This window comes from Pseudomonas sp. PA27(2017) (assembly GCF_001945445.1).
In the GTDB taxonomy this organism is placed as follows: domain Bacteria; phylum Pseudomonadota; class Gammaproteobacteria; order Pseudomonadales; family Pseudomonadaceae; genus Aquipseudomonas.
In genome coordinates this window covers 1-57,516 of the sequence record NZ_MSXW01000046.1, presented here as the reverse complement: position 1 = coordinate 57,516, position 57,516 = coordinate 1, and the positions used below count along the sequence as shown (strand labels likewise).

Genomic DNA, 57,516 nt, shown 5'->3' with positions numbered 1-57,516 from the left:
CAACTCGTGCTGCGCCTGCGCCAGCAGGTGACCGTACTGGAGTCCACGCATGTGCCGAGCCGTGAGCGTAGTGCCCTGCAAAGCGGCATTCGCGCCTGAAAAAGGTGCGCTGGCTTAGCCTGAGCCGGTCGTTTGCAGCAGCTGCGCCAGCCGATCAGCCAGATCCCGGCGACGGAAGGGCTTGGCCAGCACGTCGAAACTGCTGATCTGGGTCGGCGTCAGGTTGGCGTAGCCAGTGATGATCAGCACCGGCAGCTCCGGAATGCGTTGGCGCAGTTCCTGGGCGAGTTGGGCGCCGGTCTTGTTTTCCATGATGTGATCGGTGACCAGCGCATCCGGGCGCAAGCCCTCTTCGATCAGCTTGAGGGCCGCCGCAGCCGACTCCACTTCGGTCACTTCATAACCCAGGTCATTCAGTTGCAGGCTGGTGGTATCGCGCACCAGCGTTTCGTCATCGACCAGCAGGATATGGGTGGGCCGTGACGCACGCGGCACCTCCTCATCGCGTTCGGGCTTCTCGCAGACGACCGGCGCATCGGTGGTCGGCAGCCACAAGTTGACCCGAGTGCCGTGCTCGGGCGCCGAGTCGATGGCGAAACCACCACCCGATTGCACCAGCAACCCTTGCACCATGGATAGGCCCAGCCCGGTGCCCTTGCCGACGCCCTTGGTCGAGTAGAAGGGCTCGGCGCAGCGCCGCAGGGTTTCTTCATCCATGCCGCAGCCCGAATCGCTGAGCACCAGACGGGCGTATTGGCCGCCGCTCAATCCCGCGGCGTTCTCACCAGGCATTTCATCGAGTTCGGCAGCGATGCTCAGTCGGCCACTTTCGCCCATGGCATCACGGGCGTTGACGGCCAGGTTGAGCACCGCAAGCTCCAGCTGATGAGGGTCGATGAACACGGTGGGCATGCGCTCGGGAATATCGATGCGCAATTCGATCATCGGCCCGAGGGAGCGCTGGATCAGGTCACGCATGTTGCGAATCAGCGTACACAGGGCCACGGGCTGTGGCTTGAGGGTTTGCCGGCGGGCGAAGGTCAGCAGCCTGCCCACCAGAATCCGCGCGCGGTCGGCAGCCTGCAGCGCGCCGTCGGCCAGCTTGGTGCAGCGTTCGTCCGGCAGGCGTCGGCGAATCAGTTCCAGCGAGGCCATGATCGGCGTCAGCAGGTTGTTGAAATCGTGGGCGATGCCGCCGGTGAGTTGGCCGACCATCTCCATCTTGTGCGCTTCGTGCAGTTGCGCCACGGCCGCCTCGCGCTGCGCCACCATGGTGGCGACGCGATCTTCGAGGGACTCGTTCAGCTCGCGCAGTTGCGCTTCGGCGCGTACCCGTTCGCTGATATCGACGCACACACAGATGGTGCCGGCGACGCGCTGTTGTTCATCGAGCAGCGGCGAGACATGATTCTGCACCCACACCACGCTGCCATCGGCGCGGCTGTAGCAGCGGGTGTTCTCGAATGAGCGGCCGTGGCGCAGGCTGTATTCGCAGGCCGAGGTGACTGACGCGCATTCGCCCGATTCAGCCAGCTCGTGCAGGCTCTGACCAAGCAGTTGCGCGCGGCTGCGCCCGACGATCTCGCAATAGTGGTCGTTGACACGCACCAGGGTCATGCTGGCGTCGCACACGGCGATACCGGCACCGGCCTGGTCGAACATCGCCGACAACTGCGTGGAACTCAGGCGCAGCGCGACTTCGCCGCGCGCATGGGTGATCCACGCCCAGGCAAGCTTGGCGGTCTCTTCAGCGAGATGGGCCTCATAGTCGGAAAAGATGTGGCTGTCGTCATGCTCGATCACCAGCACCGCATCGAGCGCGCCATGGCGCACCACCGGCACGTGCAGTGCGGCGGGTGAGCTGGCGGTTCGCTCCAGTACGAGCGGGTGTCCGGCGAGCAGCACCTGATTCTGCACGTGGTCATAGCGCGGCAGGAGCTGCTCGGGTGTGGCACGTGGTGTTTCGGTTCCCGGGTTTTCGGCGAAGAACACTTGCGAGGCGTTCAGCTCTTCGGTCAGCTTGCGCAATACCAGCGCTTCGACCTGAGCCGGTTCGCTGATCGATGGCAGTGCCTGGCCCAATTCCAGCAGGAACGCCTGGCGGCGCTCGAATTGCACGCGCTGGGTGGTTTCATTGACCACGCACAGCACGCCTTCGACCGAGCCGTCTGCCTCATGCACGGGTGAATAGGAAACATCGAAATACACCGCTTCGCCACGGCCATGGCGTTCGATGTAGAAGGGTCGGTCCTTGGCCGAAAAAGTTTCGCCGGTTTCACGCACGCCGCGCAGCAACGGCTCGAGGTCGTCCCACAGCTCGGTCCAGTTCTCCACCGCCGGCCGGCCCAGGGCACGGGGGTGCTTGTTGCCAATGCTCGGGGCATAGGCGTCGTTGTACAGGGCGATGTATTGCGGGCCCCAGAACAGGACGATCTGCGCCTTCACCGGCAGCACGGTGCTCATCAGGGTTTTCAGGGCCGTCGACCAATCTGCGAGGGCGCCCAGCGGCGAGGTGCTTTCGTCGAACCGACGCAGCAGGTCGCCGATCTTTCCACCGCTGGCGGTGAACGCCAGGGGGTCGGCAACGGTTTGCTTGGGGGCTGGCTTGGTCAACTGATCCATATCATAAGGCGAGCGCAGTAATCGAGGCACTAGCTAAGAGCGGCCAAAACGCTGCGGCGTTCCGCCATATTTGGGCGTTTTCGACGACCTGTGCACACGCCGCTTCGCCTGTCGCGCCGCTTTCAACGTTCAGCGGTAGCTCTGCCAGGCTGGATGGGCGCCGTACGCAGATAGCTGCGGCGGATGCGTTCGACCTCGCCGCTACGCACCAGCGCCTGCAGCGCTGCATCGAGGCGCGGCAACTGCTCGGCGTGCTGGCGCTGCAGCTTGATCACCAGCGGCGCGTCGCTGAGTTGGGCGCCACGGACGAAGCCTTTGCTGCTGAGCCCGCGTGCAGCGAGTTGATCATCGAACACGTCGTCGATCTGGGCGATGGCATCGACCCGGCGGCGCAGCAGCAGGTCGAGCAGGGCGCGGTCGCGCGAGGTTTCCAGCTTGCTCAGCTGGCCACTTCTCAGGGCAGCGTCCAGTTTGCGATAGGTGTAGCCACGAACCATGCCGATACGCAGCCCGCGCAATTGCTCGATGGGCAGGTGACGGGCCGGATGATCGTCGAGAAAATACAGGTACTCGCGCACCTGCAGATAAGGCTGCGAATAGACGAAGCGCTGGGCGGCATCCGGGGCGTTCCAGACCGGCGAGTCGGCGTAGTTGAGATCCAGCCGGCCTTGCTCGAGCAGGGCGTTGAGGCGCTTGACCGGAAGGAAGACGATCGCCATCTGGTTGTCGCTTTGCGCCATGACCCGGCGCATCACATCCACGGCGATGCCCGTGGCGCGGCCATTTTCATCCTGGTAGCTGTAGGGCGGCCACTGCGCGGTGCCGCCCGACAGGCTCTGCGCCTGGCCGATACTGCACCACAGAGCGGCCATCACTACGCAGCCGTAAAGCAAGCGGCGACGTCCCATGTGAACCTCGTGAACATCCATGTCGAGTGGCCAGTTTACGCGTTCACCGCACTCCATACCTTGACTGATGTCTGATATCCGCAAGCCGGCCAATGTGTCGGCTTCTCATCGGCCGAACGGTTGCAAAGATTTGCGCAACTCTCTACTGGCTGTGATGTCATTTAGTTATCATCTGCGGGAAGGTCTGCGAAAGGGATTCCGGCACCCGCTTCCGTACGCAAGAACCGAGAGAACGACCATGCAGGCTCCTTACCCACCCTTGCCGTTGAACGAACTCAACCGCCAGCGCCTCATCGACGCACACCCGTGCCTCACCGAAGGCAATAGCGATTCGTTCCTCGACGAGGTGGTGAAGATCGCTGCGTTGTACTTCAACACCCCCATCTGCCTGATCACCATTCTCGACCGCAAGCGCCAGTGGTTCCGTGCGCGGGTAGGCACCGACCTGCAGGAAACCCCGCGTGCCGACTCCTTCTGCGCCTACAGCGTGGCCATCGGTGAAAGCGTCGAGGTCTGCGATGCTCAGCAGGACGATCGCTTTCGCTGCAACCCGCTGGTTACCGGTGAGCCGGGCATTCGTTACTACGCCGGCGTGCCGCTGGTGCTCGAGGGCGGGCTGGTGCTCGGCAACCTGTGCGTGATCGATACCCAGCCGCGCCCGCCGATGTCCGCCGCCGATATGGCGATGCTGCAGCAGATCGCTCGCCTGGCTGTCACACGACTGGACGAGATGCGCACCGCGGCCTTCATCGACGGCACTACCGGGCTGTACAACCACGCCAAGCTGGACGAAGACATCAGTGAGTCGATCGACAAGGGCGACAACCCATTGGCGGTGGCGATCGAACTGGTGTCGCCGGCGCAACTCAATGACATGCTCAAGTCGTTGGGCTTCCAGTTCCTGACCGATTTCACCCTGTCGGTGAGAAACACCCTGCGTAGCCTGCTGCCAGCCAGCTGGGAGCTATACAAGATCAGTGCGCTGCGCTTCGCCTGCGCCGTGCCCGGTGACCAGCTGGAGCAGGCCAAAGCGGTATTCGCCACCCTGATCGAAGCGTTCGGCAAGCCCATTCATTGCCAGGAGTTGCCGGTGTTGCCGCAGATCGGCATCGGCGTGCTGCGCCTGGAGGCCGGTGCGGTGCCCGGGGACTGGATGCGCCTGATCGTCTGCGCCGCCGATGAGGCGCGCATCTCGGGCCTGGGGTGGGCCTACTACGACGAACAGATGGACGCCGCGCAGCAACGCAGTAACCGTCTGCTCAACGACCTGGCCGACGCGGTGCGCGCCGACGACCAACTGCGCCTGGTGTATCAGCCGCGCGTCGACCTGCACACCGGCGTCTGCTTGTCCGTCGAGGCGCTGCTACGCTGGACGCATCCGACCCTGGGCGAGATCAGCCCCGCCGAATTCATTCCCCTGGCCGAGAAAACGCCGCTGATCCACGCGGTGAGCTTCTGGGTGGTCAACAGTGCGATCAGCCAGATCGACGCCTGGCGCCGCGAGGGTGTGGATCTCAAGGTGGCGATCAACGTCTCTGCCGAAGACCTGAACAACGACCACCTGACCGACGAGATCGTCCGCCTGCTGGCGCGCAACGAGCTGAACGGCTCGTGCCTGGAAGTGGAGTTCACCGAAAGCGCGCTGGTCGGCGATTTTTCCGTGGTGATCACCCAGATCGAGCGGCTCAAGGCCATGGGCGTGGAAATCGCCATCGACGACTTCGGCAGCGGCTACAGCAACTGGTCGTACCTGCGTGACATCCCCGCCGATACGGTCAAGCTCGACCGCTCGTTCATGGACGACCTGCAGCCTGGCAAGAAGGACTGGAACATCGTGCGTGCGTTGATCAGCCTGGCCAAGGAACTGGGCCAGCGGGTGGTCGCCGAAGGCATCGAAACCGAACACACCCTCAGGGTGATTCGCGACTGGGGCTGTCAGGAAGCCCAGGGCTTCTATATTTCGCGGCCGCTGGAGGCGGTTGACCTGCTGGCCTGGCTGAGCCGCTGCTCGTTCGCCATCAGCAGCTCGGAACGGGCATGAAGCGCCTCGGTTGAATTCAGCGCTGCCTGAACTATTTGGTTACTGCTAGCATCAGGCTCGTCAGCCCCCACGAGCCGCCGCCATGGCCCTGCATCTCTGGTTCACCTTCTTCCTGGCCTACCTGGCTACCACCCTCACTCCGGGGCCGAACGTGCTGTTGGTGGTGCGCAACGCGTTGCGCCACGGGCCGGCCGCCATGGGCGCTACCTTGCTGGGTAACCTGAGTGCTCAACTTCTGGTCGTTACCGGGGTTGCACTGGGCGTCGGCGCGCTGCTGGTTGCCATGCCCACGGCGTTCCTGGCCCTGAAAATCATCGGCGCCGGCTACCTGATCTATTTGGGGATTCGCCAGTTGCTCGGCCGCCAGCCAGGCGCCAGCACGGGCGTGGTGGCGCCTGCGGCCAGCCCGGTCGCGAGCTGGCGGATCGCCGGCGAGGCGTTTCTCGTGTCGATCAGCAATCCCAAGTCGATGATCTTCCTGTGCGCCTTCCTGCCGCAGTTCCTGCAGGCGGATCGTTCGGTGACGGGGCAGTTCATCATCATGTACCTGACCATCGCCGCCGTGGTCATCAGCGTGCACGCGCTGTATTGCTACACCGCCTTTCGCTTCAGCAAGCGCCTTGGTGGAGCCTCCTGGATTTCGCTGATCAAGCGGTTGACTGGCGCGCTGTTCATCGGCCTGGGCGTGCGGCTGCTGGCAGTGCGGGCCGCCTAGGCTGGCGCCGGATGGCAGAACGCCGACCTGGGTTGGGTCGGCGTTCGTTCGAGCAGCGCTGCTTCGCCTCTAGTTCTTCAGCGCCTTGCTGGCCGATTCGCTATAGGTTTCTGCGCAGGTGATATGGTCGCTGCCGTCCCAGCACTCGACGTTTTTCAGGTCCGGCATGTCGTCGCGGTGGAACACCGGCTCCACGCCCTTGCGCCGTTGGGCGTTGTAGTGGCTGAGCAGGCGCGCGGCGATTGCCGCCAGCGGCAGGATGGCGACCAGGTTGGTCAATGCCAGCAGCGGCATGAATACGTCGGCCATGGCCCAGACCACCGACACCTTGACCACCGAGCCGATCAGCACGAAGGCCATCACCAGCACGCGGAACAGGTTCAGGTACAGCTTGCTGCCGAAGATGTACTGGATATTCGACTCGCCGTAGTAGTAATTGCCGATCACCGAGGTGAAGGCGAACAGCAGGATGGCGAAGGTCAGGTAATGGATCGCCCAGCCGCCGAGCTGCTCGGCCAGCGCCCACTGGGTCAGGCTGGCGCCCAGGGCGGCGTCGCCGTAAGCATGGCCCGGGTCGGCGAGGAGGATGATCAGCGCCGTCATGGTGCAGATGATCAGGGTATCGAAATACACGCCCAGGGTCTGAACCAGGCCCTGCTTGACCGGGTGCGACACCGACGCGGTGGCGCTGGCGTTGGGCACCGAGCCCATTCCGGCTTCGTTGGAGAACAGGCCGCGGCGCACGCCCATCATGATCGCCGCACCGATGCCGCCGCCAGCGATCTCGCGCAGGCCGAAGGCGTGGGCGAAGATGTCGGCGAACACCGCCGGCACGTCGCCGATATTGAGGATGATCACCACCAGGCCGATGCCCAGATACATGACCGCCATCACCGGGACCACGGTGACTGACACCTTGGAGATGGTCTGTACGCCGCCGAAGATGATCAGGCCGGTCAGCACGGTCAGCGCGATGCCCACGCCCCAGGCCAGCTCGCGGCTGCCGCCTTCACCGCCGAAGGAGGTCTGCATGGCGTCGACGATGGAGTTGGCTTGCACCGAGTTGAACACCAGCCCGTAGGTGATGCTGATCATCACCGCGAACACCACCGCCAGCCAGCGCCAGCCCAGGGCGCGCTGGATGTAATAGGCGGGGCCGCCATGGTAGCGGTACTGCTTGTCCGATTTGTACAGCTGGCCCAGGGTCGACTCCACGAACGAGGTGGCGCCACCGACCAGCGCCACCATCCACATCCAGAACACCGCACCCGGCCCGCCCAGGGCAATGGCCGTGGCGACGCCTGCGATATTGCCGGTACCGACCCGCGACGCCGCGGAAATGGTGAAGGCCTTGAAGGAGGAAATCGCCTCCTTGTCACCATGGTTGCGCTCGAGGATCACCCGGAACATTTCCGGAATCATCCGTAACTGCACACCGCGGCATACGTAGGTCAGGTAGATGCCGCTGAGCAGCAGCATGGGGATGGCAAGGTAGGTCCAGAGCAGGCCGGAGAAGGCATCGAGCAACGCAGACACGGGCGTCTTCCTTTGGTCGTCTTATTCGAAGGGGCGCGAGGATAGGGCAATACGCCCAAATTCCCAAACCCGATTACGCTGCCAGCCGGCCACGCCAGCCCGGTTCCCTTTCCCTGCAGCGGTACTGGTTAGGGCGGGAAGGGCCGGGTTGGTTCAGGTTAACGAAGCGGCGCGAGGGGGCTTGCTGGGAATGTTTGGGCTGGGCGCCGCCTCGGTGCGGGAAGCCCGTTGCGGGCCTCCAGATCGTGCCGACCTGCTGCTCAGGGAATCAGCCTGGCCGCGCGCAACTGCTCGAATACCGCGAAGAAGGCATCGTCGGTGGCCTGGTAATCGACAAAGCCCAACTTGCGGCTTTTCGACATGTCGGTGACCACTTCGATGGGGCGACCCAGATCGGCGTCGGTGTGCCAGGGTGAGATCAGGCGGGTTATGTCGGCTTCGGCCAGGTCGTGTTTGGCGACCAGTTCCAGCCAGGCTGCGGCGTCACCGGCCATCTGTTCTTCCAGCGGAGCGGGCTCGCCGTCGAAAGGGGCGGCTTCGATGCCGAACCATTCGGCGATGCGCTGCCACATCCATTTCCAGCGGAACACGTCACCGTTGACGATGTTGAATGCCTGGTTGGCTGCTGCCGGGGTGGTCGCGGCCCAGTGCAGTTGCTTGGCCAGTTGGCGGGCGTCGGTCATGTCGGTGAGGCTGTTCCACTGTACGGCCGAGCCGGGGAAGCGGAACGGGCGGCCGGTTTCCCGGCAGATCGAGGCGTAGACGGCGAGGGTGGTCGCCATGTTCATGGCATTGCCAACCGCCACGCCGGTAACGGTGTGCGGGCGATGTACGCTCCAGGTGAAGCCATCGCGTTTGGCAGCAGCGAATACTTCGTCTTCCTGGGCGTAATAGAAATTCTCCACATCCAGGCGGCCCTGTTCCTCACGGAACGGCGTTTGTGGCAGCACGCCCTTGCCATAGGCCTCGAACGGGCCGAGGTAGTGCTTGAGGCCGGTGACCAGGCCGACGTGCTTGACGCTACCGGCTGGGCGCAGGGCATCGAGCAGGTTGCGGACCATCGCCGAATTGACGCGGATATTCTCTGCCTCCGTGGCCTGGCGCGCCCAGGTGGTCAGGAATACATGAGTCGGCTCGATGCCTTCGAGCGCGCTTGCCAGCGATGCCGGGTCGAGCAGGTCGGCGGCCAGCGGGGTGACGTTTTCGGCGGTGTTCGGGTTGCGAGCCAGGCCGGTGACCTGCCAGCCCTGTTCGGCCAACAGGCGCGATGTGGCGCTGCCGACGATACCGCTGGCGCCGACGACCAGTGCGTGATGTGCCATGAATCTATTCCTCCACAAGAACGAGTATTGGCACCATAGCGACGCTGCAGACTCAAACCAAGACGGCACCAAAAGGTAACCACCCCGATGCAACCCGGCACTCCCGATGAACAATGGCGCGAAGACTGCGCGCCGCGACGCGTACTCGAACTGTTCGCCACCAAGTGGACGAGCATGATCCTGCACACCCTGCATGCCCGCCACGGCGGCATCGCCCGCACCGGCGTGCTGCACCGCAGCCTGCCCGGTATCTCCAAGAAAATGCTGGTGCAAACCCTGCGCGAACTGGAAACCAGCGGCCTGATCGACCGCCAGGTACATGACAGCGTACCGCCCACGGTCGACTACTCGCTGACCGAGCTTGGCCAGCGGTTGGTCGAGCCTATCGAGATGATCTACGGCTGGGCCCGCGACAATGCACCGGCGCTCGATGCATTGCAGCCGCGGCGGACGTCGCGTAGGCGTTAAGACTGCCTAGCAGACAGCGCTCGCTGCCTGATGAAAGAGGCTCGCAATAGCGATTAACGGGTATTAATTGGTAAGGCTGCGCTGGCATGATCCGCGTGCTGGATACATTCGCGGGACTGCCGCTTCGATAGCTCTGCGAACCCATCATCTGCCGCCAGCGGCGCCCAACTCAGGAGTGCAATGCTTGAAGGCGCTAATCGTTATTGACGTACAAGAGGGGCTCTTTGGCCCTGAGCCCAAGCCCGCCTTTTCCAGCGACATCATCGCGCGGATCAATAAGCTGACCCAGCGCGCCCGGCTGCACGACGTTCCGGTGATTTTGGTTCAGCACGAGGCCACGACCGGGGAGTACTTCACCTACGGGAGTGCGGCGTGGCAGCTCGCTTCTGGTCTCGTGACGGATGAGCGCGACAGTTTTGTGCGTAAAACCACGCCAGATTCATTTCTGCGAACGGATCTGGATGCGCTGCTGAAACAGGCCGGTGTTTCGCAGATCGTAGTCTGCGGCTATGCCACCGAGTTCTGCGTCGATACCACGGTACGTAGCGCAGCTGGCCTGGGCTACGACGTGGTTCTGGTGAGTGACGCCCACACGACCCACGACAAGCCACACGCGCGTGCAGCCGAGATCATCACCCACCACACCGCCACGTTGGCTAACATCAGAAGCTTTGGTGTGCAGATCTCGGCGCAGGAAAGCGCTGCAGTGGTTTTCTAACTGTCGTCTAGCGCATCAAACCGGCTGCATACCCGCGCGCTTGAGCAACTGCTTGCAGCGTTCGGACAGGTGTACCACGCGCAGGTGCTTGCCCGCCTTGGTGTAGCGCTCGCGCAGGGTCATCAGGGCAGCGATGGCCGAGTAGTCGACGAAGCTCAGGAGGCGGCAGTCCACGGTGACTTGCTCGGGGTCGTTGGCGGTGTCGAACTGGTTGAGAAACTGCGTGGTGGAGGCGAAGAACAGCGTGCCGCGGGGCACGTAGAGCTTGCTGCCGTCGGCTTCCAGGCGGCTTTCGGCGTGCAGCTCACGGGCGTGCTGCCAGGCGAAATTCAGCGCGGCGATGACGATGCCGCAGGACACCGCCACCGCGAGGTCGGTGAGCACGGTGATGATGGTCACCGCGATGATCACCAGTACGTCGTTGAGCGGCACCTTGCCGAGCACCCGCAGCGAGGCCCAGGCAAAGGTCTGCTGGGCGACCACGAACATCACGCCGACCAGAGCGGCGAGCGGGATCAGCTCGATCAGCGGCGACAGGAACAGGATATAGAGCAGGATCATCACCCCGGCGACGATGCCGGACAGCCGACCGCGGCCGCCGGAGCTGAGGTTGATCATGGTCTGGCCGATCATCGCGCAACCGCCCATGCCGCCGCACATGCCCGAGGCGATGTTGGCCGCGCCCAAGGCTACGCATTCGCGGTCCGGGTGGCCGCGGCTCTCGGTGATCTCGTCGGTGAGGTTGAGGGTCAGCAGGGTTTCCAGCAGGCCGACCATGGCCATCAGCACCGCGTAGGGCAGGATGATCTTCAGGGTTTCCAGGTTCCAGGGAATCTGCGGCAGTGCCGGCACCGGCAGGTTGCCGGCGATCTTCGCCATGTCGCCCAGGGTGTGGGTGGGCAGGTGCAAGAAGTAGGTGAGCAGGCCGACGGTAAGGATCGCGGCGAGGGCCGGCGGGATCACCTTGGTCAGGCGCGGCAGGATGTAGACGATGGCCATGGTCAGTGCCACCAGGCCGAGCATCAGGTACAGCTCGTTGCCTTCGATCCAGCGGCCATCGCGCTGGAAGTGCTCCAACTGCGCCGTGGCGATGACGATGGCCAGGCCATTGACGAAACCGAGCATCACCGGATACGGCACCATACGCACCAGCTTGCCGAGCCTCAGCAAGCCGAAGGCCATCATGATCAGGCCGCCGAGCAGCACGGTAGCCAGCAGGTACTCGACGCCGTGCTGCACCACCAGCGCGACGATCACCACCGCCATGGAGCCTGCCGCGCCGGAGATCATGCCGGGGCGACCGCCGAACAAAGCGGTGATCAGGCAGATGAAGAACGCGCCGTACAGGCCCATCAGCGGGTTGACCTGGGCCACCAGGGCGAAGGCGATGCACTCGGGCACCAGCGCGAACGAGGACGTGAGACCGGCCAGGACATCGGCGCGCAGACGAGCGATTTTCATGGGTTACCTGATCGAGCAAGACGGACGCCCGGCAGGAGGCGGGGCGCGATACGGCCTGTGCGGCCTTGGCGATGGAAGGCTTGCGATGGTAAGGAATCGCCGTCGCGAAGGCCAGTGCCGTGGATATGACCGGCGTTGGCCTACAGGGTTTCGCTGCGCTCTGCCCGGGCTACTGGCCGAGGCGATGTACCGCTGGCCAGTAGCCTGCTCAGCGCGTCGTCAGAGCCCTGCGACAAAACAACTGCCCGGCAAAATGTGGCCTGGCTGGCTTTTGGAGCGACCAATAGGTCTAATTAGCCTTTTTCTCAGGCGCAAAATCGGCAGTAAACTGTCGCCTGCCCAAAAAACGATGACGAGGTAAACGCGTTGATTATTCACCCTAAAGTTCGTGGCTTCATCTGTACCACCACCCACCCGCTGGGTTGCGAGCGCAACGTGGCCGAGCAGATCGAGGCGACACGCAAACTGGGCGTGCGTAATGACGGTCCGAAAAAGGTGCTGGTGATCGGTGCTTCCAGTGGCTACGGCCTGGCGGCGCGCATCACTGCCGCCTTCGGCTTTGGCGCCGATACCCTGGGCGTGTTCTTCGAGAAGCCGGGCACCGAAACCAAGGCCGGCACCGCTGGCTGGTACAACTCGGCAGCGTTCGACAAGTTCGCCAAGGCCGAGGGCCTTTACAGCAAGTCGATCAACGGCGACGCGTTTTCCGATGAAGCCCGAGCCAAGGTCATCGAACTGATCAAGAACGAGATGGGCGGCAAGGTCGACCTGATCGTCTACTCCCTGGCCTCGCCGGTGCGCAAGCTGCCGCAGACCGGTGAAGTGATCCGTTCGGCGCTCAAGCCCATCGGCCAGCCCTACAAGTCGACTGCCATCGATACCAACAAGGACGTGATCATCGAAGCGTCCATCGAACCTGCCAGCGAGCAGGAAATTGCCGACACCGTGACCGTCATGGGCGGCCAGGACTGGCAGCTGTGGATCGATGCCCTGGCTGGCGCCGACGTGCTGGCCGAAGGCGCACGTACCGTGGCGTTCAGCTACATCGGCACGGAAATCACCTGGCCGATCTACTGGCACGGCGCGCTGGGTAAGGCCAAGCAGGACTTGGACGAAACTGCCCTGCGCCTGGACAAGAAACTGGCCGGTGAAGTCAAAGGCGGTGCCAACGTGGCAGTGCTCAAGTCGGTGGTAACCCAGGCAAGTTCGGCCATTCCGGTGATGCCGCTGTACCTGTCGATGGTCTTCAAGATCATGCAGGAGAAGGGGGTTCACGAAGGCACCCAGGACCAGCTCGACCGCATGTTCCGTGACCGCTTGTACCGCGCCGACGGCGCTCCTGCCGAAGTCGACGAAAAATCCCGCCTGCGCCTGGACGACTGGGAACTGCGCGACGACGTACAGGACGCCTGCAAGGCCATGTGGCCACAGGTGACCACCGAGAATCTGTTCGAAATGACTGACTATGCCGGTTACAAGAAGCAATTCCTCAACCTGTTCGGCTTCGAACGCAGCGACGTGGACTACGACGCTGACGTGGCTACCGACGTCCAGTTCGACGTGGTGCAGCTGTAATTCGCGCCCAGTAACGGCATGCAAAAAGGGACGCTTCGGCGTCCCTTCTTGTTTTCAGCCTGATGAACCTCAGCTTACCGGCTCGCTTGTGTTGACGTACTCGGGCACCTCGGCCAGTGGCAGGCGGCGTGCCTGCTCGACGCTGACGCCAGGGCGCTTGGGAAGTGCATCGAGGCGCTGCGGCTGGCCGCTTTCCAAGGCGCGCTCGATGGCCTCCAGTACCCGCACGTCGCGCCAGCCCTCGTCGCCATCGGGCTCCGGCTCGCGGTTCTGCAGGATGCAGTCGGAGAAGTACTGGGTTTCCCCGGCGAACTGGTCGACCACCGGATGCGCGTGCTCGGTTGTATCGTCGCCGATGGTGGCGCGGTAGCTGATCGCCGTGCCCTCGCCGAAGCCAAAGCAGGGTGACGCCTCGAACTCACCCTTGCTGCCGATCACTTGCAGGCGCTCGGTGCTCGGCAGGCTGTAGCTCACGGTGAACACCGCCATGCGCTCTTCGGCGAAGCGCATGGTCACGGTCACGGTATCGGGGGTGTTGATCTCTCGGCCCGGGGTCTGCACGGCCACCGCGCGCACTTCCAGCGGCTCGTCATCGAACAGGTTGCGCACCGCGTTGATCGGGTAGGGGCCCATGTCGGTCACCGGGCCGGCCCAGTAGCCGCTCTGCATGCGATGGTTGGCCGGGTCGACGGTCTGTGTGAAAGTGGCGGTAAACAAGCGCGGATCGCCGATATCGCCGGCGCGGATGCGGTGGATCATCTCCACGGTGCCCGGCTCGAAATGCAGGCGATAGGCGATCATCAACTTGGCGCCCGAGCGTTCCGCCGCCGCAGTGATGGCCTTGCAGTCTTCCACGCTGGTGGCCATGGGCTTTTCCAGCAGCACGTGGATGCCGGCGTCCAGGGCCGGCTCGGCGAATTCACGGTGGCGAAAGTTGGGCGTGGCCAGGTAGATGGCGTCGATCTCGCCCGAGGCGAGTAGGGCGGGGAATTCCTCGTAGCGGTAGCTCTTGATGTTATAGAGCTCAGCCAGCTTGTCGGCCTTGATCGGGTCGCCGGTGACCAGTGCGGTGATCACCGAATTGTCGGTCTGGCCTACGCCGGGCATGAATGCACCCTGGGAGATCCAGCCGCCGCCGACGACCGCGTAACGAATTTTGCCTTGAGCATCGGGCATTTCATCAACTCCTCTGCAACGCCGAACCGCATTGTCCGGCCTGTATTCAATCGGCAGGCGAGGTGGCGTGAAGTTCATGCTAAGCGCCTGTCGGTCTGCCTGGCCGCGACGTTTGCCTAGCCCATGAAATCATCGGGATAATCCGTGGTCTGTATGCCGGCGCGCCGTCCGGCGTTGCTGTTCCGCGGTTAATGGAGTGTTGTGATGAAAGCCCTGATTTCCACCCTGTTGCTCGCTGCCGCCCTGCCGGCATTGGCCGACTCGGCTGCCAACCCACGGTGCGAAGCGAAGGCGGCGAACATCGAGAAGCAGCTCCAGGCGGCCTGGGCCGAGGGCCATACCGAAAAAGCCAAGGGGCTCAGTGCGGCCCTGGAAGGCGTGCGCGACAATTGCTCGGACCAGAAGCTGGCGCGCGAATTCGAAGCCAAGGTCAACGAGGCCCGCGAGGAGATCCGCGAGCGTGAGGCCGACTTGCGTGAAGCCGAGCTGGCGGGCGACCCGCAAAAGATCGCCAAGCGCCAGGCCAAGCTCGATGAGGCGATGGAGGAGCTGAAGGCCGCCGAGTCCGAGTTCAATCGCTGAGGCGATTGCTTGAATGAAAAGCCCTTCAAAATAGAAGGGCTTTTTTGCTTGCGCGCGGTTGTTATCAGAGGCGTTCGAAGCGATAGGGTGTCGGATCGACCAGGGGTGTAGTGCCGCACAACAGGTCGGCAGCCAGTTGCCCGGCGGCCGGGGATGTGCCGAAGCCATGACCGGAGAAACCGGTGGCCAGGGTCAGACCGGGCAGCTTGGCGACCGGGCCTATCACCGGGTTGGAGTCCGGGGTGATATCGATGACACCGGCCCAGCTCTGCTCGATCTGCGCGTTCGCGAACATCGGCCAGGCCGCGATCAGGTTACGCATCGCCTCGTCATTGAGTGACGGGTTGGCGGCCGGATCGAGGGTACGCACCTTTTCGAACGGGGTGACCGAGCTGCCGCTCCAGCTGCGCGCCAGGGCCAGATCCTTGAAGAACTCCTTGCCAAAGGACACCCGCAGGAAATCACGCTGGGCCTTGAGCTGCGGCAGATAGCGCATACCGATCAACAGGTGGTCGAGGGTCAGGTGCGCATCCAGGGCGCCACGCTGGGTGACGATGAAGCCGCCATCCTTGTGGCGACGGAACGAGAAGTCCGGCGCGCCCAGGGCGATCTCGGTCGGCCCGTCCATCGGCTTGGTGCGCATCACCGAGCAGGTGAGCGGCAGGGTCGGCAGGTTGATGCCATGGTTGCCGAGAAAACGCCGCGACCACATGCCACCGGCCAGCAGCACCTGCTCGCAGCGAATTTCGCCGCGTTCGGTCAGCACGCCAGTGATGCGCCCACCGCTGGTGACCAAGGTGCGTACTGCGCAGTTTTCGATGATCAGCGCGCCTTTGGCCATCGCCGCCTTGGCGATCGCACTGGAGGCCAGGGTGGGTTCGGCGCGGGCGTCGGAGGGTGTATAGATACCACCGGCCCACTGGCCCTGGCCACCGGGCGCCATCCTGGCGATTTGCGCGGCGCTTACCAGGCGTGAGTCCAGGGTCAGTGAAGCCACCGATTTCAACCAGCCTTCGTGCATGCCCATCTGCGCGTCATTGCGGGCAACGAACAGGATTCCAGCCTGACGAAAGCCGACATCCTGGCCGACCCGTTCCGGCATCTGCTGCCACAACCGTTCGGCGGCCAGGGCCAGGGGAATGTCATGCATATGGCGGTTGGTCTTGCGCACCCAGCCGAGGTTGCGCGAAGACTGCTCGGCCGCGATGCGACCTTTTTCCAATACCACCACCGGAATGTTCCGCTCGGCCAGGGTCAGGGCCGCGGTGAGGCCTATGATGCCTCCACCGATGATGACCACCGCGCTGTTCGAGGGAAACTCGGTCGAAGTTTGTACGGGCTCTATTCGAGGCGACATTAAAGAGCACTCAACAATAATGGGGATGACGTGGCCGCGAGCCTGGCTCACTGAGCCAGGTTGATCTTCTTCACGTCGGCGCGAGAGGCACCACGGAAGGCGGTCAGCTCCAGCTCGACCTTGTAGACGGTCGATCCCAGGGGGGGGCAGGTGACCGTCGAGGCCGGATCGATGCCGCGGAATTTCTCGCCGACGATGGTCATCACCGCTGGCACGTCCTGCGGGTTCTGGATGAACACGCGCGAACACACGACGTCGGCCAGGCTGGCGTCCACGGCGGCGAGTGCCGATTCGATGTTGGCGAACACCTGATGGGTCTGCTCGGCCAGGTCCTCGGAGATTTCCTTGGTCTGTGGATTGCGACCAGCGGTGTTGGAGACGAAGATCCAGTCGCCCACCGCGACCACGCGGGAGTAGCTGCCCATTTCTTCGTACTTGGAACCGGTTTTGACTTTGCTGATGGTGGTCATGGCATAGCGTCCTTGAAGGAGTGAGAGGGTTAGCGGAGGGCTGGGGTTTCCCAGAGATTCAGCTTCACGCCGATGCCCAGTTCGAGCGCCTTGCGGTACACCACGGTGCCCCAGGCCACGTCCTCGACCGGCATGCCACCAACCGACATGATGATGATTTCGTCATCGCTGCGTCGGCCCGGGGCATCGCCGGCGATGATCTTGCCGATGTCCTCGAGATGGTCGAGGGTCAGCTTTCCTTCCTCGAGCATGTCCATGAAACGTACGCCGATCACCGGCACATGGTTGTGGGCAGGTTTGGGCAGCTCTTCGTACCAGGCCTGGTACAGGCCGATGTTATCGAGCACCTTGCGTACGTCATGCTGCTCCATGCCTTCATCGATGTTGCAGCCGGCTGGCATCGCCAGGAAGGCGCCGGGCTTGACCCACTCGCGCTTGACCAGCGGGTACTCGCTGGGGTTGCCGGTCCTGCCGGAGGTGCAGTAAGTGACCAGGTCCGAGCCGCGCATCACCTCTTCGATGCTGTCGACGACTTCGATGGTGGTGATTTGCGGATAGGTTTGCGTCACCCAGTCGATGAAGTCCTCGAGGCTCTTCTGGCTGCGACCCTTGAGTTTGAGGGTGTCGATCAGCGGGCAAACGGCGATGAAGGCAGCCAGCGTAGTCTTGCCCATCACGCCAGGACCGAGCAGGCCGACGACCTTGGAATCCTTGCGGGCCAGGTGACGTGCGCCCACGCCTGGAATCGCGCCGGTGCGATAGGCCGACAGCAGGTTGGCCGACATGTGCGCCAGCGGAGCGCCAGTGTCGACGTCAGTGAGGGTGAACATCAGGATCGAGCGGGGCAGGCCCTTCTCGCGGTTCTCGACGTTGGAGCCGTACCATTTCACGCCAGCGGTGCGGAAGCTGCCGCCCAGGTAGGCGGGCATCGCCATCATGCGACGGTCGGCAGCATGGCGAGGCATGTCGGGAAACGGTGAGTCTTCTGGAAAACAGACCAGCGCGCCGTGCGAATCGTTGTTGGCGCCGGCCATTCGATAGTCGCCCTTGTAGAGCAGGTCGAACACCTCCTCCATGGTATTGACGCAAGCGAGCATGTCGGTCACGCCGGCGCGGATCATGTCCTGCTCGGAGAGGTAGAGGAAATCGATTCTTGTATTGATTGTCATGGCATTTCTCGAGTCGGAAGTGCAGGTCTGGCGCAGTTGGGCATACGCTGCGGCGCTTGGCTTTTATGAGTGCCTTTGGCGTGCCGTGCGCGGCAGCAGCAGTCGGTTGCCGGTCACGGCATTCGCATCCGAATGTCGCGCTCAGAACCAGTTGGGCCGAGTCGATGGTAGGTAAGTGGCAAGGGGCGCAGTTAGCCCAAATCGGCCACTGTTGCGAAGGTGCTCAGTTTCGCGATGCACACTTTTGGGGCGCGGGGGCTAGGGCCATTATGAAGGCGCGAGCCCCAGTGCCTGGGAGGCCAGCGCCGCAAGCGGGGCTTGGGTGAGGTGCGCAACGGCGCGGCTTGCCTACGGAGCGCCGTAGCGGGGTGGATGCGCTGGCCGCGAGGCGCAAGCAGGGTGCTTGCGCCTCGGCAGGTTCAGGTTCTGAATCGCCCCACCAGGCCGTTGAGTTCGCCGGAAAGCGACTCCAGGCGCTGCGAGTCGCTGCGCGCCGAGTGGGCCAGCTCTTCGACCAGTTGAGCGTCGGTGTGGATCTGTGCGATGTGCCGGTTGATGTCCTCGGCCACGTGATGCTGCTCCTCGGCGGCGGTGGCGATCTGGTTGTTCTGGTCGCGGATCTCGTCCACCGAGGCGCGGATCTGCTCGAAGCTGTCGCGAGCCTGCTGGATGCGCTCCACGCTTTGCAGCGACATGCTCAGGCTGCTCTGCATCTGCTTGGTCACATCCTGGGTACGGCGCGCCAGCCCACCGAGTAGGCCGTCGATTTCCCCCGTTGAATCCGCTGTGCGTTTGGCCAATGCGCGAACTTCGTCGGCGACCACCGCGAAGCCGCGACCCTGCTCACCGGCCCGGGCGGCCTCGATGGCCGCATTGAGGGCCAGCAGGTTGGTCTGCTCGGCGATCGAGCGGATGGTGTCGAGGATGGCGTTGATGTTCTTGCTGTCCTGCTCCAGCACTTGCATGGCCTGGGCGGATTTCTGCAGGTTCTCGCTGAGCTGGGTGACGCTGCCGGTGGCTTCGTCGATCTGCAGTTGGCCGTCGTGCACCTGGCGCTGGCCCGAGTCGGCGGACGAGGCGGCGTTACTGCACGAGCGGGCCACTTCGTTGGCGGTGGCGACCATCTCGTTGAAGGCGGTCGACACCAGCTCCACGGCCTCGCGCTGACGGCCGGCGGCGTCGTTCATGTCACGGGCCACGCGAGTGCTGGCATCCGAGGCGGTCTGCAGGTCAGCCGAGGCACTGCCGATACGCTGCACCAGAGTGCGGATGGCGCCGAGGAACTGGTTGAACCAGCGCGCCAGTAGAGCAGTTTCATCGTTGCCGCGCACGTCGAGGCTGCGGGTCAGGTCGCCTTCGCCCTGGGCGATGCCTTCCAGGCCGCCGGCCACGCTGCGGATCGGCTTGACGATCAGCCCGGCGAAGCTGGCGCCGACGATGGCGAACAGCACGGCCAGCACCGCGGCGATCACGCCGATCTGCCAGGTCAGGCTGGTGGCCTTGGCCATCACTTCGCTGCGTTCGATCAGGCCGATGAAGCGCCAGCCGAGGCTTTTCGACGACCAGACGTTGGCCATGTAGGACACGCCGCCCAGTTCGACCTCGACCAGCCCACTCTCGACACCGGCCAATTGTGCATAGCCATCACCCAGCTCGCTGATCAGCTTGAAGTTGTGTTCCGGGGTGCGCGGGTCGACCAGCACGTTGCCGTTGCTTTCCAGCAGCATCAGGTAGCCGCTTTCGCCAAGCTTGATCTGCTTGACCAGTTCGGTGAGCTGCTTGAGCGACACGTCCAGGCCGACCACGCCGACCTGCTGCCCCTGGGCATTGTCGACGGTGTGCACGGTGCCCATCAGCACCACGTCATCGGGCGCCCAGTAATAGGCAGCGGTGCGCACGGTCTTGCCTGGCGAGGCCATGGCGGCCTTGTACCAGGGGCGTACGCGCGGGTCATAACCGCTCAGCTTGGCGTCGTCCGGCCAGGAAGCGTAGCCGCCGTCGCTCTTGCCGAGCGACAGGTAGGCGGTGCTCGGGTGGCTGGCGGCGAACTGGCCGAACATCTCCAGAAAGGCCTTGCCTTGCTCGGTCTGCGGGACCGTCGCGGCATGGGCGCCCGAGTAGTCCTTCAGCTCGCCTGCACTGCGCACCACCGGCAGCTTGGCCAGGTACTCGACGTTCTGCGCAATGGCGTCGAAGAACTGGTTCATGGCGTTTTCGATCTGCCTGATCTCGCGGCTGCTGCTGTCCAGGAAGTCGTCCCGCGCCTGTTCGCGCAGGTTGACCACCACCACGACGGCGACCAGAACGACGGGCACACAGGCAATGGCCGCGAAGGCCCAGGTGAGTTTCTGTTTGATGTTCACGGTGGTTCCTGCTGGGTGGTAAAGCGTTTTTGTTGGGTTTTTACGGCTTTGAAGCAGGCAGAAAGGCTGGTTGGCGAGTTTGTAGGTATTGTGAACACTGAGTCGGCGTGGTGAGCGCAAACTTGAGCGCCTGCCCATCAGGTTTTTTCACGTGATGGGCAGGCGTTGATGGCGGGATGCGGGGGAGGGGCGTATCAGGTTCTGAAGCGGCGAACCAGGCCGTTGAGCTCGCCGGAGAGGGTCTCCAGGCGCTGCGAGTCACTGCGTGCCGAGTGGGCCAGTTCCTCGACCAGCTGGGCATCGGTGTGGATCTGTGCGATGTGCCGGTTGATGTCCTCGGCGACCTGATGCTGCTCTTCGGCGGCGGTGGCGATCTGGCTGTTCTGATCGCGGATTTCGTCCACCGAGGCGCGTATCTGCTCGAAGCTGTCGCGCGCCTGCTGGATGCGCTCCACGCTCTGCTGCGACATGCTCAGGCTGCTCTGCATCTGCTTGGTCACGTCCTGGGTACGCTTGGCCAGGCCGCCGAGCAGGCTGTCGATTTCGCCGGTGGAGTCGGCGGTGCGTTTGGCCAGGGCGCGGACTTCGTCGGCGACAACGGCGAAGCCACGGCCCTGTTCACCGGCCCGGGCGGCCTCGATGGCCGCGTTGAGGGCCAGCAGGTTGGTCTGCTCGGCGATCGAGCGGATGGTGTAGAGGATGGCGTTGATGTTCTTGCTGTCCTGCTCCAGCACTTGCATGGCCTGGGCGGATTTCTGCAGGTTCTCGCTGAGCTGGGTGACGCTGCCGGTGGCTTCGTCGATCTGCAGTTGGCCGCCATGCACCTGGCGCTGGCCGGAGTCCGCCGAGCTGGCTGCCTGGCTGCACGAGCGGGCCACTTCGTTGGCGGTGGCGACCATCTCGTTGAAGGCGGTGGACACCAGCTCCACGGCTTCGCGCTGGCGCACGGCGGCATCGTTCATGTCCAGGGCGACGCGGGTTGTGGCGTCGGAAGCGGTCTGCAGGTCCGCCGAGGCGCTGCCGATACGCTGCACCAGGGTGCGGATGGCGCCGAGGAACTGGTTGAACCAGCGCGCCAGCAGGGCGGTTTCGTCGTTGCCGCGCACGTCGAGGTTGCGGGTCAGGTCGCCTTCGCCCTGGGCGATGCCTTCCAGGCCACCGGCCACGCTGCGGATCGGCTTGACGATCAGTCCGGCGAAACTGGCGCCAACGATGGCGAACAGCACGGCCAGCACTGCGGCGATCACGCCGATCTGCCAGGTGAGGCTGGTGGCCTTGGCCATCACTTCGCTGCGTTCGATCAGGCCGATGAAGCGCCAGCCCAGCTTATCCGACGACCAAACGTTGGCCATGTAGCGCACGCCGCCCAGCTCGACCTCGGCGAAGCCGCTCTTGACCGCCGCCAATTCGCGGTAGCCGTCACCCAGTTCGTCCAGGCGCTTGAAGTTGTGGGCTGCATCGCGCGGGTCGACCAGCACGTTGCCGCTGTTCTCCAGCAGCATCAGGTAGCCGCTCTGGCCCAGCTTGATCTGCTTGACCAGATCGGTGAGCTGCTTGAGCGACACGTCCAGGCCGATGGCGCCCAGCGGCTGGCCCTGAGCGTTGTCGACGGTGTGCACGGTGCCCATCAGCACCACGTCATCGGGCGCCCAGTAGTAGGCCGGAGTGCGCACGATCTTGCCGGGCGTGGCCATGGCGGCCTTGTACCAGGGACGCTGGCGCGGGTCGTAGCTGTTGAGCTTGGGGTCGTCCGGCCAGACCAGGTAGCCGCCATCCTGGTGGCCCACCTGCAGGTAGGCGGTGGTCGGATGGCTGGTGGCGAACTGGTTCAGCCCGTACAGCAGCGCCTGATTGCTGGCCGGTAGCGGCGCCCGGGCAGCGTCGGCTGCGGTGTAGTCCTTCAGGTTCTGCGTGTCGCGCAGCAGATCGCTCTTGGCCAGGTATTCGACGTTCTGGGCGATGGCATCGAAGAACTGGTTCATCGCGTTGTCGATCTGCCTGATCTCGCGGCTGCTGCTATCGAGAAAATCTTCCCGGGCCTGCTCGCGCAAGTTGATGACGACCACGATGGCGACCAGCACCACGGGCACACAGGCAATGGCCGCAAAGCCCCAGGTAAGCTTCTGTTTGATGTTCACGGTGGTTCCTGCTCGGGCGAGGGATGTTGTTATTGAGTCAAGAGCGGTCGAGAAGCGCAGGGTTCGATGCTGGCTTTTAGCTATTTCACAGGTACGGTGAGCCTACCTTATTGGTATGTGGTATGCCAGATATGCGAGTGCGTCGAGTCACTCGACGGTGCCGAGGTCAGCGTTTGGCCGACGCACCGGCCCTGTGTCGCCATGGCGAGTAGTCGATGAACACGAGCTGGCCTTCATTGAAGGGCTGATCGGCAATCAACGGCATCTGGCTGTGCTGTAGGCGGGCCTGGCCATCGGCGATCGGGTTCCGGCGCTCGATGGGCAAGCGCAGGGCGAGCCTCGCCAGGCCATATGCCGGATTGGTGGTCGGGCCACGAACGCGTTCGCGAGTGTAGAGACGTGGTAATTCCTACAGCTGCGCGGCCCTCCTGTGCTCGCGCCTGCTGGAGTAGATGAACACGCCGACGAACAGGGCGCTGAGCAGCACCACGATGGTCGGTCCCGGTGCGCTGTCGATGAAGAAGCTCAGGTACACGCCGCTCAATGCCGCGCCGACGGCGATGGCCACCGCGGTGAGGAGCATGGCGCCCATGGTGCGGGTGAGCAGAAAGGCGATGGCGCCCGGGGCGATCAGCAGGGCCACGGTAAGCACGATGCCGATGGCCTTCAGCGCGCCGACGATGGTCAGCGACATCACCGCAAGCAAGCCGTAGTGCAACAGGCCCACCGGCAGGCCGACGGTGCGCGCCTGCACAGGGTCGAAGGCGTGCAGTAGCAGGTCGCGCCATTTCAGGCCGATGAAGGCGGTGACGACGAGGGCGATCAGGCCGCTCTCCAGCAAATCTGCCCAGCCGATGCCGAGCATGTCGCCGAACAGAATATGGTCCAGGTGCACGTCGCTATGGATCTGCGTGTAGAGCAAAAGGCCCAGGCCGAACATGCCGGAGAACACCACGCCCATCAGGGTGTCCTGCTTGATGCGGCTGTTTTCCTTGAGATACCCCGAGGCGATGGCGCAGAGCATGCCGGCCACGAAGGCGCCGAGCGAATAGGGCAAACCGACGATATAGGCGATCACCACGCCGGGGAACACCGCATGGGCGGTGGCGTCGCCCATCAGCGCCCAGCCCTTGAGCACCAGGAAACACGACAGCAGCGCTGCCGGAATCGCCACCAGCACGGCGATCAGCAGGGCGTACTGCATGAAGTCGATTTGCAGCGGTAGCAGCAAGGCTTCCATGGTCACATCTCCAGCCGCGCCTGGGCGGCCCGGCGGCGTGCGGCGAGCAGGCCATGTTTGGGCGCGAAGACGAACGCCACCAGGAATACGCAGGTCTGCAGCACGATGATGATCGCTCCGGTGGCGCCGTCGAGAAAGTAGCTGGCGTAGGCACCGATGAAGCTGGAAAGCCCGCCGATGCAGGCGGCGATCAGCAGCAGCCTTTCGAAACGGTCACTGAGCAGGTAGGCGGTGGCGCCCGGGGTGACCACCATGGCGATGACCAGAAAGGCGCCGACCGTCTGCATCGCCGCCACGGTGCAGGCCGACAGCAGGATGAAGAAGATCGCCTTGAGCCGCGCCGGGCTCAGGCCGATGGTGCGCGCGTGGTGCTCGTCGAAGAACACCACCATCAGGTCCTTCCAGCGCAGCGCCAGCACCGCCAGGGTGATGCCGGCGATCAGCAGCAGCTGCAGGGTATCGCCTGGGGTGATGGCCAGGATGTTGCCGAGCACGATGGTCTGGATGTTTACCGAGGTGGGCGACAGCGACACCATGAACAAGCCGAGGCCGAAGAAGGAAGAGAAGATCAGGCCGATGATCACATCCTCCTTGAGCTTGCTGCGCTGGTTGAGAAACAGCATGGCGCCGGCGGCCAGGGTGCCCGCGCCGAAAGCGCCGAGGGCGAAGGGCAGACCGAGCATGTATGCACCGGCGACGCCAGGCACGATGGAATGGGCCAGGGCATCGCCGATCAGCGACCAGCCTTTGAGCATCAGGTATACCGACAGCAGCGCGCAGACCACGCCGACCAGGGTCGAGACCCACATGGCGTTGACCATGTAGCCATAGGAAAAGGGTTCGAGCAGGTTGGGCACTATTGATCCTTGTCGTCGACGCGGCCGCGGATGGTCGATTTGCCGTCGTACAGCACCAGCGGGCGTTCGTCGTCGGTGATGATGCCGATCAGCGGCGAGCTGCGCTGGCCTTCGCCTGGCAGCTCGAAGTGACGCAGCACGCCGCCGAAGGTGCGCTCCAGGTTCTCGCGGGTGAACACCAGCTGGGTTGGCCCGTAAGCGAGCACGGTGCGCGCGAGCAGCACCGTGCGGTCGCAGAATTCCGGCACGCTGCCCAGGTTGTGGGTGGACACCAGCATTACCCGGCCTTCGTCGCGCAGTTCGCCGAGCAGCCGCACGATGGCGTCTTCGGTCTTCACGTCGACGCCGGTGAATGGCTCGTCGAGCAGAATCACCCGCGAATCCTGGGCCAGGGCGCGGGCCAGGAACACGCGCTTCTTCTGGCCGCCGGACAACTCGCCGATCTGCCGCTTGCGCAGCTCGCCCATGCCGACCCGCGCCAGGGCCGCGTCCACGGCCTCGCGGTCGGCGGCCTTGGGCCGGCGTAGCAGGCCCATGTGGCCGTAACGGCCCATCAGCACCACGTCCTCGACCAGCACCGGGAAATTCCAGTCGACGTCCTCGCTCTGCGGCACGTAGGCAATCAGGTTGCGTTTCAGCGCGTCGCGCACCGGCATGCCCAGTACGCTGATGCTGCCCTGGGCCAGTTTCACGAAACCCATGATGGCCTTGAACAGCGTTGACTTGCCGCTGCCGTTGACGCCCACCAGGGCGGTGATGCTACCGCCGGGGCTGCCGAAACTGGCGTCGCGCAGCGCCGTGTGGCCGTTGCGGTAGGTCACGCTGATGCCGTCGACGCGAATGCCGTTCAGGCTATCTTCTTCGTGCAGGGCGCTGGGCATCAGTCGGCCAGCCCGTCGGCGATGGTCTGCGAGGTGACGCGCAGCAGGTCGAGGTAGGTCGGCACCGGGCCGCTCGGCTCGCTGAGCGAGTCGACGTAGAGCACGCCGCCGTACTTGGCGCCGGTTTCGCGGGCCACCTGCTGGGCCGGCGAGGCGGAGATGGTGCTCTCGCTGAACACCGCGGGAATCTTGTTGGCGCGTACCGCGTCGATCACCTTGCGCACCTGTTGGGGCGTGCCCTGCTGGTCGGCGTTGATCGGCCACAGGTACAGCTCCTTGAGGTCGAAGTCGCGGGCCAGGTAGCTGAACGCGCCTTCGCTGGACACCAGCCAGCGGCGCTGTTCGGGAATCTTCTGCAGGCGTTCGCGGATAGGCCCCACGGTAGATTTGATCAGCGCCTTGTAGGTTTCGGCGTTGCGCTCGTAGGTGGCGGCATTGGCTGGGTCGTGCTTGGCCAGCGCATCGCGGATGTTGTCGATGTAGATCATCGCGGCATCCGGCGACATCCAGGCATGGGGGTTGGGCTTGCCGCTGTAGGGGCCTTCGGCGATGCCGATCGGCTCGACGCCTTCGCTGAGGGTCACCGCGGGCACGCCTTGCAGGCGCTGCAGGAAACGCTCGAACCACAGCTCCAGGTTCATGCCGTTACGCAGGATCAGCTGCGCATCGCGGGCCTTGAGGATGTCGCCCGGGGTGGGCTGGTAGTTGTGGATCTCGGCGCCGGGCTTGGTGATCGACTCGACCTCGGCCGCATCGCCGGCCACCTGGCGGGCCATGTCGGCGAGCACGGTGAAGGTGGTCACCACCTTGAATTTGCCTTCGGCGGCGGCCAGTTGCGGCAGCAGGGATACCAGAAGAGCGGCGAGCAGGGTGCGCAAGCGGATCCGATTGAACATCTCTATCCTCGTATGGCTTGACCGGTCATGGGGGGGCGCGGGTGGCCCGGACAGGGTTACCACTCTAGCGACAAAACGACGCTAATGAAAACTATTGTCATTAGAGATTTATTTGTGTTGCCCGCCGGCGTTGGTTGAGTCAGCGGTCGCTCTCAAGCGTAGCCGGGCGATTCACTGCATGTGAGCAGCCGCGCCGCTGGCAGGTTCAGACAACCGCGGCGCAGCGGCGGCCATAAATGCAGACCCCGCGTCAGGCGCGGGGTCGTCGGGGAGGGAGGTGGCTCAACTGCCGCTCTTGATCTTGGTCCAGGCGCGGGTACGGATGCGTTCGATCTTCTGTGGCAGCGGTTCGACGCTGTACAGCGTTTTCTGCGCTTCTGGTGTCGGAGTCAGGTCTGTGTTCTCGCTGATCGCCTTGTCCACCAGCGGCATGGAATCCTTGTTCGGGTTGGGGTAACCGAGGAAGTCGCTGATCGGCGCGATCACCGTCGGGTCTAGTAGATTGTTGAGGAATTCGTGGGCCTCCTCGACATTCTTGGCGCTTTTGGGAATGGCGAAGGTGTCGAACCAGATGGGCGCGCCTTCCTTGGGCAGGCGCCACTCGACCTTGACGCCGTTGCCGGCCTCCTTGGCGCGGTTGGCGAACTGGTAGAAGCTGCCCGAGTAGCCGATGGCCACGCAGATGTCGCCATTGGCGATGTCGGTCATGTACTTGGCCGAGTGGAAGTAGGTCACGTAGGGACGCACCTTCATCAACAGCTCGGTGGCTTTTTCGTAATCATCCGGGTTGGTGCTGTTGGGCGGCAGGCCCAGGTAATGCAGGGCGATGGGCAGGATTTCGTTGGGCGCATCGAGCATGGTCACGCCGCACTGCTTGAGCTTTTCCATGTTCTCGGGCTTGAACACCAGGTCCCAGCTGTTCACCGGCGCGTCGTCGCCGAGCGCGGCCTTGACCTTGTCCGGGTTGTAACCGATCAGCACGGTGCCGTACATGTAGGGCACGCCGTACTGGTTACCGGGGTCGTTGGTTTCCAGCAGCTTGAGCAGCGCCGGGTCGAGGTGCTTCCAGTTGGGCAGCTTGCTCTTGTCGAGCGGCTGGAACACGCCGGCCTTGATCTGGGTGTCGAGGAACATGTTGGACGGCACCACCAGGTCGTAACCCGAGTTGCCGGTGAGCAACTTGGCTTCCAGCGCTTCGTTGGTCTCGAAGGTGTCCCAGGTCAGCTTGATACCACTCTGCTGCTGAAAGTCCTTGAGGGTTTGCGGCAGGATGTAGTCGGCCCAATTATAGACGCGCAGCTCCCGCGCATCGGCCATGGCGCTGCCGGCCAGCAGGGCAGCGCCGCAGAACGTGGCGCCGAACAGACGGTGGAGGTTTTTCATCGTTATGTGCTCCGTTGTATGCGTGGTTATCGGCAGTTTGCAGGGTCAGGAACCCTCGAAGCCTTCCAGTACGTTCACCGCATTGACGCCGATCTCTTCCACCGCATAGCCGCCCTCCATCACGAACAGGGTGGGTTTGCCGAGGCGCGCGATGCGTTCGCCCATGCGCAGGTAGTCGGGGCTGTCGAGCTTGAACTGGGAAATTGGATCTTCCTTGAACGTGTCCACGCCAAGCGACACCACGATCACATCGGGCGCGTACTCGGTGATGCGTGCGCAGGCCTGTTCCAGGGCGGCGGCCCAGCGATCCCAGCCACTGCCGGCGGCCAGTGGCAGGTTGAGGTTGAAACCCATGCCGGCGCCTTCGCCGATCTCGTCGTGATAGCCGAGAAAGAACGGGAATTCGAAGGACGGGTCGCCATGGATCGAGGTCACCAGCACGTCGTTGCGTGCGTAGAAGATCGACTGGGTGCCATTGCCGTGGTGATAGTCCACATCGAGAATCGCCACCCGCTGGCAGCCGCCGTCTAGAAATGCCTGGGTGGCGATGGCAGCGTTGTTGAGATAGCAGTAGCCACCCATCAGATCGCCAGCGGCGTGATGGCCTGGCGGGCGGCACAGGGCAAAGGCGCTGCCGGCGCCGTCGCTGATCAGCGCCTGGCCGGTGAGAGCGACCTGGGCTGAGCTCCAGGCCGCCTGCCAGGTGCCGGCGGTGATCGGCGCACCGCCGTCGAAACTGTAGTAACCGAGCTGCCCGAGCAGGTTGTCCGGCAGCACGCTGCGCAGCGTACGCGCCGGCCAGGTGAAGGGCAGGATGTCGCCGTCGCGGCCCATCTCCGCCCAACGCGCCCAGGCGCCTTCGAAGAAGCGCAGGTAATCGGCATCGTGGATGCGTTCGATCGGTGCGCGGCCGAACTCGCGCGGTGCGATAACCTCGCCGAGGCCTTGCTGGCGCACGCGTGCCAACACATGGTCGGCCCGTGACGGCATCTCGAAGCAGGGCTTGAGCTCCCCGTCGATGATTTCACAGCGACCATGGTGCAGGTGATGGTCATCGCTATAGATCGTGCGCATGCTCGGCCCTCCGCTTTTGGGTAGCTGCATTCTTGGTCGCATTTCGGCGTCAGGGAAATGAGCGGAGCGGCCAAAAAGGGATAGATGTGGCCACCAGATCGCGCATCGCCGAACCGAATCGGTGCGCCTGACTGCCATGCTGGCGGCGGCTCCGAGTGCCGCCGTCAAGCCAGGGCAGGGCGCCGATAGCGGCTTGGCGAGGTGCCGCTCCAGCGCTGGAAGGCGTGGCGAAAGCTGGCCGTTTCGCTGTAGCCCAGGGCTTCGGCGATACGGGCGATGGGCAGGCGCTCCTCGCCCAGCAGGCGACGCGCCTGTTCGAAACGCAGCTCATCGAGCAGGCTCTGGTAACTGGTGCCCACTTCCTGCAACTGCCGGCGCAGGGTGCGCGACGAACAGCGCAGCTGGCGCGCCAGGCCATCCAGGCCCGGCGAGTCGGGCAATTGGCTGGCGAGTAGCTGGCGTACGCGGCTGATCAGCGCCTGATGGGATAGGAACTCACGATTCAGCTGGCGACAACGTTCCAGGGTGTCGCGGTGGGTCACCGGGTCCGCCAGCGGCAGGCGGCGGTCCAGCCACTGGCTGTCGAAGACGATGACGTTAGCGGCGGCGTTGAACTGCACCGGGCAGCCGAAATCGCGACTGTACTGGCGCTGATAACGCGGCGCGCGGTGGTTGAAACGAGCGGCTTCGAGGGGCAGCTGGCGACCGAGCAGGTCATCGCAGATGAGCTTCAGGGAGGCCAGGCAGAACTCGGTATTGAAGGTGGAGAGCTCCGCAGCGTCGCGGTAATCGCTGGCTTCGATCCACGCCTGCGCGCCATCGCGACGCAGACGCAGTTCGAACAGGGTGCCCAGCAAGGCTGGAAAGCTGAATGCTACCTGTAGCGCTTCACCCAGCGTCGCCGCGGAAAGCAGGCTGAACCCCAGCAAGCCGTAGGACGACACGTGCATGCGCCGGCCCAGCAGCAGGCCAAGATCCTGGCAGCGGGCGGTGGCGTTGCGAAACACCTGACGCTCCTGGGCGATGCTGATGCGCATCTCGGGGCGCTGCAGGTCGGCCGGAGCGATACCGCTGCCGGCCAGCAGTTCGTCGATGCAGGTGCCGTCCTGGCAGAGCGTATCCAGGGCCAGCACGACGGCGTGAAGGGTGGTCAGGTGGGAGTGCTGCATGGGGGCACGCCTTCTCGTAACGGGTCCGAGAATCAGGCAATAAGCATGCCCGTGCCCGGCGTCGCCCGCTTTGGGGTTTTGCCGGGCAGCGTGGCGGGCGGATGTAGAAGAAGGTAACGCCGGGCCAGCCTGCTTGCCTGCCGGGGCTCGACCCGTGCTCAAGAACTGTTCAAGATTTTCGTGCGCATGACGCGGCAGCTGCAAGGCAGAAGCGGCCGTTCGCCGATCCACTGTGGGAGCGCGCCATGCGCGCGAAAAATCGCGGGCATGAACTAGGCGTCCCCGCCCGCTCCCACAGGCACTGCGCCGCTAACCGCTCCCGCCGCTTAGCCGCCAACGTCGGCGAACATGGAATGAAAGATCGTGAACAGGCTCTCAGAGCGCCACGAATAGCAGGAAGGTGCCGAGGATCAGGCGGTAGATCACGTAGGGCAGCATGCCGACGCGATCCAGCGCGGCCAGGAACAGCTTGATGCACAGGAACGCCGAGGCGAACGACAAGCCGATGCCCCAGGCCATGTCGCCCCAGTGCGCGCCATCGCCTTGCTCGATCAGGTGCATCGCCTTGAGGCTGCCAGCGGCGAGAATCAGCGGGATCGACAGCAGGAACGAGAAGCTGGCCGCGCTCTTGCGGTCGAAGCCGAGCATCAGCGCCGCGGTCATGGTGATGCCCGAGCGCGAGGTGCCGGGAATCAGCGCGAGCATCTGCGCCAGGCCGATCAGCAGCGCATGGCGCCAGGTCATGCGGCTCATGTCGGCGTCGCGGCTACCTTTCACGTCGGCCCACCAGAGCACCAGGCCGAAGACGATGGTGGTGGTGCCGATCACCAGCATGGAACGGGTGTACTGCTCGATCAGCGATTCGAACACCAACCCGGCCACGGCGGCCGGAATGGTCGCCAGGATGATCATCCAGCCCATGCGGCTTTCCGGGCTGGCGCGGCGGTGCAGCACATGGCCCAGCCAGCCGCTGACGATGGCGGCGATCTGCTGGCGAAAGGCGAGCACCACGGCCATCAGGGTGCCGACGTGCACGGCGACGTCGAAGGCCTGGCCCTGGTCCGGCCAGCCCAGCAATTGCGAGGGCAGGATCAGGTGAGCGGAAGAGGAAACGGGGATGAATTCGGTGACGCCCTGGATGAGCGAAAGAACGAGCAGGTGTAGCCAGTCCATGGGGTTCCTTAATGAGGGCTAACGGATGCGGAATGCGGGTATGACCCGGCGAGGCTTCATTTTCTCCATCGCAACCTGTCGCCAAGCTGAAATATACGCATACAATTTCGCCGTCAGGCCCGATTCCGCTGCGCTGTGGCGCTGCCCTCGGGCCATGAATTTGCTATCGTGAGCGCCCCGCGGGCCAAGCGCACCGCGGTTCCGTAGACCTCCGAGAAATCCCCCCATGCAATCTGCAGCCCCGTCGGCCCCCGGCCGGCCCCTGACTCGTAGCGATTACAAGACCTTGTCCCTGTCCGCACTCGGCGGCGCACTGGAATTCTACGATTTCATCATTTACGTGTTTTTCGCCACCATCGTCGGCAAGCTGTTCTTCCCGCCGGACATGCCCGACTGGCTGCGTATGCTGCAAACCTTCGGCATCTTCGCTGCCGGCTACCTGGCACGCCCGCTGGGCGGCATCATCATGGCGCACTTCGGCGACCTGATCGGCCGCAAGCGCATGTTCACCCTGAGCATCCTGATGATGGCGGTGCCGACCCTGATCATGGGCCTGCTGCCCACCTACGCGCAGATCGGCATCCTCGCGCCGCTGATGCTGCTGCTGATGCGCATCATCCAGGGCGCGGCGATCGGCGGCGAAGTGCCGGGCGCCTGGGTATTCGTTTCCGAGCACGTGCCGGCGCGCCATATCGGCTACGCCTGCGGAACGCTAACCTGCGGCTTGACCACCGGCATCCTGCTCGGCTCGTTGATGGCCACCCTGATCAACAGCGTGTTCACCGCCGAGCAGGTGCTCGACTGGGCCTGGCGCGTGCCGTTCCTGATCGGCGGCGTGTTCGGCCTGTTCGCCATGTACCTGCGCCAGTGGCTGCACGAAACCCCGGTGTTCACCGAGATGCAGCAGCGCAAGGCCCTGGCCGCGGAGCTGCCGCTGAAAACCGTAGTGCGTGATCATCGCGGCAGCGTGGCGATTTCCGCGCTGCTGACCTGGCTGCTGTCGGCTGGCATCGTGGTGGCGATTCTGATGACGCCGACCTTCCTGCAGACCCTCTACGGCTTCGATGCGGTCACCTCGCTGAAGGCCAACAGCCTGGCCATCGTCATGCTCAGCATCGGCTGCATCGTCAGCGGCGCCCTGTGCGACCGCATTGGTGCCGGCCGGGTGCTGGTGGTCGGCTGCACGGCGCTGGCAGTCTGCGCCTGGCTGTTCTACAGCGGCCTGCATGCCAACCCGCAATGGCTGTTCCCTCTGTATGCGCTGGTCGGCCTGTTCGTCGGCACCATCGGCGCAGTGCCTTTCGTGATGGTGCATGCCTTCCCGGCGGCGGTGCGCTTCAGCGGCCTGTCGTTCTCCTACAACATGTCCTACGCGGTGTTCGGCGGCCTGACCCCGGTGGCGGTGTCGCTGCTGGTCAAATGGAGCCCGCTGGGCCCGGCGTACTACCTGATCGCCTTGTGTGGCGTGGGCGTACTGATTGGGTTGAGCCTGCTGCGCAAGGGACGTTAAGCGCGCGGCTATTTTGCACCTGCCGGCCGAGCCGGTATGGTGCGAGCACGTTAATAACGCGATGGAGAAGCCCATGAGCCTTTACGGCGATTACGATTCGCAGAACATCTTCGCCAAGATCATTCGCGGCGAGATGCCTTGCTACAAGCTGTACGAAGATGACGACGTGCTGGTGTTCCTGGATCTGTTCCCGCAGTCGTTCGGGCACACCCTGGTGATCCCCAAACGCGCCGAGGCCCGCAACCTGCTGGAAATCGATGCCGACAGCCTGATCAAACTGACCCTGGCGGTACAGAAGGTGGCTCGTGTGCTGGCCGACGAGCTGCAGCCCGATGGCGTGCAGATCGCCCAGTTCAATGGCGCGCCCGCCGGGCAGACGGTGTTTCATATCCACATGCACGTGATTCCGCGTTTCGCTGAGCAGGGGCTGCAGAACCACGCCAGTGGCAAGGCCGACCCGGCCGAGCTGGAAAAACTGCAGGCCAGGCTGGTGAAGCGTTTTCAGAGCGCCTGAGCGACGTTCATGGGCCGTCGGAGCTGGGCGGCCTCGTCGAAAAGCTCGTCCGCAGGCCGTAGCCTGCGGGCGAGGCGAGAAACGCAGTCCCGCATCGTTTTCCTGTCAGTGCATCGGCTGGCGTCGATCCTGTTTAGCGCACCCGCCGCTTGAGCCACTGGCTCAGCCACTCGTAGCCGCTGACCAGCAGGATGCCGCCCAGTACCAGCAGGGCGCCGACGATGAAGTTGACCTCCAGTGGTTCGCCCAGCAGCACCACGCCGAATACGATGCCGAACATCGGCGTCATGAATGACAGCACGCCCAGGCGTGACGCCAGGTAATTGCGCAGCAGCCAGAACCACGCCAGGAAGCTGGCGAACGACACCAGCAGCGCCTGGAAGATCAGCCCGCCGATGGCGATCGGCGTCGGGTTGAATCCCAGTTGGCCCGTCACCGCGCAGGCCAGGATCAGCAGCACGAAGCCGCCCAGCAACTGGTAGAACAGCGTCTGCGTGACCGGCGCGTTGGACAGCCGCGAGCAGCGCACCACCACGGTGGTGGCGCCCCAGGCCATGGCGCCGAGCAGGCCCAGCAGGTCACCATACAGTTGCCGCCCGGCGTCCCTGGTTTCCGCGCCGCTGGAACCGCCGGCGAACGACACCACGATGCCCATGAAGGCGACGCCGATACCCAGCCATTGCAAGGGCCGCAGGCGCTCGGCAGGCAGCCGCCAGTGCAGCCCCAGCGCAGCGAAAATCGGCGCCGTGTAGAGAAAGATCACCATATGTGAGGCGCTGGTGTGGCGCAGCCCTTCGCCGACCAGCATGAATTCCAGGGCGAACAGGAAACCCACCACCAGCCCAGGCCGCCAGTTACCGGCGCGCACCCCCAGCCCGTCACGCCGCCACAACATCAGCACCGCCACCAGCAGGGCGGCGATGCCCGAGCGCAGGGCCAGCATCAATACCGGCGCCACGTCGTCGGCGGCAGCCTTGAGCACCACCTGCTGCATGCCCCAGATCATGCACAGGCCAACCATCAGGCCGCCAGCCAGGCCATCGATGTTCTTGCGCGTGTCCATGCGGTTCGCTCGTAAGGGAGTGGGGCGCCATTATGGTGCGGCCAACCGGTGCCGGCCAGCGCGATGGATTTATTGCACGCTTATGGCAATGTGCTTGTCTGTGAGCAGAGCCTGTCGCTCGACATCCCCGTGATTCTCTGGAGAGAACCCATGCGTCTGATCTTCGCCGTACTGCCTCTGCTGGTCCTGGCCGGTTGCTCGTCCTACCAGGCCGATCCCGAAAAGATCACCGACATTCCGAGCGAGCGCCTGCGCGCCTATCAGGAGCCGGTGCAGGGCGGTGGCGAAGTGGTGGTCACCCGTGACCTGGGCCTGATGGGAGGCGGCTGCTACGTGGCCGTACTGGTCGACCGCAAGGTGGCGGCGCGTATCGCCGTCGGTGAACGGGGGCGCTTCCAGGTGCCGGCGGGCAATCGCATCGTCGGCATTGCCGCTGATAGCGAAGATGAAACCCTGTGCGGCAAGGGTCGCCTCAACCGCGAAGTGGCGGTGAAGGTCGAGGCCGGCGGCGTGGCCAATCTGCGCATCGTCAGCCAGAACCGTGGTGGTTTCGACATTCTTCCCGAACAGGCGAGGTAGAATCGTCCTTCACTCGATACCGCACAGGATGTGCCCGTGAAAGATCTACCCATCGCGATCGTCGGCGCTGGCACCGCAGGGTTGGCCAGCGCCATCCTGCTGGCCCGCCAGGGCTGGTCGGTCACTCTCTATGAACGCGTCGCCGACCTGCAGCCGGTGGGCGCCGGCATTCTGCTGCAGCCCTCGGGGCTCGCGGCGCTTCGCCACCTGGGTCTGCTCGATGAATGCACCGCGCTCGGCGCGCCGGTCAGCCGCCTGTTCGGCACCTCGGCCTGCGCTCAGCGGGTGATTCTCGACACCCGCTATGCCCACTGGCAGGCCGACTCCTTTGGTCTCGGCATCCACCGCGGCGTGCTGATGACCGCCTTGCTCAACGCTGCGCGTGCAGCCGGGGTAACCCTGCGCACCGGCGTCTCCATCTCCCGTTTCGTGCAGTCGCCTTCCCACGTGCGCTTGCTGTCCGACGATGGCCAGGGCAACGAAGCCATATTGGGCGAGCACACCGCGCTGATCCTCGCCGACGGCACTCGCTCGCAGCTGCGTGCGCAGATGCAGGTGCGCCAGGCGGTCAAGGCCTATCCCTGGGGCGCGTTGTGGAGCATCGTGCCGACCCCCGAAGGCGCCGACTCCACGGACCTGCGGCAGTGGTACCGCGGCTGCTCGCAGATGTTCGGCATCATGCCGACCGGCTGCACCCACGCCGACCGCCATACGCGTTTGAGCAGCCTGTTCTGGAGCCTTCCAGTCGCCAGCCACGGCACATGGCAAGAGGCCGGGTTGGAAGCCTGGAAGGACGCGGTGCGCAAGCTGGCAGGCGAGCCGGCCGAAGCCTTCCTGCATGCCCTCGAGTCGCCCGAGCGGCTGATGCTGGCCAGCTATGCCGACGTGCGCATGCATCAGTGGCATGACGGTCGCGTACTGGCCATCGGCGACTGCGCCCACGCCATGAGCCCGCAGCTGGGGCAGGGCGCCAATATGGCGCTGGTCGATGCCGTGGTGCTGGGCGATGCCCTGGGCACATGCGGGATTGGCCAGGCTGCCGATCCTGCGGCCTGCTTCGCCGCCTATGGCGCTGTGCGCCGCGCTCACCTGGGTTACTACCGCCAGGCCAGCCGCCTGCTGACGCCGCTGTTCCAGTCGCATAGCGGCGTGCTGGCGGTGCTGCGCGACAGTGCCCTGTTCGTGGCGCGGCATCTGCCCATGGGCCGTCACCACGCGGTGACCACTCTGGTCGGCGCACGCACCGGCTGGCTGCTCTCGGGCAAGGGCGCAGCGCCGTTGCATGCCTGGCGCAAGCCGTCTGTGCCAGTGCCGGTGCTGGAGCCGACGTCGGCTTAGGCCGGCGCTTGCGCCTTCTGCACCCGCCAGGCCCAGAGAAACATCAGCAGGCCGGCGACCGCGGTCGCCGCGCCGATGTAACCCGTCGAGGTCCAGCCGAAACCGGCGCTGATGGCCAGGCCACCGAGCCACGGGCCCAAGGCGTTGGCGATGTTGAAAGCGGCATGGTTGGAGGCTGCGGCCAGGGTCTGGGCGCCGGTGGCCACGTCCATCAGGTGGGTCTGCAAGGCCGGCGATAGCGCGGCGATGGTGCCCAAGGCCAGAATCGCTGGCAGCACCGTCCAGATCGAGTGCGTGGCCGCGGGCAGTACCAGCAGCACCAGCGCGCTCCACAGCAGGATCCACGCCACCGACTTGAAGCGCAGGCGGTCGAACAGCCAGCCGCCGGCCATGTTGCCGAGAATGCAGCCGACGCCGAACACCGCCATGGCCACCGGGATCATGCCCGGGCTGACCCGGGTGACTTCCAGCAGCGTTGGCGCCATGTAGCTGAACACGCAGAACATGCCGGCGAAGCCGATCGAGCCGATGCCCAGGGCCAGCCAAATCGGTGCGCGATTGAAGGCGCGCAGTTCGTTGATCGGGCTGCTGCGCACCTCGCTGCGATCCAGCGGCAACAGCAGGGCGATCATCGCCACGGTGGCCAGGGCAATCACGCTGACCAGCGCGAAGGCATAGCGCCAGCTCACGCTCTGGCCCAGCCAGGTGGCCAGCGGGTTGCCGATCAGAATCGCCACGCTGAGGCCCATCAGCACCCGGCTGACGGCCTTGGCACGTTTGTGCGGCGGCGCCATGGAGGCGGCCACCAGCATGGCTACGCCGAAGTAGGCACCGTGGGGCAGGCCGGCGAAGAAGCGAAACACCAGTAGCGATAGGTAGTCAGGCGCCAGGGCGCTGGCCAGGTTGCCGACCGCGAACACGCCCATCAGCAGCAACAGCAGGTGCTTGCGTAGCAGGCGCGAGCCCAGCAGTGCGAGGATCGGCGCACCGACCACCACGCCCAGGGCGTAGCTGCTGATCACATGGCCGACCTGGGGTTCGCTGACGCCCAGATCCTGGGCTACGTTGGGCATCAGGCCCATGATGGAAAATTCGCTGGTGCCGATGGCGAAGCCGCCAAGTGCCAGGGCCAGTTCGATCAGCAGGATCGCCCCAGCACTCAGGCGCGGGGCGGCGTGGGCGGAGCCACTCATGGTTTACCTCATGGGGTGCGGCGAATCAGGCGGGGCATTATTCACACATTGGCAGGCCGAGAAAACCATCGTGACCTGCGCAGCTTTCAGCGATAGCGCTGCAGGATGGCGGCGAACTCGCCGTTTTCCTCCATCTGGCGCATCGCTTGGAGCAGTGCCTGGGTGGGGACGTCAGGTGCATCACGGATCAGGCATGCGACCTCGACGTGGGTCAGTTCATGCACTTCATGAAGTTTTTCGGGCTCGCTACGGCCGCGGTTGAACCACAGCAGGGCCAGCTCGTTGGTGACCGCATAATCGTAACGTCCGGCTGCCAGCTTTCTCAGTACCAATCCTTGCGTGCGCGCATCGTCGCGTTGCAACTGCCCGGCGGCGAACAGAGCTTCCAGTGTCGGATAGTGAAAGCCCAGAACCGTGCCGATCGACTGCATGGTGAGTTGTTCGGGAGCGACAGGTTGTGCGGAGCGGCTGACCAGCAGATCACGTTGCAGCATGAATGGTACGCTCCAGGCATAACCTGGGTAGGGCGTGTCCAGCCACGTCGGGTTGACGTAGCAGCGCACGTCGATCTCCTGATTCAGCAACGCGCGATGCACCCGCATGCGCGGCATCACCTGCAGGTCGGCACGGCGGCCGACTTTTTCGGACACCTGGATGGCCAGGTCATGGAGAATGCCGTCGACCGCTTCGCCGTTGCTGATGAGTACCATCGGCATTACGCCGCTTTCGGTGATCGAGAAGCGCAGCGGGGCTTGCTCGGCCAGGCAGGTGCCGCTCATCAGGGCAAGCGCCAGAGCGAGCCGGTACGCCGGGTTGTGGCGAACCAGTCGGGACAGGATGGTGTCGCAACGGTAGGTGGTCTGAAATCTGGTCATCGGTCGCTCGCGGTATGCTGAACGTTCGCCCATTGCAGAGCACGAAATTTTCAGATTACTGTTTTAAAAGGCTTTTTATGTGGTTCGATTGACTCAGCTTATTGGTTTGATGCTTTCAATCAATGGGCTCTTTGTTCCACATAGGGCTACTATCCCTCCTGTAAATTTTTCAACCCTCGAAGGAGTTCACAGATGTCTTTGATTAACACTCAAGTTCAGCCGTTCAAGGTCAATGCCTTTCACAATGGCAAATTCATCGAAGTCACCGAAGAAAGCCTGAAAGGCAAGTGGTCGGTACTGATCTTCATGCCCGCCGCGTTCACCTTCAACTGCCCGACCGAGATCGAAGACGCCGCCAACAACTACGAAGCTTTCCAGAAGGCTGGCGCCGAGGTCTACATCGTGACCACCGACACCCACTTCTCCCACAAGGTATGGCACGAAACCTCGCCGGCCGTTGGCAAAGCCAAGTTCCCGCTGATCGGCGACCCGACTCACCAGCTGACCAACGCTTTCGGCGTGCACATCGCTGAAGAAGGCCTGGCACTGCGCGGCACCTTCGTGATCAACCCGGAAGGCCAGATCAAGACCGTCGAAATCCACTCCAACGAGATCGCTCGTGACGTGGCCGAGACCCTGCGCAAACTGCAAGCCGCTCAGTACACCGCTGCCCACCCGGGCGAAGTGTGCCCAGCCAAGTGGAAAGAAGGCGCTCAGACTCTGGCTCCTTCCCTGGACCTGGTCGGCAAGATCTAAAAACGGCCGGGAAACTACTGCGCGTCGTCGATGCGGCGTTGAAACCAGGCTCGGGCTCGTCATTTACAGCTCGTAAACTCCTCGCCCGAGCCTGATTTCGCCTTGCCTCGACACCGCTCGCTACGTTTCCCAATCCGTTTTCCGCGCAGACCAAATCAACCGCTGATTCTGGAAGCGCGCCCGAACGCCCGGGCGTAACCCGCCCGGGCGTTTTATTGCCCGAATTTCGTCATTGAGGACTCGTATATGTTGGACGCAACCCTTAAAACCCAGTTGAAGGCGTACCTGGAAAAGGTCAGCCAGCCGTTCGAGATCGTCGCGTCCCTCGATGACAGCGACAAGTCCCAGGAGCTCAAAGGCCTCTTGGACGATATCGTCAGCCTGACCGACAAGATCACCCTGAAAACCGATGGCAATGATGCCCGCAAACCATCGTTCGCGCTGAATCGCCCGAATGGCAACATTAGCCTGCGTTTCGCCGGTTTGCCGATGGGCCACGAATTCACTTCGCTGGTGCTGGCCCTGCTGCAAGTCGGTGGCCACCCGTCGAAGCTGGCGGCCGAGGTGATCGAGCAGATCCAGAATCTGGAAGGCGAATTCAACTTCGAGACCTATTTCTCGCTGTCCTGCCAGAACTGCCCGGACGTGGTCCAGGCGCTGAACCTGATGGCCGTGCTCAACCCGAATATCCGCCACGTCGCCATCGACGGCGCGCTGTTCCAGGATGAAGTCGAGTCCCGCCAGATCATGTCGGTACCGAGCATCTACCTGAACGGCGAACTGTTCGGCCAGGGCCGTATGGACGCCGAGCAGATTCTCGCCAAGATCGACACCGGCGCCTCGGCCCGTGATGCCGAGAAGCTGAACGCCAAGGAAGCCTTCGACGTGCTGGTCATTGGCGGCGGCCCGGCTGGCGCTGCAGCTGCCATCTACGCCGCCCGTAAAGGCATCCGCACCGGCGTCGCCGCCGAGCGTTTCGGCGGCCAGGTGCTCGACACCATGGCCATCGAGAACTTCATCTCGGTCCAGGAAACCGAAGGCCCGAAACTGGCCCGCGCCCTGGAAGAGCACGTCAAGCAGTACGAAGTCGACATCATGAACCTGCAGCGTGCCAGCGCGCTGATCCCGGCTTCCAGCGAAGGCGGCCTGCATGAAGTGAAGTTCGAGAGCGGTGCGAGTCTGAAAGCCAAGACCGTGATTCTGTCCACTGGCGCCCGCTGGAGAGAGATGAACGTGCCGGGCGAGAAGGAGTACCGCAACAAGGGCGTGGCCTACTGCCCGCACTGCGACGGCCCGCTGTTCAAAGGCAAGCGCGTGGCGGTGGTCGGCGGTGGCAACTCCGGCGTGGAAGCGGCCATCGACTTGGCCGGTATCGTCGCCGAGGTAACCCTGCTCGAGTACGACAGCAAGCTGCGCGCCGACGCCGTGCTGCAGAAGAAGCTCTACAGCCTGCCCAACGTCAAGGTGATCACCAGCGCCCTGACCAGTGAAGTGAAAGGCGACGGCCAGAAGGTCACCGGCCTGGTCTACAAGGATCGCAACTCCGACGCGTTCATCCCGGTAGAGCTGGAAGGCATCTTCGTGCAGATCGGCCTGCTGCCCAACTCCGAGTGGCTCAAGGGCTCGGTCGAGCTGTCGGACCGCGGCGAGATCATCGTCGACGCCCGTGGCGAAACCTCGCTGCCCGGCATCTTCGCCGCTGGCGACGTGACCACCGTGCCGTACAAGCAGATCGTCATCGCCGTGGGTGAGGGCGCCAAGGCTTCGCTCAGCGCGTTCGATCACCTGATCCGTAGTTGATCAACCGAGTTGGATGTACGAAAGGCGGGCCTGATGGTCCGCCTTTTTCATTTCTGTGTTTTCCTACGCCCCGCAGGAAAATTGCTGGCGAGCCGACTCCTACGCCGCGCCGGGCGGCACGACTGTAGCCGATGGCGCAGCCTCGGAAGATTCCGGGTCAAGGATGCACTTTGCTTGCCGGGGAATGGGCTCGGAGATGGATCTCGCAATGGCCACATTTGAATTGTGGGAGCCGCGACCCCGCGGCGAATGCTAGGCAACCCGCAAATATTCAGGATGGCCACAACCGCATTCGCGCCGGGTCGACGCTCCTACCCGATTGGAGTCGAATCCTATAGCGCGAGAGGGCGGATCTTTTCGCTGGGTCGGATTACTCAGTCGGTCTCATCGTCACGGATCAGCACGTAGCTGCTGCCGTTCTCGTCGTCCAGGCGCTCGCAAATGAAGTACATCTCGACCTTGCCCGCGTTCATGGCGGCCAGCAGGTCACCGGCCTGGGGCGTGAAAAAGGCTTTGGAACCCGGCTTGGCTTCGCAGGCGATCAGCGCGGTGACGAACAGTGCCGGGTCGGTGCCGTCGAAGTAATCCTCGCGTTCGGCAGCGTCCCACTCCTGGGGCGGCTCGAACGGGCCGGTGAACAGCACCTTGGCATCGCCCAGGTCTTCTTCCTCGGCGTCCAGGTCGTCCTCGTCCGGGCGATAGACCGTGCAATCCAGGGCGTCGGCGGCGTCCAGCACGTGCTGGCGGTTTGGGTCATCGGCTAGGGACACGGTAGCTCCGCTGATTCAGTAAATGAAGGCGCCAGTGTGCGGCGGCGCACCGCGCGCTGCAATCGTCACCTGTGCATTTCCTCGGCGCCGGGAACCTGCGATGCTGCGGCCACCGTGAATACAGCAACGAGCAGAGCCATGAAGATCAGTTCGGATTTCGACAGCGGCAACATCCTCGTGCAGGACGCCAGCGACCCGCACAAGGTGCTGCTGGCCATGCGCAAGGACCTCAACAGCGACCATTTCCAGTGGTTTCATTTTCACGTCGAGGGCCTGACTCCCGGCGCGCGCCACGACTTCAGCATCACCAATGCCGGGCAGTCGGCCTACAGCCATGCCTGGACGGGCTACCACGCCGCCGCTTCGTACGACCAGCAGAGCTGGTTCCGGGTGCCGAGCCGTTTCGAAAATGGCGCGCTGCACTTCGGCCTGGAGCCTGAGCAGGCGCAGATCTGGTTCGCCTATTTCGAACCCTACAGCCGTGAGCGCCACGCCGCGCTGATCGAGCAGGCACTGGCCTTGCCAGGTGTCGAACTGCAGGCCTGCGGGCACAGCCTCGAGGGCCGCGATATCGAGCTGTTGCGCGTGCATCGTCATGCGAGCGCGACGCGCAAGGTATGGATCATCGCCCAGCAGCATCCGGGCGAGCACATGGCCGAGTGGTTCATGGAGGGCATCATCAAGCGCCTTGGCGATGCCGGCGATAGTGAACTGGACACCTTGTTGCAGCAGGCCGATCTGTATCTGGTGCCGAACATGAATCCGGACGGCGCGTTCCGCGGCCATCTGCGCACCAATGCAGCGGGTCAGGATCTCAATCGCGCCTGGCAGTCGGCGAGCCTGGAGCGAAGCCCGGAGGTCCTTTTCGTCCAGCAGGTGATGCGCGATGTTGGCGTGGATCTGTTTCTCGATATCCACGGCGACGAGGAAATTCCCCACGTATTCACCGCCGGCTGCGAAGGCAACCCGGGCTTCACGCCACGCCTGGAAGCCCTGGAAACCGAGTTTCGCCAGCGCCTGGTGGACAGTGGTGCCGAGTTCCAGACGCGTTTCGGCTACCCGCGCAGCGCACCGGGCCGGGCTAACCTGAACCTGGCCTGCAATGCAGTCGGGCAGGCGTTCGATTGCCTGTCGTTCACCCTGGAGATGCCCTTCAAGGACCATGACGACACGCCGAACCCAACGACCGGCTGGAGCGGCGAGCGCTCGATGAAACTGGCGGGCGACATGCTCGGCGTGATCGGCCAGATGGTCGGCCGCCTGCGCTGATCAGGCATGCTCGTGCAGGGTGCCTTGTTCATCCTGCGTGGCCTGCAACTCCTGGAGGGTCTGCATCTTTTCGGCGATTTCCCGTTCCGCCGCGGCGCGCTGCTCAGGGGGCAGGTTCTCCAGTTCTTCCTCGGTCATGCCGACTTCCTTGAGGATCTTGTCACGCATCTTCTCCGCCGGCGTCATGGCCATGTAGGCCATGAATTCATCCACGGCGCTCGGCTTGGCCAGGGCTTTTGCCTCGTCGCCGGTCGACAGTGCGCCCGCGCTCTGCCCATCGTCACCGCTGGGCGGGTTGGACGTGCTGTTGAGGGTGACGAGCATCCGTGCGAAGGCTTCGTCGTACGCCTGCTGGTGGGCGTTGGCGTCATCGCTCTTGAACGCCGGGGCTACCCGCTCGTTCTCGCGTGGTTTGCCGGGCTCGACAAGAAGGGCTGCATCGCTGCTTTTCTTGAAGTCCAGTTCCTCGGCGCGGGTGCGCTGCAGCGCAGTGCTCATGCCGTAGTGGGTGAGCGAACCGATGATGCTCATGGCGTGCCTCCTTGACCGTGAACCTGTAGCTCAGCAAGGCCTGTGCCATGCCGCTGCGTGGTGGTAACTGGCTGATATCGATAGTTATTTTTTCTGGTACCGATACCCGAAAGGCAGGCTTTTGCCACGGGCGGCAAGCGGCTGCCGGCTTGTCTCAGGCTGGCGGGTCGAAAAGGCCGCGTTGGCCGAGGGCGGGCAGTTGCTGGGCTGGCGACGGCTGCGAGCGTGTTGTCGGTTGCCGGATCATCGCCGGTATGGGCGTTTGCGGTACCCGGCTGCGTTGCACCTGCCACCAGCCCGGCAGCAGGGCACGCACTTCGGGTTGGGTGAAGCGGTCGTCCATCAGATGCACCACGCCGCTGTCCTGGGGCGTGCGGATTACCCGCCCGGCGGCCTGCACGACCTTCTGCAAACCAGGATACAGATAGGTGTAGTCGTAGCCGCTGCCGAACATTTCGGCCATGCGCAGCTTGATCTGCTCGTTGATCGGGTTGATCTGCGGCAGCCCCAGGGTGGCGATGAAGGCGCCGATCAGCCGGTCACCCGGCAGGTCGATGCCTTCACCGAACACGCCGCCGAGCACCGCGAACCCGATACCCTGGCCGCCGGGCTCGAAGCGCTGGAGAAACTGCTGGCGTTCGCCTTCATCCATCTGCCGCGCCTGTACCCAGCGCGTCAGTTGCGGGTGCTGGTGGTCGAACAGTTCCAGCACCTGCTGCAGGTAGGCGTAGCTGCTGAAGAACGCCAGGTAGTTACCCGGGCGCTCGCTGAACTGCCGCGCCATCAGTGCCACGATGGGCGCCAGGGAGCGCTCGCGGTGCTGGTAGCGGGTCGACAGGTTGCTCACCGCCTGCACCTCGAGCTGCGCGGCCTGGAATGGTGATTCGACATCCACCCACGGCGTCGCCTCGGGCAGGCCGAGCAGGTCGGCGTAGTAACGGGCCGGGCTCAGGGTGGCGGAGAACAGCGTGGTGCTGTGGCTGTCCTCGAAGCGCGGGGCCAGGAAGGGCGCCGGCACCACGTTGCGCAGGCACAGCACCGAGTGGCTGCGCTTGCGCAGATCCTGCTTGCGGGTGATATCGAACAGCGAGTGCGGGCCAAAGGCTTCGGCCAGTCGGCAGAAAGCCATGGCGTCGAGGTAGAACTGCAACAGTTCGCCATCGTTGCCGGTGGGCTGGTCGGTGAGGTGGTCGGTGAGCGCGCTGACCGCTTTCTGCAGGGACAGGAGCAGCAGGTCCGGCGGCTGCGGATAGGTCTGGTAATCCTCGCGCTGTTCCTTGTGCAGCTGCTTCCAGTGCCGGCTGATGCGCGTCAGTACCGCGCTCAGGCCCTTGGGGGCGTTGCTGCGCATGGCCTCGAAGCGTGCCTGGTCGAGTTCGGCGCTGTACATGCGCCGGGCGCGCTCGATCAGGTTGTGGGCTTCGTCGACCAGCAGCGTCACCCGCCATTCGTTGATCAGCGTGAGGCTGTAGAGCAGGGCGCTGAGGTCGAAGTAATAGTTGTAGTCGCACACCACCACGTCGGCCCAGCGGGACAGCTCCTGGCTCAGGTAGTAAGGGCAGACTTCATGCCGCAGGGCGATCTCGCGCACCGCAGCCTGGTCCAGCCAGACGCGCTCGACCGCCGCCTGGCGGGCAGCCGGCAAGCGGTCATAGAAACCGCGGGCCAGCGGGCAGGACTCACCATGGCAGGCCTTGTCAGGGTGCTCGCAGGCTTTGTCCCGCGCCACATGTTCGAGCACCCGCAGGGGCAGGGCGTCGCCGCGCAGAATTTGCAGGGCGTGCAGCGCCAACTGGCGGCCCGGCGTCTTGGCGGTCAGGAAGAACAAGCGGTCGAGCTGTTTTTCCGGGAACGCCTTGAGCTGTGGAAACAGCGTGCCCAGGGTCTTGCCGATGCCGGTGGTGGCCTGGGCCATCAGGCAGTGGCCGTCTCGCGCGGCGCGGTACACCGCCTCGGCCAGTTGCCGCTGGCCGAGGCGGAACTCGGCGTGGGGAAAGCGCAGCTCGCTCAGCGTGGCGTCGCGCCTGCGGCGGTGCGCCTGCTCCTGCTCGGCCCAGGTGACGAAGCGCTGGCACAGCGTCTCGAAGAACGCCTGCAGCTCGGCGGCCGTGCGGGTTTCGCGAAACACGCTTTCCTTCTGGGTCAGCACGTTGAAATACACCACGGCGAGATCGATCTGCGGCAGGCCGCGGCTCTGGCAGAGCAGCCAGCCGTACACCCGCGCCTGGGCCCAGTGCAGTTGGCGGTGGTTGTCGGGAATACGGGCGATGTCGCCGCGGTGGGTCTTGATCTCTTCGAGCAGGTTGCCTAATGGGTCGAAGCCGTCGGCCCGGCCGCGCACCTGCAAGGAGGCGAACTCCCCGGCCAATGGCACTTCGGCCTCGTAGTGCTCGCCGCGCCGGGCGACCACCGTGGCGTGGCCGGCCATGCCCTCCTGGGCGGTGGGCGAGGGCGTGAAGCGTAGGTCGAGGTCGCCGCATTTGGCGGTGAACTCGCACAGGGCACGCACCGCCACGCGGTAACTCACGCGTCGGCCCACTGCACGTAACAGACGTCCACCGGCATGTCGTGCTCGGCGCAGAACGCCAGCCAGCGCCGCTGATTGTCCTGCAGGCGATCACCGGGGCCCTTCACCTCGATCATCCGGTAGCGCTTCTCCTCGGGCCAGAACTGGATCAGATCCGGCATGCCCGAGCGGTTGGCCTGGATATCGCCCAGCAGGCGGCGAAACCAGGCTTGAAGATGTGCCGCCGGCAGGCAATCCAGGGCCTGCTCGAGCAGCGTTTCGCTGAGCACGCCCCAGTACACGAACGGCGACTGGATGCCGAATTTGTCGTGGTACATCTGGCGAATGCTGTCGCGGTAGCGTTGATCATCGAGCTGCGCCAGGCATTCGGCAAACAGCGCGCGGCGGCGTGGGTAGAAGTCGGCGGTGAGCAGATCCGCCGGGCCATGCTGGAATGGATGAAAGAACGCACCGGGAATGGCAGCGAAAATCGCCGGCCAGCAGAGCAGCCCGAACAGGCTGCAGATCAGCGTGTTCTCGACGTAATGCACCGGTGCCTCGGTGCGCTGCAGATGCAGCTGCACCCGCTGCTCGACCGACAGCATGGGCGTTCTGGGCAGTTGCAGATCCAGGCGTGCCGGGGCCTGCGCCCTGCTGCGTTTTTGCGTCGGCAGACCCAGATGACGGGCCAGGCGCAGCAGGGCCCGTTCGGCCAGTTGCAGCTCGCCGTCGCTGACCGGTTCGGCCACGGCCAGGCTGGCCAGCTCGAAGGCCTCGCGGTGCTGCAGGGTGCGCTCCAGCACGCGGATTCGCCGTTGCCGCGCCGCGCCATAACCGCTGCTGGCGTAAACCTGCAGTGCCAGATCGAACTCTGCGCAGCGTTCCAGATGCTGGCCGATGCGAAACAGCAACTTGGCGCGGCGCTCGGCAATATAGGGATTGTCATAGCGGCGCGCGTCGATGCAGGCGAGTAGTTGATCGCTGATTTCGCCTGCCTCGAAGACTTCGCGGCAGCGCTGCAGGTGCAGGTAGTCGTCGACGTCCTCGCGGCAACGCAGGGCTCGCGAGTCCGCCGGGAAGTCGACCCTCTCGTAGCGAAAGATGCCCAGGTCGGCGAGCACGAACTCCGACCACTCCTGGCGCAGGTTGCCAAAGAACATCAGACGCAGGCGCTCGCTCAGGTCATCGATGGTCAGGCTGTAGAGCGCGTCGTCGAGTGCCGGGCACCAGGCGGCGAAGGGCTGGCTGGCCTGGAACTGCTCGGCGAGTTGCAGGGCCAGGTCGTCCTTGCGGGCGCGCCGGTCGCTGAGCTGGGCGGCGAAGCTGGCGACGATCTCGTCCTTGCGCAGCAGGCCCAGCAACGCGTCGAGTGGCAACGGCGCATCGTCGAGCACCCAACCAGTGGCGATCAGCGCTGCAGCTGCCTGGCGACAGCAACCGATCTCTTCGTAGTTGAGCTTGCTGGCGCGAAAGTGCACGCCTTTACGCATGATCATCCGTACCAACAAGGCCTGGGCCGACCAGTCGAGAGCATCGAAGGCCTGTAGGAAAGCCTGTTCGCGGGCGTCGAGCAGGTCGGCATGGCGATCGCCGATCCAGGCCAGGGCCTTGCGAAAGTTGTGCAGGTAATAGAAACGCAGATCGATGCTTGAAGACATGAGGCAGGCGGGGTACTGTTTTTTTATACAGATATCAGGCCGCCCGTCATCTGGCAATCGCCGCGGGATGGACGGATGGTACAACTCACTGTCACTCGGCATCGGTCGCGGACTACACTGCACCTCCATCGCCGCCTGGAACGGGCCATCATGAACAGCCAGTTTGCGCCTCTCTCGCCAGGCACCCTGACCGAGCGCCACTATGAAATGCTGGTTCAGGCGGTGGTCGACTACGCCATCTTCATGCTTGATCCCGCCGGCTTCGTGGTGTCCTGGAACGCCGGTGCGGCGCGTATCAAGGGCTATGACGCAGCCGAGGCGATCGGCCAGCACCTGTCCGTTTTCTACACCGACGAGGACCGCCGCGCAGGCAAACCCGCCTACCTGCTCGAACGGGCGCTGCGCGAAGGCCGGGCCCAAGACGAAGGCTGGCGGGTGCGCAAGGACGGCACGCGTTTCTGGGCGCTGGTGGTGATCGATGCGATTCGCAATGAGCAGGGCGACGTCATCGGCCTGGCCAAGATTACCCGCGACATCACCGACCGCCGCGAAGCCGAAGGTCGCTACGACGCCCTGCGTGCCCAGCTTTTCCAGGCCCAGAAACTGGAGGCCCTTGGCCAGTTGAGCGGCGGCATGGCCCACGATTTCAACAACCTGCTGACCATCATCCTCGGTGCTGCCAAGCTGGCCAGCCGCACCGACGATCCCGAGCGCCTGGCCAGCCTGTTGGACAACATCCAGACGGCCGGCGAGCGGGGCGCGCAAATGACCCGCAACCTACTGACTTTCGCCCGCAACGAGCCCAAGCACACCCGCCAGGTCGCCCTCAACGAACTGCTGGATTCGGCTGCCACCTTCTTCAGCCAGGCGCTGCCCAGAACCATGACCCTGCAGATGCAGGTGGACGATGCCTTGCACACCGTGGAGCTGGACCCCAGCGAGCTGGAAATGGCCCTGCTCAATCTGGTTCTCAATGCCCGCGATGCCATGGGCGGCGTCGGCACGGTGCAGTTGCAGGCAGGTAACCGACAACTAGCGGGGGAGGTGGACGGCCTGCATGGCGCCTTCGTGGTGATCGCCGTGGCGGACCAGGGCTGCGGCATCGACCCGGCGATTCGTCCACGGTTGTTCGAGCCGTTCTTCACCACCAAGGACGTCGGCAAGGGAACCGGGCTTGGCCTTTGCCAGGTCTATGGTTTTGCCCGCCAGGCGGGTGGCGGGGTGCAGGTCGAGAGCGTGAGCGGCCAGGGAACCATCATGGAGATCTACCTGCCGGCATCCTGTGCTCAGGCGGCAGTTGCGCCGGCATGAACATGGTAGTATCGCCAATCACCTTTTCAGCCAGCGCTGCGGGGCCTGGGAAATGCGTATGTCGACCCAGGCCATATTTGCGTAAATTCGACTGAGGCAAGCCAGATCTTGGAACAGCTACAACGCCTTCAAAGTGGGATCGAGGGACTTGACGCTCTGTTGAAGGGCGGTCTGGTGGCCGGTGCATCCTATATCGTTCAGGGGCGCCCCGGCTCAGGCAAGACGATTCTCGCCAACCAGGTCGCGTTCAACCACGTGCGCGACGGGGGCCGTGTTCTGGTGGCCACTCTGCTGGCAGAGTCCCATGAGAGGCTCTTTCAGTTTCTTTCTACGATGACCTTCTTCGACCCGACCAAGGTCGGCGCCGAGATCCAGTTCGTCAGCGCCTTCGACACGCTGGAAAACGAGGGGCTCGACGAAGTCGTCAAGTTGCTGCGGCGCGAGATCAGTCGCCAGAAGGCCACCTTGCTTATCGTCGACGGCCTGCTCAACGCCCGCTCCAAGGCGGAGAACCAGATCGACACCAAGAAGTTCATCTCCGAACTACAGGGCCATGCTGCCTTCGCCGGCTGCACGGTGCTGTTCCTGACCAGCTCGCGGCTGGACGACGGCAGCCCCGAACACACCATGGTCGATGGCGTGATCGAGCTGGGCGAAGAGCTGTTCGGCGCCCGCTCGGTGCGCCGCATTCACCTGCGCAAAACCCGCGGCAGCGGCGCCCTGTCCGGCCTGCACGAGTGCGAGATCACCGATGACGGGCTGGTCATTCATCCGCGTCTGGAGAGCCTCTACAGCCATCCGAGCCAACCGGACAGCGATACGCTGCAGCGCGTCTCCAGTGGCATCCCCAGCCTGGACGACCTGGTCGGTGGTGGCCTGTCGGCATCGTCGGTCACCCTGATCATGGGGCCGGCGGGCGTCGGCAAGACCACCCTGGGACTGAATTTCCTGGCGCAGTCTACCGCCGAGGAGCCGGGCCTGCATTTCGGCTTCTATGAAACGCCGCAACGCCTGCGCCTCAAGGCCCAGGCCCTGGGCATCGACCTGAATGCACTGGAAGCCAGCGGCGCGCTGCACATCATGTGGCAGCCGACTACCGAAGGGCTGATCGATGGTGTAGGCGCACGGGTCATCAAGGCGGTGCGCGAAAAGGGCATCAAACGCCTGCATATCGACAGCCTGGGCGGCATGGCCCGTTTGGCCACCGGCAGCGCGCGCCTGATCGAGTTCTTCAGCGCATTGATGAGCCAATTGCGCGCCATGGGGGTCACGGTGTTCGCCACCTGGGAAATGCGCGACATTTTCGCCGCCGAGATCAACGCGCCGGCGCCGGAGTTGTCGAGCATCGTCGACAACCTGATCCTCATGCGATTCGTTGAAAAAGACGCTGAACTAAAGCGGCTCCTATCCATCCTTAAGATGAGGGACAGCCGTTACGATCCCTCGCTCCTGGAAGTGGTCATCAGTGATCATGGTATTGAACTCAGCAAGGCCTTCAGACATGCGGCTGGTGCGCTGTCGGGCAATGCCGTCCCTGCGCAGGACGCCTGAGCCATGTGTGCCTGACCGAGCCGAAAAACTATGACAACCATCCTGATAGTCGACGACGAATACCTGATAGCGGATATTCTCGGCTATGCCATGGAAGACGAAGGCTACATGGTGGTGAAGGCCAGCAATGGTCGTCGCGGCCTCGAGGTGCTCGACCGTGAGCGCCCCGAGTTGGTGATCACGGATTTCATGATGCCGGTCATGGATGGTCTAGAATTCGCCCGGGCCGTTCGCGCCAGGCCCGGCTCGGCGGAACTGCCGATCATTCTCATGAGCGGCGCTCAGGGCAGCGTCGGGCGCGCCAGCCCCGAGCTGTTCGCCGCGGTGTTCGACAAGCCCTTCGACATCAATCTGGTCATCGCCAAGGTCAAGGAACTGATCGGCCCGAGCTGATCGCACTTACCTGCCCGGTAACGCTCTCGTTCTCCTCTTCACAAGCGGAACGCCTCTTGGCCGTAGCGGTCGAACGCTGCGCAAGCCGAGGCGCGTATTCATGCGCCCCGAATAGAGCCGTGTGTCGAGAGTGCGATGTCCATGGATGAAGGTGCAGGGCGGGCGTCGGTCGATGCCAGATTGCCCATCGCGAAGTCGGTATCGCGAATGGGTGGCCGTGATCGTCTGGTCACTGCTGGGCGTGCTGCCAAGAAGTTCGCCCACATGCTGCATCAGCGCACTGGCGTCGATGCGGGGAGTCCGTCGATGAGCATCCTGATCTGCAGCCACGAGTCCCGCCAACTGATGCCGCTGCTCGAACCCCTGGGCGCGACCTGCCGTGTAGTCCATGATCTTGGCGCAATGCTCGATGCCCTGGATGGGCGGGTCGATACCGTGCTGCTGGCCGAACAGATGTTCGCTGGAGCGGACGATGCGCAGCTTGCCCGGCTCGCCGAATCGGCCGTTCCGGTCGTGATTCTTGGCGTTGCCGGTCACGCTCAGCTGCCACCGCTGACCGGCCGCGCCTCCACCTTGCTAGTGGAGCCACCTTTCACCGCTCGCGCCCTGTGCAGCGCGGTGATGGCGCTGAAGGGCCGCTCACGAGCGGATTCTGAACGACGCTCGTCTGACGAGGAACTGGCCCAGCAGCAGAGCCAGCGGATGGACGCCGTCGAATCGGTAGTCGATGGTGTGGCCCATGACTTCAACAACATGCTGACTGGCGTCATCGGCGCGCTCGACATCATGAAACGGCACGTGGCCGTCGGGCGCTTCGATGATCTGCCGCGCTTCATCGAGGCTGCCAGTATTTCCGCCGACCGCGCCAGTGCGCTGACCCAGCGCTTGCTGACGCTTTCCCATCGTCAGCCGCTGGAGGCGCGACCCGTCGAAGTGGGGCCACTGTTGGTATCGCTCGAGGCGTTGATCAGGCGTTCCATCGGCGATGGCATCTCCCTGCAGGGCGACTATCGGCATGGCGCCGTGCGCGTGCTTGCCGATGCACGGCAGCTGGAAAGTGCGATGCTCAGCCTGGCCGTCAATGCCCGTGATGCCATGCCGGGCGGCGGGCAGATCGGCCTGCATACGTCGCTCGTCGATCTGCAGCAGGAAAACCGTGCGGCCTTGCCGGATCTGAAAGCCGGCCGCTATCTGCTGATCGCCCTGTCGGATACCGGCAGCGGCATGAGCAGTGAGACCCTGGAGCGGGTCTTCGATCCTTTCTTCACCACCAAATCGGTCGGTCAGGGCAGCGGCCTGGGGCTGCCCATGGTGCATGGCTTCGCACGCCAGAGCGGCGGCCAGGTGACCATTCACAGTGAGCCTGCGGTAGGTACCACGGTGCGTCTGTACCTGCCTGTGGTCGAGACGCCGGCCCGCGAGGCCGACAGGCCAGCCAGCGAGGCACCACTGGCGCAGTCGCGCATTCTGCTGGTCGAGAGCGATTCGTCGGTTTGCCTGTTGGTTGGCGAGGTAGCGGCCGAACGCGGCCATGATCTGGTCAATGCCGCCGACCCGCAGGCAGCGCTCGATCTGCTCGATCGCGAGGCGTTCGACCTGTTGATTACCGATGTCAGCCTGCCCGGGATCAGCGGTGTTCAGCTAGCCAAGGCGGCGCAGGGCGTACGCCCCGGATTGTCGGTTCTGCTGGTCGTCGCTGCATCGGATATCGGCCAACTGGCTGCGGCGCCTGCGCTGAAAAGCATCGCCAAACCATTCTCCATGCGTGAGCTGGGCGAGACCCTTGGCGAGCTTCTGCCGGGGCGATCCTGAGCGCTCGCGGCGCGCTGCCACGGCCTTTCGGCAACTTTTTTCACGCAAAGCATGCGGATGCGGAATCAAAGCGTTGCTCCGTAGTCCTAAACCCTGACAACGAATAGCGGCACCCCAGAACGCCGCCTCCAACACCCTCGAAGCACCGGGTTGGATGTCGAACCGTTGCAGCACCAGAAGCCGTTTTTTATGCCTGCGCCCGAACCGAGGAGCAGTGCGTGCGGTGGGTTGCCAAGGGAAGGGATGCTGCTCTCTGCACGACCTCGATGAGCATTCACGGGTGTGCAGATGCGTGCGGTTCGGTTGCTAACTGCCAGCGTCCATCAATCGAGTGTCGCCGTACCGTTACGGCGATTGTGGGGGAGATATTAACCATTGAACGGTAATCACAGCCTATGAAAATGTTGAAGGAATCCCTCAAGAAGGTCTTGCCGCGGGACAGTATCGATAACCTCAAGGCCTTGCAGAAGAAACTTGCCATGGGCTGGATCCGCGCGCTGTCGCGCTCGGCCATGTTGCGCCGTTTCCATTACTCGTTCTTCTCCTCGGCCTTCGACCGCGAAGCCTATGCGGTAGTGGTCGGCCATCTGCAGCATGAGCAGAACCTCTCCGGCGCCGAGCCGGTGAACTACTTCCTGCGTCGCGCCGTGCACCGCATCGAGAAGGGCCTGATCATGCAGCCGCGGCGCCAGGTGTTCGCCCTCGACTACATCAATGACACCGTGGACAGCTACATCGCCTCGCTCAACGGCAACGTGGATCGTGACGAGGTCAGCTGGGCCCATGACGTGCTCGCCGAGTACTTCGCCGTCACCGGTGATCACCCGGTGCTCAACCGTGCCCGCGAAAAGTTCGCCCGTTTCGAGCGCCCCAGTGGCTCGCCGGAAACCTTGCGTCATCCGGACGCAGAGCGCGTGCCGTTCGCCGCCGACGTGAGCACGCCCAGCGTGGATTTCACCGCCATGCGTCAACTGGCGATGAAGCGTCGCTCGGTGCGCTGGTATCAGCAGGATTGCCCGGTGCCGCGCGAGGTGATCGACAAGGCCGTGGAAGTCGCCGTGCAGTCGCCGAGTGCCTGTAACCGCCAGCCTTATCGCTTCGTGGTGTTCGATGACCCCGCTTCGGTGGCCCAGGCCTCGCGCCTGCCCATGGGGGTGGCTGGCTTCGATCACAACTTCCCGGCCATCGTCGCCGTGGTCGGCCGCCTGCGCGCCTACCCCCACGTCCGTGATCGCCACGTGATCTACATCGATGGCGCCCTGGCGGCGATGTCCTTCATGTTCGCGCTGGAGACCCAGGGCGTGTCGTCCTGCTCGATCAACTGGCCGGACATTCCCGAGCGCGAAGAGGCGGCGGCCAAGCTTCTCAAGCTCGACGCGGATGAGCGCATCGTGATGTTCATTTCCCTTGGCTACGCCGCTGATACCGGCCTGGTGCCTTACTCGCAGAAGCTCTCGCTGGAGGAAGCCCGCAGCTACATGCGTCTGGAGTCGCCCGCTCGATGAGTGCCTCGCGTGTCCAGGAGGGTATGAAGTACCTCCTCAATTCCGGCTGGATGCTGGCCGAGAAATTCCTCATGCTGGCCATCGGCCTGGCCACCACGGTGGTGCTGGCGCGCTACCTGGGGCCCGAGGATTTCGGTTACCTGAATTATGCGCTGGCGCTGTTGGGACTGCTCAGCATCGTCGTGCACCTGGGGCTCACTGGTCTGGTGGTCAAGGAGCTGCGCAGCAACCCGGACAACGAAGACCAGATTCTCTCCACGGTATTCGTGATCAAGGTGGGCTGCTCGGTGATCGCCTTCGCGATCATGATGAGCACCTACCTGTTCGGTAACGACCAGAACTTCCTGGTGCTGCTGTTCACCGCCCTGGCGCTGTTCTTCACCCCGTTCGAAATGCTCATCGACTGGTTCCAGGCGCGGGTGCAGGCCAAGTACGCGGCGGTCGCCGGCTTCGTCGGCCAGCTGGGCGGCAACGGCCTGAAGATGATTCTGGCCATCGCCGGCGCGGGCCTGGTGTACATCGCCCTGGCTCACGTGGTGGTGGTCATGGTCACCTCGGCGATCCTGGTCAGCTACGCGGTGATGCTCAAGCGCGATTTCCGCTTCGACTTTTCCTGGCCATTGGGCAAGACCCTGCTCAAAAAGAGTTTCCTCATCTTCCTGGGCTCACTGTCGGCGGTGATCTACCTCAAGGTCGACCAGATCATGCTGCAGTACATGCTCGGCGAATACGCCGTGGGCGTGTACTCGGCGGCGTCGCGGTTGTCCGAGGCCTGGTACCTGATCCCGACCATTCTCATGGCGTCGGTCTTCCCGAAGATGATCGACCTGCACAAGACCGATACCGCCGGCTACAACCGCTTCATGCAGGTGGCGCTGGACGTGCTGTTCTTCATGGCCTTCGCCCTGGCCGTGGTGGTGTTCTTCCTTTCCGACTGGATCGTGCACGTCCTGTATGGCGTCCAGTACGCCGATGCCGGCCCGGTGCTGGCAATCCACATCTTCGCCGCGACCTTCGTGTTCATGCGTGCGCTGTTCAGCAAGTGGATCATCATCGAGGAGGCCTTCATCTTTTCCCTGGTCACCCAGGGCCTCGGCGCGCTGAGCAACATCGTGCTCAATTACTACCTCATCCAGAGTCACGGTGTGGTCGGTTCGGCCTGGGCGACGCTGATTTCCTATTCCATCGCCGGTTACGTGAGCTTGCTGCTGTCACGCAAGACACGGCCGCTGTTCATCATGATGACCAAGAGTATTTGCCTGCACGTGTTCCTAAGCGTGCCCCAGTTGATTCGTGAATTCAGGAGAACGTGATATGTACGTCGAGATTCGCAAAGCCGGTTTCGTCAACAAGGGGGCTGCGCTGATGCTGCACGCCGCCCTGCAGCAAGTGCGCAAGAACGTGCCGGCTGCCAAGGTGGTGATGGAGCCCGGCCGGGCCAATAGCCCCTATCCCTATTTCAATCGCGCCTCTCTGGGGCTGTATCAGAAGGCCTGGCTGTGGCGTAAGGGCATCCCGTTCGGCGACCTGGCGGCGCTGGTACCGGCTGGCATTCGCGAGCAGTACGGCATCGTGCTCGACAAGGATATCAACGTGGTGCTGGACGCCGCCGGCTTCGCCTACAGCGACCAGTGGGGCCCGGATCTGTCCGAGGAACTGGCGCGCTCCAGCCAGCGCTGGAAGAAGCAGGGCTCCAAAGTGATTCTGCTGCCCCAGGCGTTCGGCCCGTTCCGTGACCCGCGCAGCCGCGAGGCGGTGAAGGCGTTCGTCGACAACTGCGACCTGATCTTCGCCCGGGAACAGATTTCCTACGATTACCTGACCGAGATCGTCGGCGAGCGCGACAACATCAAGATCGCCCCGGATTTCACCAACCTGATCTCGGGCCCGGTGCCGGACTATTTCGACCCCGAAATTCATCAGATCTGCCTGGTACCCAACTGCCGCATGCTCGACAAGACCAACGACAGCATCGCCAAGGGCTATGCGCCGTTCCTCGAGCGCGCTGCCAAGGCGCTGGTCGAGCGTGGCGCCAAGCCGTTCCTGCTGATCCACGAAGGCGAGGGCGATGCGCGTCTGGCCGAGCAGGTCTCCAGAGCCGTAGGGGGATTGCCGATCCTGCGCGAGACCGATCCGCTGGCCATCAAGGGCATCCTTGGTGCTTGCCGCGGCACCCTGGGCAGCCGCTTCCACGGCCTGGTCAGTGCGCTGTCACAGGGCGTGCCGTCGCTGGCCACCGGCTGGAGCCACAAGTACCAGATGCTGTTCGCCGACTACGGATTCTCCGAAGGCGTACTGGACATCAACCTGAGCGACGAGGAGCTGAACCGCGCCCTCGACAACCTTACCGATCCGGTGCAGATGCAGGCGCTGTCTGCGCGCTTGAACGCGCACTCCGCGGAGCTGAAGACCCGTACCCAGGCGATGTGGAACGAGGTGTTCGCGCTGATCCAGCAGGGCCGCAGCGTGGGTAGCGAGAAGCCGGTCGCGGTTACCGCAGGGCGTTAAACGTACAAGAGCGATGCGGCATCCGCTGCGTCGCCTTTTCCAGCGAGCCAGATAAAGGTTCTTCCCGCTGTTGGGAAGCGCCTGGTTGAGACTGGGCTGGCAAATCAGTGTGCGCTGCCGATGACTTGGCACTCTCCATTAGCATGCCGCCTGGCCTGATGGGTTTCGCCCCTTACGGGCGAGTCACTTGATTCGCTGCGCTCACCCTTCGGGCCAGCCTACGGCTGTTACTTCGCTGCGCTTCGTAGCTCTTGCTTGCCCAAGAGAAAGTAACCAAAGAGAAGGGCACCCCACCATCCGGGCTAGGCGCCCCCGCCCTGCTGCGCCGGGGTTCCCTCATTCCATCACCACTCCAGGGGCACGACCGGATGCGGCCCACTGACGAAGGGCCATCCCTGGCCCATCGCAGCTCTCGCGACATCCATGTCGCTCATGGCTACCCGCCCGGCCCCTTACGTGGCGATTCCATTCGGCCTGCTGAAGGGGACTTGGGTGTCGCCTGTGCGATTGCAGCTCAAAAGCAAAAACAGGCACCGACGAGCTTGAGCCTGTAGAAATCTTGCAAGCTCGCGGTCCGGTCCCGTCAGGAGGCCGAGTGTAGGTGTCGCGTAGGGGGACGAGCCGCATGGATACGGCGAGAGGCTTAATGGGCCAGGGATGGCCCATGTAAGCCGGCCCCCGGAGCGGCGCCGGAGCGAGGGAAGTTTCGCGCAGCGAAACCCGGATGTCGGGGTGCCCTTCTTTGGCACACCTTTCTTGGGCAAGCAAGAAAGGTGTGGC

At 63.9% G+C, this 57,516-nt stretch carries 47 protein-coding genes and 2 pseudogenes (1 of these 49 only partly in view); 21 read left to right on the top strand and 28 right to left on the bottom strand.

The window, feature by feature from the left end:
• On the top strand, positions 1-99 hold the final stretch of the coding sequence (locus BVH06_RS18565; protein WP_075932009.1) for a DUF1652 domain-containing protein. The gene continues 183 nt to the left of window position 1, outside the view; only the last 99 of its 282 coding nucleotides appear in the window; its start codon lies off the left edge, out of view; its stop codon occupies positions 97-99.
• Between the two features lie 15 nt (positions 100-114).
• On the opposite strand, the gene BVH06_RS18560 is transcribed toward BVH06_RS18565, so the two are convergent.
• Together BVH06_RS18560 and BVH06_RS18555 are read right to left on the bottom strand one after the other, a co-directional pair.
• Entirely contained in the window at positions 115-2,622 is a 2,508-nt protein-coding gene (locus BVH06_RS18560; RefSeq protein ID WP_075935055.1) for a PAS domain-containing protein, read from the bottom strand.
• 122 nt (positions 2,623-2,744) lie between these two features.
• The gene (locus BVH06_RS18555; protein WP_075935054.1) at positions 2,745-3,530 is read right to left on the bottom strand and encodes an ABC transporter substrate-binding protein; all 786 of its coding nucleotides are present in this window, start codon (positions 3,528-3,530) and stop codon (positions 2,745-2,747) included.
• Positions 3,531-3,768: 238 nt separating this feature from the next.
• Here BVH06_RS18555 and BVH06_RS18550 point away from each other — a divergent pair, with 238 nt between their 5' ends.
• Both BVH06_RS18550 and BVH06_RS18545 read left to right on the top strand, forming a co-directional pair.
• Entirely contained in the window at positions 3,769-5,571 is a 1,803-nt protein-coding gene (locus BVH06_RS18550; protein WP_075932004.1) for a GGDEF domain-containing phosphodiesterase, read from the top strand.
• An 82-nt stretch (positions 5,572-5,653) separates the two neighbouring features.
• Entirely contained in the window at positions 5,654-6,286 is a 633-nt protein-coding gene (locus BVH06_RS18545; protein WP_075932003.1) for a LysE family translocator, read from the top strand.
• A gap of 69 nt (positions 6,287-6,355) precedes the next feature.
• Here the strand turns inward: BVH06_RS18545 and BVH06_RS18540 are convergent, their stop codons facing one another.
• Positions 6,356-7,822 carry a sodium:alanine symporter family protein gene (locus tag BVH06_RS18540; protein WP_075935053.1) on the bottom strand — a complete coding sequence of 489 codons (1,467 nt, stop codon included), beginning with the start codon at positions 7,820-7,822 and terminating at the stop codon, positions 6,356-6,358.
• A gap of 260 nt (positions 7,823-8,082) precedes the next feature.
• A complete protein-coding gene (locus BVH06_RS18535) occupies positions 8,083-9,144 on the bottom strand; it encodes an SDR family oxidoreductase (protein ID WP_075935052.1) in 1,062 nt (353 codons plus the stop codon).
• Between the two features lie 87 nt (positions 9,145-9,231).
• Here BVH06_RS18535 and BVH06_RS18530 point away from each other — a divergent pair, with 87 nt between their 5' ends.
• The gene (locus tag BVH06_RS18530; RefSeq protein WP_075935051.1) at positions 9,232-9,612 is read left to right on the top strand and encodes a helix-turn-helix domain-containing protein; all 381 of its coding nucleotides are present in this window, start codon (positions 9,232-9,234) and stop codon (positions 9,610-9,612) included.
• Between the two features lie 175 nt (positions 9,613-9,787).
• Positions 9,788-10,330 carry a cysteine hydrolase family protein gene (locus tag BVH06_RS18525; protein WP_256575200.1) on the top strand — a complete coding sequence of 181 codons (543 nt, stop codon included), beginning with the start codon at positions 9,788-9,790 and terminating at the stop codon, positions 10,328-10,330.
• A gap of 15 nt (positions 10,331-10,345) precedes the next feature.
• Here the strand turns inward: BVH06_RS18525 and BVH06_RS18520 are convergent, their stop codons facing one another.
• Positions 10,346-11,791, bottom strand: coding sequence for a SulP family inorganic anion transporter (locus BVH06_RS18520; protein WP_075935049.1), 1,446 nt, complete (start codon positions 11,789-11,791; stop codon positions 10,346-10,348).
• A gap of 366 nt (positions 11,792-12,157) precedes the next feature.
• Between BVH06_RS18520 and fabV the strand changes: the two genes are divergently transcribed.
• Complete coding sequence (fabV, locus tag BVH06_RS18515; protein WP_075931996.1) at positions 12,158-13,366, top strand: enoyl-ACP reductase FabV; 1,209 nt, start codon at positions 12,158-12,160, stop codon at positions 13,364-13,366.
• 69 nt (positions 13,367-13,435) lie between these two features.
• Here the strand turns inward: fabV and BVH06_RS18510 are convergent, their stop codons facing one another.
• Positions 13,436-14,542 (bottom strand): Gfo/Idh/MocA family protein, encoded by a 1,107-nt coding sequence (locus BVH06_RS18510; protein ID WP_075935048.1) that lies wholly within the window; start codon positions 14,540-14,542, stop codon positions 13,436-13,438.
• Positions 14,543-14,746: 204 nt separating this feature from the next.
• Here BVH06_RS18510 and BVH06_RS18505 point away from each other — a divergent pair, with 204 nt between their 5' ends.
• On the top strand, positions 14,747-15,124 hold the full coding sequence (locus BVH06_RS18505; RefSeq protein ID WP_075931993.1) for a DUF1090 domain-containing protein: 378 nt from the start codon (positions 14,747-14,749) through the stop codon (positions 15,122-15,124).
• A gap of 64 nt (positions 15,125-15,188) precedes the next feature.
• On the opposite strand, the gene BVH06_RS18500 is transcribed toward BVH06_RS18505, so the two are convergent.
• The 15 genes and pseudogenes from BVH06_RS18500 to BVH06_RS18440 all read right to left on the bottom strand — a co-directional run bounded on the left by BVH06_RS18500 (position 15,189) and on the right by BVH06_RS18440 (position 31,294).
• Complete coding sequence (locus BVH06_RS18500) at positions 15,189-16,481, bottom strand: FAD-binding oxidoreductase (RefSeq protein ID WP_075935047.1); 1,293 nt, start codon at positions 16,479-16,481, stop codon at positions 15,189-15,191.
• Positions 16,482-16,528: 47 nt separating this feature from the next.
• On the bottom strand, positions 16,529-16,951 hold the full coding sequence (locus tag BVH06_RS18495) for a RidA family protein (RefSeq protein ID WP_075931991.1): 423 nt from the start codon (positions 16,949-16,951) through the stop codon (positions 16,529-16,531).
• Between the two features lie 29 nt (positions 16,952-16,980).
• Positions 16,981-18,120 carry a tyramine oxidase subunit B gene (locus tag BVH06_RS18490; protein WP_075935046.1) on the bottom strand — a complete coding sequence of 380 codons (1,140 nt, stop codon included), beginning with the start codon at positions 18,118-18,120 and terminating at the stop codon, positions 16,981-16,983.
• 419 nt (positions 18,121-18,539) lie between these two features.
• Positions 18,540-19,307 (bottom strand): methyl-accepting chemotaxis protein, encoded by a 768-nt coding sequence (locus BVH06_RS26365; RefSeq protein ID WP_371915303.1) that lies wholly within the window; start codon positions 19,305-19,307, stop codon positions 18,540-18,542.
• A 90-nt stretch (positions 19,308-19,397) separates the two neighbouring features.
• Positions 19,398-20,621: pseudogene (locus BVH06_RS26360) on the bottom strand (cache domain-containing protein); the annotation flags it as partial.
• Between the two features lie 56 nt (positions 20,622-20,677).
• Positions 20,678-21,445: a methyl-accepting chemotaxis protein gene (locus tag BVH06_RS26355; protein WP_371915302.1), complete on the bottom strand. Its 768-nt coding sequence runs from the start codon at positions 21,443-21,445 to the stop codon at positions 20,678-20,680.
• A gap of 90 nt (positions 21,446-21,535) precedes the next feature.
• Positions 21,536-22,549 (bottom strand): annotated as a pseudogene (locus BVH06_RS26350) (sensor histidine kinase); the annotation flags it as partial.
• 481 nt (positions 22,550-23,030) lie between these two features.
• Positions 23,031-23,861 carry a metal ABC transporter permease gene (locus BVH06_RS18475; RefSeq protein ID WP_075935043.1) on the bottom strand — a complete coding sequence of 277 codons (831 nt, stop codon included), beginning with the start codon at positions 23,859-23,861 and terminating at the stop codon, positions 23,031-23,033.
• A 2-nt stretch (positions 23,862-23,863) separates the two neighbouring features.
• A complete protein-coding gene (locus BVH06_RS18470; protein ID WP_168172931.1) occupies positions 23,864-24,718 on the bottom strand; it encodes a metal ABC transporter permease in 855 nt (284 codons plus the stop codon).
• Positions 24,718-25,599 (bottom strand): manganese/iron ABC transporter ATP-binding protein, encoded by an 882-nt coding sequence (locus BVH06_RS18465; RefSeq protein ID WP_075935041.1) that lies wholly within the window; start codon positions 25,597-25,599, stop codon positions 24,718-24,720. The genes BVH06_RS18470 and BVH06_RS18465 overlap by 1 nt, the downstream gene beginning before the upstream one ends.
• Positions 25,599-26,495, bottom strand: a complete 897-nt coding sequence (locus BVH06_RS18460; protein ID WP_083652107.1) for a metal ABC transporter substrate-binding protein — start codon at positions 26,493-26,495, stop codon at positions 25,599-25,601. The genes BVH06_RS18465 and BVH06_RS18460 overlap by 1 nt, the downstream gene beginning before the upstream one ends.
• A gap of 282 nt (positions 26,496-26,777) precedes the next feature.
• The gene (locus BVH06_RS18455; protein WP_075931984.1) at positions 26,778-27,878 is read right to left on the bottom strand and encodes a polyamine ABC transporter substrate-binding protein; all 1,101 of its coding nucleotides are present in this window, start codon (positions 27,876-27,878) and stop codon (positions 26,778-26,780) included.
• A gap of 45 nt (positions 27,879-27,923) precedes the next feature.
• Positions 27,924-28,952: a histone deacetylase family protein gene (locus BVH06_RS18450; protein WP_075935040.1), complete on the bottom strand. Its 1,029-nt coding sequence runs from the start codon at positions 28,950-28,952 to the stop codon at positions 27,924-27,926.
• 164 nt (positions 28,953-29,116) lie between these two features.
• The gene (locus BVH06_RS18445; RefSeq protein ID WP_075931982.1) at positions 29,117-30,121 is read right to left on the bottom strand and encodes an AraC family transcriptional regulator; all 1,005 of its coding nucleotides are present in this window, start codon (positions 30,119-30,121) and stop codon (positions 29,117-29,119) included.
• 375 nt (positions 30,122-30,496) lie between these two features.
• Positions 30,497-31,294 (bottom strand): undecaprenyl-diphosphate phosphatase, encoded by a 798-nt coding sequence (locus BVH06_RS18440; RefSeq protein ID WP_075931981.1) that lies wholly within the window; start codon positions 31,292-31,294, stop codon positions 30,497-30,499.
• Between the two features lie 226 nt (positions 31,295-31,520).
• On the opposite strand from BVH06_RS18440, the gene BVH06_RS18435 reads away from it, so the two are divergent.
• Together BVH06_RS18435 and BVH06_RS18430 are read left to right on the top strand one after the other, a co-directional pair.
• Positions 31,521-32,804, top strand: a complete 1,284-nt coding sequence (locus BVH06_RS18435) for an MFS transporter (RefSeq protein ID WP_075935039.1) — start codon at positions 31,521-31,523, stop codon at positions 32,802-32,804.
• Between the two features lie 73 nt (positions 32,805-32,877).
• Positions 32,878-33,318: an HIT family protein gene (locus BVH06_RS18430; RefSeq protein ID WP_075935038.1), complete on the top strand. Its 441-nt coding sequence runs from the start codon at positions 32,878-32,880 to the stop codon at positions 33,316-33,318.
• A 133-nt stretch (positions 33,319-33,451) separates the two neighbouring features.
• Here BVH06_RS18430 and BVH06_RS18425 read toward each other — a convergent pair whose 3' ends face one another.
• Positions 33,452-34,381 (bottom strand): DMT family transporter, encoded by a 930-nt coding sequence (locus BVH06_RS18425; RefSeq protein WP_075935037.1) that lies wholly within the window; start codon positions 34,379-34,381, stop codon positions 33,452-33,454.
• A 150-nt stretch (positions 34,382-34,531) separates the two neighbouring features.
• Here BVH06_RS18425 and BVH06_RS18420 point away from each other — a divergent pair, with 150 nt between their 5' ends.
• Positions 34,532-34,960: a 3-isopropylmalate dehydratase gene (locus BVH06_RS18420; RefSeq protein ID WP_075931977.1), complete on the top strand. Its 429-nt coding sequence runs from the start codon at positions 34,532-34,534 to the stop codon at positions 34,958-34,960.
• A gap of 36 nt (positions 34,961-34,996) precedes the next feature.
• Complete coding sequence (locus tag BVH06_RS18415; protein WP_075935036.1) at positions 34,997-36,298, top strand: NAD(P)/FAD-dependent oxidoreductase; 1,302 nt, start codon at positions 34,997-34,999, stop codon at positions 36,296-36,298.
• Here BVH06_RS18415 and BVH06_RS18410 read toward each other — a convergent pair.
• Both BVH06_RS18410 and BVH06_RS18405 read right to left on the bottom strand, forming a co-directional pair.
• On the bottom strand, positions 36,295-37,491 hold the full coding sequence (locus BVH06_RS18410; protein ID WP_075935035.1) for an MFS transporter: 1,197 nt from the start codon (positions 37,489-37,491) through the stop codon (positions 36,295-36,297). The two genes, BVH06_RS18415 and BVH06_RS18410, sit on opposite strands and share 4 nt — an antisense overlap.
• A gap of 86 nt (positions 37,492-37,577) precedes the next feature.
• A complete protein-coding gene (locus BVH06_RS18405; RefSeq protein ID WP_083652105.1) occupies positions 37,578-38,366 on the bottom strand; it encodes an ABC transporter substrate-binding protein in 789 nt (262 codons plus the stop codon).
• A 192-nt stretch (positions 38,367-38,558) separates the two neighbouring features.
• On the opposite strand from BVH06_RS18405, the gene ahpC reads away from it, so the two are divergent.
• On the top strand, positions 38,559-39,122 hold the full coding sequence (ahpC, locus tag BVH06_RS18400) for an alkyl hydroperoxide reductase subunit C (protein WP_013790773.1): 564 nt from the start codon (positions 38,559-38,561) through the stop codon (positions 39,120-39,122).
• 246 nt (positions 39,123-39,368) lie between these two features.
• On the top strand, positions 39,369-40,922 hold the full coding sequence (gene ahpF, locus BVH06_RS18395) for an alkyl hydroperoxide reductase subunit F (RefSeq protein ID WP_075935034.1): 1,554 nt from the start codon (positions 39,369-39,371) through the stop codon (positions 40,920-40,922).
• 374 nt (positions 40,923-41,296) lie between these two features.
• Here ahpF and BVH06_RS18390 read toward each other — a convergent pair whose 3' ends face one another.
• A complete protein-coding gene (locus BVH06_RS18390) occupies positions 41,297-41,692 on the bottom strand; it encodes a hypothetical protein (protein ID WP_075935033.1) in 396 nt (131 codons plus the stop codon).
• A gap of 138 nt (positions 41,693-41,830) precedes the next feature.
• On the opposite strand from BVH06_RS18390, the gene BVH06_RS18385 reads away from it, so the two are divergent.
• Positions 41,831-42,961 (top strand): M14-type cytosolic carboxypeptidase, encoded by a 1,131-nt coding sequence (locus BVH06_RS18385; RefSeq protein WP_075935032.1) that lies wholly within the window; start codon positions 41,831-41,833, stop codon positions 42,959-42,961.
• Here the strand turns inward: BVH06_RS18385 and BVH06_RS18380 are convergent, their stop codons facing one another.
• The 3 genes from BVH06_RS18380 to BVH06_RS18370 form a co-directional block, all read right to left on the bottom strand.
• Positions 42,962-43,492, bottom strand: coding sequence for a hypothetical protein (locus tag BVH06_RS18380; RefSeq protein ID WP_075935031.1), 531 nt, complete (start codon positions 43,490-43,492; stop codon positions 42,962-42,964).
• A gap of 154 nt (positions 43,493-43,646) precedes the next feature.
• Positions 43,647-46,019 carry an ATP-dependent DNA helicase gene (locus BVH06_RS18375; RefSeq protein ID WP_075935102.1) on the bottom strand — a complete coding sequence of 791 codons (2,373 nt, stop codon included), beginning with the start codon at positions 46,017-46,019 and terminating at the stop codon, positions 43,647-43,649.
• Positions 46,016-47,656, bottom strand: coding sequence for a VRR-NUC domain-containing protein (locus tag BVH06_RS18370; RefSeq protein ID WP_075935030.1), 1,641 nt, complete (start codon positions 47,654-47,656; stop codon positions 46,016-46,018). The genes BVH06_RS18375 and BVH06_RS18370 overlap by 4 nt, the downstream gene beginning before the upstream one ends.
• A 150-nt stretch (positions 47,657-47,806) precedes the next feature.
• Here BVH06_RS18370 and BVH06_RS18365 point away from each other — a divergent pair, with 150 nt between their 5' ends.
• From BVH06_RS18365 to BVH06_RS18335, 7 genes are all read left to right on the top strand, one after another.
• On the top strand, positions 47,807-48,967 hold the full coding sequence (locus BVH06_RS18365) for a nitrogen regulation protein NR(II) (protein WP_075935029.1): 1,161 nt from the start codon (positions 47,807-47,809) through the stop codon (positions 48,965-48,967).
• A 108-nt stretch (positions 48,968-49,075) separates the two neighbouring features.
• Positions 49,076-50,518, top strand: a complete 1,443-nt coding sequence (locus BVH06_RS18360) for an ATPase domain-containing protein (RefSeq protein ID WP_083652103.1) — start codon at positions 49,076-49,078, stop codon at positions 50,516-50,518.
• Between the two features lie 30 nt (positions 50,519-50,548).
• Positions 50,549-50,911, top strand: a complete 363-nt coding sequence (locus BVH06_RS18355) for a PleD family two-component system response regulator (protein WP_075931967.1) — start codon at positions 50,549-50,551, stop codon at positions 50,909-50,911.
• 135 nt (positions 50,912-51,046) lie between these two features.
• Entirely contained in the window at positions 51,047-52,723 is a 1,677-nt protein-coding gene (locus BVH06_RS18350) for an ATP-binding protein (RefSeq protein ID WP_083652102.1), read from the top strand.
• Positions 52,724-53,118: 395 nt separating this feature from the next.
• Positions 53,119-54,228 carry a nitroreductase family protein gene (locus BVH06_RS18345; protein ID WP_083652100.1) on the top strand — a complete coding sequence of 370 codons (1,110 nt, stop codon included), beginning with the start codon at positions 53,119-53,121 and terminating at the stop codon, positions 54,226-54,228.
• A 23-nt stretch (positions 54,229-54,251) separates the two neighbouring features.
• Complete coding sequence (locus BVH06_RS18340; RefSeq protein WP_168172930.1) at positions 54,252-55,541, top strand: flippase; 1,290 nt, start codon at positions 54,252-54,254, stop codon at positions 55,539-55,541.
• Position 55,542: 1 nt separating this feature from the next.
• Positions 55,543-56,736 (top strand): polysaccharide pyruvyl transferase family protein, encoded by a 1,194-nt coding sequence (locus tag BVH06_RS18335; protein ID WP_075935026.1) that lies wholly within the window; start codon positions 55,543-55,545, stop codon positions 56,734-56,736.
• The last annotated feature ends 780 nt before the right edge of the window (positions 56,737-57,516 follow it).

What these genes read in the sequence shown, in the direction of transcription:
- BVH06_RS18560 (WP_075935055.1), bottom strand. Translation starts at nt 2,622, where the DNA reads ATGGATCAGTTGACCAAGCCAGCCCCCAAGCAAACCGTTGCCGACCCC.
- BVH06_RS18555 (WP_075935054.1), bottom strand. Translation starts at nt 3,530, where the DNA reads ATGGGACGTCGCCGCTTGCTTTACGGCTGCGTAGTGATGGCCGCTCTG.
- BVH06_RS18550 (WP_075932004.1), top strand. Translation starts at nt 3,769, where the DNA reads ATGCAGGCTCCTTACCCACCCTTGCCGTTGAACGAACTCAACCGCCAG.
- BVH06_RS18545 (WP_075932003.1), top strand. Translation starts at nt 5,654, where the DNA reads ATGGCCCTGCATCTCTGGTTCACCTTCTTCCTGGCCTACCTGGCTACC.
- BVH06_RS18535 (WP_075935052.1), bottom strand. Translation starts at nt 9,144, where the DNA reads ATGGCACATCACGCACTGGTCGTCGGCGCCAGCGGTATCGTCGGCAGC.
- BVH06_RS18530 (WP_075935051.1), top strand. Translation starts at nt 9,232, where the DNA reads ATGCAACCCGGCACTCCCGATGAACAATGGCGCGAAGACTGCGCGCCG.
- BVH06_RS18520 (WP_075935049.1), bottom strand. Translation starts at nt 11,791, where the DNA reads ATGAAAATCGCTCGTCTGCGCGCCGATGTCCTGGCCGGTCTCACGTCC.
- BVH06_RS18510 (WP_075935048.1), bottom strand. Translation starts at nt 14,542, where the DNA reads ATGCCCGATGCTCAAGGCAAAATTCGTTACGCGGTCGTCGGCGGCGGC.
- BVH06_RS18505 (WP_075931993.1), top strand. Translation starts at nt 14,747, where the DNA reads ATGAAAGCCCTGATTTCCACCCTGTTGCTCGCTGCCGCCCTGCCGGCA.
- BVH06_RS18500 (WP_075935047.1), bottom strand. Translation starts at nt 16,481, where the DNA reads ATGTCGCCTCGAATAGAGCCCGTACAAACTTCGACCGAGTTTCCCTCG.
- BVH06_RS18495 (WP_075931991.1), bottom strand. Translation starts at nt 16,951, where the DNA reads ATGACCACCATCAGCAAAGTCAAAACCGGTTCCAAGTACGAAGAAATG.
- BVH06_RS18490 (WP_075935046.1), bottom strand. Translation starts at nt 18,120, where the DNA reads ATGACAATCAATACAAGAATCGATTTCCTCTACCTCTCCGAGCAGGAC.
- BVH06_RS26365 (WP_371915303.1), bottom strand. Translation starts at nt 19,307, where the DNA reads ATGAACGACGCCGCCGGCCGTCAGCGCGAGGCCGTGGAGCTGGTGTCG.
- BVH06_RS26355 (WP_371915302.1), bottom strand. Translation starts at nt 21,445, where the DNA reads ATGAACGATGCCGCCGTGCGCCAGCGCGAAGCCGTGGAGCTGGTGTCC.
- BVH06_RS18475 (WP_075935043.1), bottom strand. Translation starts at nt 23,861, where the DNA reads ATGGAAGCCTTGCTGCTACCGCTGCAAATCGACTTCATGCAGTACGCC.
- BVH06_RS18465 (WP_075935041.1), bottom strand. Translation starts at nt 25,599, where the DNA reads ATGCCCAGCGCCCTGCACGAAGAAGATAGCCTGAACGGCATTCGCGTC.
- BVH06_RS18460 (WP_083652107.1), bottom strand. Translation starts at nt 26,495, where the DNA reads ATGTTCAATCGGATCCGCTTGCGCACCCTGCTCGCCGCTCTTCTGGTA.
- BVH06_RS18455 (WP_075931984.1), bottom strand. Translation starts at nt 27,878, where the DNA reads ATGAAAAACCTCCACCGTCTGTTCGGCGCCACGTTCTGCGGCGCTGCC.
- BVH06_RS18450 (WP_075935040.1), bottom strand. Translation starts at nt 28,952, where the DNA reads ATGCGCACGATCTATAGCGATGACCATCACCTGCACCATGGTCGCTGT.
- BVH06_RS18445 (WP_075931982.1), bottom strand. Translation starts at nt 30,121, where the DNA reads ATGCAGCACTCCCACCTGACCACCCTTCACGCCGTCGTGCTGGCCCTG.
- BVH06_RS18440 (WP_075931981.1), bottom strand. Translation starts at nt 31,294, where the DNA reads ATGGACTGGCTACACCTGCTCGTTCTTTCGCTCATCCAGGGCGTCACC.
- BVH06_RS18435 (WP_075935039.1), top strand. Translation starts at nt 31,521, where the DNA reads ATGCAATCTGCAGCCCCGTCGGCCCCCGGCCGGCCCCTGACTCGTAGC.
- BVH06_RS18430 (WP_075935038.1), top strand. Translation starts at nt 32,878, where the DNA reads ATGAGCCTTTACGGCGATTACGATTCGCAGAACATCTTCGCCAAGATC.
- BVH06_RS18425 (WP_075935037.1), bottom strand. Translation starts at nt 34,381, where the DNA reads ATGGACACGCGCAAGAACATCGATGGCCTGGCTGGCGGCCTGATGGTT.
- BVH06_RS18420 (WP_075931977.1), top strand. Translation starts at nt 34,532, where the DNA reads ATGCGTCTGATCTTCGCCGTACTGCCTCTGCTGGTCCTGGCCGGTTGC.
- BVH06_RS18410 (WP_075935035.1), bottom strand. Translation starts at nt 37,491, where the DNA reads ATGAGTGGCTCCGCCCACGCCGCCCCGCGCCTGAGTGCTGGGGCGATC.
- BVH06_RS18405 (WP_083652105.1), bottom strand. Translation starts at nt 38,366, where the DNA reads ATGACCAGATTTCAGACCACCTACCGTTGCGACACCATCCTGTCCCGA.
- ahpC (WP_013790773.1), top strand. Translation starts at nt 38,559, where the DNA reads ATGTCTTTGATTAACACTCAAGTTCAGCCGTTCAAGGTCAATGCCTTT.
- ahpF (WP_075935034.1), top strand. Translation starts at nt 39,369, where the DNA reads ATGTTGGACGCAACCCTTAAAACCCAGTTGAAGGCGTACCTGGAAAAG.
- BVH06_RS18385 (WP_075935032.1), top strand. Translation starts at nt 41,831, where the DNA reads ATGAAGATCAGTTCGGATTTCGACAGCGGCAACATCCTCGTGCAGGAC.
- BVH06_RS18380 (WP_075935031.1), bottom strand. Translation starts at nt 43,492, where the DNA reads ATGAGCATCATCGGTTCGCTCACCCACTACGGCATGAGCACTGCGCTG.
- BVH06_RS18370 (WP_075935030.1), bottom strand. Translation starts at nt 47,656, where the DNA reads ATGTCTTCAAGCATCGATCTGCGTTTCTATTACCTGCACAACTTTCGC.
- BVH06_RS18365 (WP_075935029.1), top strand. Translation starts at nt 47,807, where the DNA reads ATGAACAGCCAGTTTGCGCCTCTCTCGCCAGGCACCCTGACCGAGCGC.
- BVH06_RS18355 (WP_075931967.1), top strand. Translation starts at nt 50,549, where the DNA reads ATGACAACCATCCTGATAGTCGACGACGAATACCTGATAGCGGATATT.
- BVH06_RS18350 (WP_083652102.1), top strand. Translation starts at nt 51,047, where the DNA reads ATGTCCATGGATGAAGGTGCAGGGCGGGCGTCGGTCGATGCCAGATTG.
- BVH06_RS18345 (WP_083652100.1), top strand. Translation starts at nt 53,119, where the DNA reads ATGAAAATGTTGAAGGAATCCCTCAAGAAGGTCTTGCCGCGGGACAGT.
- BVH06_RS18340 (WP_168172930.1), top strand. Translation starts at nt 54,252, where the DNA reads ATGAAGTACCTCCTCAATTCCGGCTGGATGCTGGCCGAGAAATTCCTC.
- BVH06_RS18335 (WP_075935026.1), top strand. Translation starts at nt 55,543, where the DNA reads ATGTACGTCGAGATTCGCAAAGCCGGTTTCGTCAACAAGGGGGCTGCG.